Annotated in this window: 32 protein-coding genes; 19 read left to right on the top strand and 13 right to left on the bottom strand. The window is 69.6% G+C overall.

Annotated elements, in window-relative coordinates; all coding sequences use genetic code 11:
* The first annotated feature begins 382 nt into the window (after positions 1 to 382).
* A complete protein-coding gene (gene rsgA / locus ACJ8AN_RS24775; protein ID WP_407757924.1) occupies positions 383 to 1462 on the top strand; it encodes a ribosome small subunit-dependent GTPase A in 1080 nt (359 codons plus the stop codon).
* A 16-nt stretch (positions 1463 to 1478) separates the two neighbouring features.
* Here the strand turns inward: rsgA and ACJ8AN_RS24770 are convergent, their stop codons facing one another.
* The 9 genes from ACJ8AN_RS24770 to ACJ8AN_RS24730 form a co-directional block, all read right to left on the bottom strand.
* Positions 1479 to 1838, bottom strand: a complete 360-nt coding sequence (locus tag ACJ8AN_RS24770; protein WP_407757923.1) for a hypothetical protein — start codon at positions 1836 to 1838, stop codon at positions 1479 to 1481.
* Between the two features lie 403 nt (positions 1839 to 2241).
* Positions 2242 to 3639, bottom strand: coding sequence for a WS/DGAT/MGAT family O-acyltransferase (locus ACJ8AN_RS24765; protein WP_407757922.1), 1398 nt, complete (start codon positions 3637 to 3639; stop codon positions 2242 to 2244).
* 4 nt (positions 3640 to 3643) lie between these two features.
* Positions 3644 to 4366, bottom strand: coding sequence for a hypothetical protein (locus ACJ8AN_RS24760; protein ID WP_407757921.1), 723 nt, complete (start codon positions 4364 to 4366; stop codon positions 3644 to 3646).
* A gap of 139 nt (positions 4367 to 4505) precedes the next feature.
* Positions 4506 to 5498 carry a methyltransferase domain-containing protein gene (locus ACJ8AN_RS24755; protein ID WP_407757920.1) on the bottom strand — a complete coding sequence of 331 codons (993 nt, stop codon included), beginning with the start codon at positions 5496 to 5498 and terminating at the stop codon, positions 4506 to 4508.
* 214 nt (positions 5499 to 5712) lie between these two features.
* Positions 5713 to 6075: a VOC family protein gene (locus ACJ8AN_RS24750; RefSeq protein WP_407757919.1), complete on the bottom strand. Its 363-nt coding sequence runs from the start codon at positions 6073 to 6075 to the stop codon at positions 5713 to 5715.
* A gap of 149 nt (positions 6076 to 6224) precedes the next feature.
* Positions 6225 to 6842, bottom strand: coding sequence for an RloB family protein (locus tag ACJ8AN_RS24745; RefSeq protein WP_407757918.1), 618 nt, complete (start codon positions 6840 to 6842; stop codon positions 6225 to 6227).
* Positions 6843 to 6845: 3 nt separating this feature from the next.
* Positions 6846 to 8192 carry an AAA family ATPase gene (locus tag ACJ8AN_RS24740; protein ID WP_407757917.1) on the bottom strand — a complete coding sequence of 449 codons (1347 nt, stop codon included), beginning with the start codon at positions 8190 to 8192 and terminating at the stop codon, positions 6846 to 6848.
* Between the two features lie 34 nt (positions 8193 to 8226).
* Positions 8227 to 11307, bottom strand: coding sequence for an aminotransferase class I/II-fold pyridoxal phosphate-dependent enzyme (locus tag ACJ8AN_RS24735; protein ID WP_407757916.1), 3081 nt, complete (start codon positions 11305 to 11307; stop codon positions 8227 to 8229).
* 102 nt (positions 11308 to 11409) lie between these two features.
* Positions 11410 to 11850, bottom strand: a complete 441-nt coding sequence (locus ACJ8AN_RS24730; RefSeq protein ID WP_407757915.1) for a hypothetical protein — start codon at positions 11848 to 11850, stop codon at positions 11410 to 11412.
* Between the two features lie 295 nt (positions 11851 to 12145).
* On the opposite strand from ACJ8AN_RS24730, the gene ACJ8AN_RS24725 reads away from it, so the two are divergent.
* Together ACJ8AN_RS24725 and ACJ8AN_RS24720 are read left to right on the top strand one after the other, a co-directional pair.
* A complete protein-coding gene (locus ACJ8AN_RS24725; RefSeq protein WP_407757914.1) occupies positions 12146 to 13039 on the top strand; it encodes an expansin EXLX1 family cellulose-binding protein in 894 nt (297 codons plus the stop codon).
* A gap of 140 nt (positions 13040 to 13179) precedes the next feature.
* Complete coding sequence (locus ACJ8AN_RS24720; RefSeq protein ID WP_407757913.1) at positions 13180 to 13887, top strand: hypothetical protein; 708 nt, start codon at positions 13180 to 13182, stop codon at positions 13885 to 13887.
* A gap of 22 nt (positions 13888 to 13909) precedes the next feature.
* Here ACJ8AN_RS24720 and ACJ8AN_RS24715 read toward each other — a convergent pair whose 3' ends face one another.
* Positions 13910 to 14461, bottom strand: coding sequence for a VUT family protein (locus ACJ8AN_RS24715; protein ID WP_407757912.1), 552 nt, complete (start codon positions 14459 to 14461; stop codon positions 13910 to 13912).
* Between the two features lie 78 nt (positions 14462 to 14539).
* On the opposite strand from ACJ8AN_RS24715, the gene ACJ8AN_RS24710 reads away from it, so the two are divergent.
* Positions 14540 to 14962 (top strand): STAS/SEC14 domain-containing protein, encoded by a 423-nt coding sequence (locus ACJ8AN_RS24710; protein ID WP_407757911.1) that lies wholly within the window; start codon positions 14540 to 14542, stop codon positions 14960 to 14962.
* Positions 14963 to 14974: 12 nt separating this feature from the next.
* Here the strand turns inward: ACJ8AN_RS24710 and ACJ8AN_RS24705 are convergent, their stop codons facing one another.
* Positions 14975 to 17107, bottom strand: a complete 2133-nt coding sequence (locus ACJ8AN_RS24705; protein WP_407757910.1) for a M3 family metallopeptidase — start codon at positions 17105 to 17107, stop codon at positions 14975 to 14977.
* 144 nt (positions 17108 to 17251) lie between these two features.
* On the opposite strand from ACJ8AN_RS24705, the gene ACJ8AN_RS24700 reads away from it, so the two are divergent.
* The 10 genes from ACJ8AN_RS24700 to ACJ8AN_RS24655 all read left to right on the top strand — a co-directional run bounded on the left by ACJ8AN_RS24700 (position 17252) and on the right by ACJ8AN_RS24655 (position 32860).
* Positions 17252 to 18664 (top strand): hypothetical protein, encoded by a 1413-nt coding sequence (locus ACJ8AN_RS24700; RefSeq protein WP_407757909.1) that lies wholly within the window; start codon positions 17252 to 17254, stop codon positions 18662 to 18664.
* A 141-nt stretch (positions 18665 to 18805) separates the two neighbouring features.
* The gene (locus ACJ8AN_RS24695; RefSeq protein ID WP_407757908.1) at positions 18806 to 20368 is read left to right on the top strand and encodes an acyl-CoA carboxylase subunit beta; all 1563 of its coding nucleotides are present in this window, start codon (positions 18806 to 18808) and stop codon (positions 20366 to 20368) included.
* Between the two features lie 139 nt (positions 20369 to 20507).
* Entirely contained in the window at positions 20508 to 21134 is a 627-nt protein-coding gene (locus ACJ8AN_RS24690) for a hypothetical protein (protein WP_407757907.1), read from the top strand.
* 111 nt (positions 21135 to 21245) lie between these two features.
* On the top strand, positions 21246 to 22760 hold the full coding sequence (gene accC, locus ACJ8AN_RS24685) for an acetyl-CoA carboxylase biotin carboxylase subunit (RefSeq protein ID WP_407757906.1): 1515 nt from the start codon (positions 21246 to 21248) through the stop codon (positions 22758 to 22760).
* A gap of 21 nt (positions 22761 to 22781) precedes the next feature.
* On the top strand, positions 22782 to 23291 hold the full coding sequence (locus ACJ8AN_RS24680; protein WP_407757905.1) for a biotin/lipoyl-containing protein: 510 nt from the start codon (positions 22782 to 22784) through the stop codon (positions 23289 to 23291).
* A gap of 30 nt (positions 23292 to 23321) precedes the next feature.
* Entirely contained in the window at positions 23322 to 24983 is a 1662-nt protein-coding gene (locus ACJ8AN_RS24675; protein ID WP_407757904.1) for a methylmalonyl-CoA mutase, read from the top strand.
* A gap of 234 nt (positions 24984 to 25217) precedes the next feature.
* Positions 25218 to 27569, top strand: coding sequence for a dynamin family protein (locus ACJ8AN_RS24670; RefSeq protein WP_407757903.1), 2352 nt, complete (start codon positions 25218 to 25220; stop codon positions 27567 to 27569).
* Positions 27566 to 30307, top strand: coding sequence for a DEAD/DEAH box helicase (locus ACJ8AN_RS24665; RefSeq protein ID WP_407757902.1), 2742 nt, complete (start codon positions 27566 to 27568; stop codon positions 30305 to 30307). The genes ACJ8AN_RS24670 and ACJ8AN_RS24665 overlap by 4 nt, the downstream gene beginning before the upstream one ends.
* Before the next feature lie 214 nt (positions 30308 to 30521).
* Positions 30522 to 32024, top strand: coding sequence for a lipase maturation factor family protein (locus ACJ8AN_RS24660; protein ID WP_407757901.1), 1503 nt, complete (start codon positions 30522 to 30524; stop codon positions 32022 to 32024).
* A 185-nt stretch (positions 32025 to 32209) separates the two neighbouring features.
* The gene (locus tag ACJ8AN_RS24655) at positions 32210 to 32860 is read left to right on the top strand and encodes a glutathione S-transferase family protein (protein ID WP_407757900.1); all 651 of its coding nucleotides are present in this window, start codon (positions 32210 to 32212) and stop codon (positions 32858 to 32860) included.
* Positions 32861 to 33038: 178 nt separating this feature from the next.
* On the opposite strand, the gene ACJ8AN_RS24650 is transcribed toward ACJ8AN_RS24655, so the two are convergent.
* Positions 33039 to 33581 (bottom strand): DUF1801 domain-containing protein, encoded by a 543-nt coding sequence (locus ACJ8AN_RS24650; RefSeq protein WP_407757899.1) that lies wholly within the window; start codon positions 33579 to 33581, stop codon positions 33039 to 33041.
* Positions 33582 to 33803: 222 nt separating this feature from the next.
* On the opposite strand from ACJ8AN_RS24650, the gene ACJ8AN_RS24645 reads away from it, so the two are divergent.
* The 3 genes from ACJ8AN_RS24645 to ACJ8AN_RS24635 all read left to right on the top strand — a co-directional run bounded on the left by ACJ8AN_RS24645 (position 33804) and on the right by ACJ8AN_RS24635 (position 36565).
* Positions 33804 to 34406: a TetR/AcrR family transcriptional regulator gene (locus ACJ8AN_RS24645; RefSeq protein ID WP_407757898.1), complete on the top strand. Its 603-nt coding sequence runs from the start codon at positions 33804 to 33806 to the stop codon at positions 34404 to 34406.
* Between the two features lie 81 nt (positions 34407 to 34487).
* Positions 34488 to 36014: a DUF6178 family protein gene (locus ACJ8AN_RS24640; protein ID WP_407757897.1), complete on the top strand. Its 1527-nt coding sequence runs from the start codon at positions 34488 to 34490 to the stop codon at positions 36012 to 36014.
* Positions 36015 to 36049: 35 nt separating this feature from the next.
* A complete protein-coding gene (locus ACJ8AN_RS24635; RefSeq protein WP_407757896.1) occupies positions 36050 to 36565 on the top strand; it encodes a YfbM family protein in 516 nt (171 codons plus the stop codon).
* A 33-nt stretch (positions 36566 to 36598) separates the two neighbouring features.
* Here ACJ8AN_RS24635 and ACJ8AN_RS24630 read toward each other — a convergent pair whose 3' ends face one another.
* Positions 36599 to 37369, bottom strand: a complete 771-nt coding sequence (locus tag ACJ8AN_RS24630; protein ID WP_407757926.1) for a TSUP family transporter — start codon at positions 37367 to 37369, stop codon at positions 36599 to 36601.
* A gap of 81 nt (positions 37370 to 37450) precedes the next feature.
* On the opposite strand from ACJ8AN_RS24630, the gene ACJ8AN_RS24625 reads away from it, so the two are divergent.
* Together ACJ8AN_RS24625 and ACJ8AN_RS24620 are read left to right on the top strand one after the other, a co-directional pair.
* Positions 37451 to 38254 carry a hypothetical protein gene (locus tag ACJ8AN_RS24625; protein WP_407757895.1) on the top strand — a complete coding sequence of 268 codons (804 nt, stop codon included), beginning with the start codon at positions 37451 to 37453 and terminating at the stop codon, positions 38252 to 38254.
* Between the two features lie 102 nt (positions 38255 to 38356).
* Complete coding sequence (locus ACJ8AN_RS24620; RefSeq protein ID WP_407757894.1) at positions 38357 to 40960, top strand: DUF4388 domain-containing protein; 2604 nt, start codon at positions 38357 to 38359, stop codon at positions 40958 to 40960.
* The last annotated feature ends 14 nt before the right edge of the window (positions 40961 to 40974 follow it).

Genomic DNA, 40974 nt, shown 5'->3' with positions numbered 1-40974 from the left:
GCCGCGCCCCCGTTCAGGTCCGCGACGACGACGCGAGCGCCCTCGCGTGCCATCAACTGCGCGGTGGCGCCTCCGATGCCCACGCCGCCTGCTTCATCCATCGCGGCCCCGGTGACGATCGCGACCTTCCCATCCAACATGCCCATGACGATTCCCCCTCACTGTGAGTGATGCGCGGCCACGCTCGCGTGCGCCTCGTCCCGGTGTCAAACCCTCGTTGCCAGAGACGCCATCGGCTCCTGTCGTGCGTTCGCTCGCGCCGCCGAGCACGAAGGCCACGGCGGCCCTCCGGTGTATTCCATCGGTCGAGGAGTTCGGGACGCATGAAGTCCTCCCTACCCCAAGCCCCCGGCGATGGGCATAGTCTGGGCGCCGCATGAGCATGGATGAGCACGCCTTGGAGAAGCTCGGCTGGGGGCCCCCCTTCCAGGAGGCCTGGCGCTCCCGCGCGAGCGAAGGAGAAGAGCCGGCGCGAATCGGCGCCGACTACGGCGTGGAGTACGTGCTGTATTCGGCGCGAGGCGACTTGCGGGCCACCATCCCGGGCCGGCTGCGCATGGCCATCCGCAAGGGGGAGTCCGTGCGCCCGGTCGTCGGGGACTGGGTCACCTTCGAGCCCCAGAGCCAGGAGGGCGCCACCGTCATCCAGGCCGTGCTCCCCCGGCGCACTCAGCTCGCTCGCAAGGCGGCCGGCCGGGCCGACGAGGAGCAGGTGGTGGCCGCCAACGTGGACGTGGTCTTCATCGTCTCGGCGCTCACGCGAGACCTGAATCCGCGGCGGCTCGAGCGCTACCTCGCGCTCGCCTGGGACAGCGGCGCGCAACCCGTGCTGGTGCTCACCAAGGCGGACCTCTGCGAGGACGTGGTGGCGGCGCGCGACACCCTCGCCGCGCTCGCACCGGAGGTCCCCCTCCACACCGTCAGCAGCGTCACCGGCGAGGGCCTGGAGGCGCTCTGGCAGTACATCGGCGGCAACCGGACGGTGGCGCTCATCGGCTCGTCGGGCGTGGGCAAGTCCACGCTCATCAACCGCCTGCTGGGCAGCACGCGCATGCAGGTGGGCGAGATGCGCGAGGACGACAAGGGCCGGCACACCACCACCCACCGCGAGCTGTTCGTGCTCCCGCAGGGAGGCCTCGTCATCGACACGCCGGGCATGCGCGAGCTCGGGTTGATGGAGAACGAGGAGGGCCTGCGCACCGCCTTCACGGACATCGAGGAGCTGGGGGCCGGGTGCCGCTTCAGCGACTGCCGTCACGAGAAGGAGCCCGGCTGCGCGGTGCGGCAGGCGGTCCAGGACGGGCGGCTCGCCCCGGAGCGGCTGGAGAACTTCCACAAGCTGGCCCGCGAAGTCACCCGCATCGAGCGCCAGTACGATCCGCAAGCCCAGGCTCGCGCGAAGCAGGACACGAAGAAGGCCACGCGCTCCTTCAATACCTCCCAGAAGAAGCGCGGCCGCTGAAGGACGCCTCGCCGGGTCAACCCCAGCCGGTGTCCCGCTGGGTGACACAGGAGTGCGAGGCCCGGCTCCGGAGCATTTCCCCAGCCAACACCACGAGGGCGTGGACCTGGAGGAACAGCAGCAGGCTCAACACCACGAGCACCAGGAGGATGGCGGGTCCGCGCTGCCTCGGTGGGAGGTGTGAGAGGCCACAGTGGAAGAACAGCCAGACGAACACGAGGGAGAACCCGAGTGAGCCTCCGACGGCCGCCGTGGGGAAGCGCTCGGCGGGAGCGGCGTGGATGACGAGCGCACCCGCGACGAGGAGCGCCACCGCGGTGCTCCTCGTCCTCCGGGATGCGAGAACCTTCACGAGCTGCGGATAAGAGGGGGTCATCAAGCTCTCCTTGCGTCGAGGGGATGAGGCACGGACGCACCCGGGCTCCGGCTCACGATGGAGCGAAGCGGGAGAGTGCACCTCGGGCCGACGCGGCCGGGATGTGGATGGGCGGGGAGATGCAGGAGAGCCGGGCACCTCCCGCCGCGAGCTCAGCAGCGAGGAGGAGAGGCTCGGGCAGCTCCCGGGCGGACGGGTGAGAGAAGCATCACCCGCCCGCAGCCGCCAACATGGAGCGGACCGCCGCGCGCGCATACGCGGACGGGGCCGGCGCTGTAGCCATGCGGAACGATGGCCATGAGCTTCGTCCTCCTCGGGTTGGAGTCACGCAGAGAAGGACGCCAGCGCGGGCACTTGTGAGCGCGCCGGACCTCGCGCCTGCTCTCCCGGCCTCCCGGAGGGCTCAGTGCAGGGGCACGGGGTGCCCCGCGCCCCTCACGGCCTCGGCGAGCGACTCCAGCTCCAGCTCGAAGTCCTCGAGGAGCTCGTGCGGCTCGGGCACCAGGCCCGCGTCCGCCGCCACGCCCAGCGTCACGTGGCCCGCGTAGCTGAAGATGCTCAAGCCCACGCCCAGCCGTGCCGGCATCGGCACCCAGAACATCACGCCCGAGAGCTTCGCTCCCGCCAGGTACACCGGCCGCTTCGGCCCCGGCACGTTCGTCAGCACCAGCGAGGCCTTCTTCCTCATCACCTCCACCGCCATGCGCTCCACCGGCGCCGGCGCCAGCCCCGCGGCCGACAGCATCCCGAACATCACCGCGGCCTCGGGCGAGCGCTTCAGCGTGTCCATCCGCCGCTTCAGCTCCCACAGCCGCTCCAGTGGATCCTCCAGCCCGAGTGGCAGGGGCAGGAACACCACGCCGAACCGGTTGCCCAGCTCCCGCGGCAGGGGCTCGCGCGGGGGCCGCAGGTTCACCGGCACCACCGCCCGTATGTCCTCCGGCGGCTGGCCGCGCGCGAGCACGTAGCGGCGCAGCATCCCCGCCACCACCGCCATCACCACGTCGTTCACCGTGCTGCCGGTGCCGTGGCCGATCTCCCTCACCTTCCCCACCGGTACCGGCCGCGACCAGGCCACGCGCTTCTCGCGCCCGAGCTCGCCCTTGAAGGGCGACGGCGGGTCCTGCATCAGCGTCAGCAGCCGGCTCACCGCCGAGGCGCCCTTCGCGCCCTCCACCGCCAGGTCCATGAGCTGGATGGGCTCGGCGAGCAGCTCCGCGCCCCGCTTCCAGGCCGCCCGCGTCGAGCCCACCACCGTCCGCGCTCCGCGCAGCAGCCGGCCCAGGGTCCCCGGGGGGTCCTCCGCCTCCTCGAAGCCGCCCGCCATGCGGCCCCCGGCCGCGCGCTCGTCCGTGAGCGACAGCAGCACCCGCGCCAGGGAGATTCCATCCGCGATGCAGTGGTGCACGCGCATGAGCAGCGCGCACCCGTCCTCGTAGCCCTGGATGAGGTGCAGCTCCCAGAGCGGCCGGGCGAAATCCAGGGGCGTGCTCATGGACTCGCTCACGAGCCGCTCCAGCTCGGCGTGGCCCCCGGGGGGCCCCAGCTTCGTGCGCCGCAGGTGGTCCTCCAGGCGGAACGCCGGGTGCTCCTCCCAACGCGCCGTGCCCAGCAGCCCGCCCGTCACCACCCGCTGATGGAAGCGCGGGTAGCGCTCCACCAGCCGCTCGCGCACCACGTCCTCGAGCCGCTCCCAGTCCAGGGGCTCGTCGAACCAGAGCACCGCCGTGATGACCATGAGTCCCGTGGGCTCCTCCATCTGGAGCCACGCGGCATCGGATTGGTGCATCCGCTCGGACATGGGGCTACTCGACTTCCTTCTGCGTTTCCGGCTGTTCCGGCTGGGATTGCTGCTCCGGCGTCTGGCGGCGGAACTGGAACGTCTGCTTGGAGGGGTTCTGCGCGGTGAGCGTGAGGGTATCCCGCTCCACGAGGTACTTGTACACGGGCTTCTCGAACTTCCCCTTGGACAGGCCCATGACGCGCGGCTTGCCGCACACCGGCCCCACCGCCTGCCCCGTCTTCGTGCGCAGCTCCACCGTCTTCTTCTTCTCGTCCACCTGGAAGGCGCCCCAGGAGCGGATCTCCAACGCATTGCCCCGCCCCAGCGTGGCGTCCTCCAGTTTCGTGCGCAGCAGGAAGCAGCCCCCGGGCGTCACCACCAGCGCCTGTTTGAAGTCCGGGCGCGGCTTCACGTCCGTGCCCTCCTCGCTGGCGATGCGCGGCCGCTCCTCGGGGCGGATGCTCGCGGCCTCCAGCGTCCAGCGGCCCACCACCTTCTCGGGCACCTTCCCCGAGCCCACCGAGGCGTCCGCGCAGGGCTCCGCCGCTTCCTTCTCGGGGCTGCGCGGCGCGGGCTCGAAGGTGCGTCCGCACTGCTTGCCGCAGACGCGCGCCACGCAGCTCGAGTCGTCCGGGCCGCAGCCGGACTTCGCGGCGCACTGCTCGAGCGCCTTCAGGGCCTCCTCGCACCCCTCGGCCAGGCACCGGTCCACGCACGTCACGTCGATGCACTGGGAGACGCACACCCAGTTGGCCGAGCCGCACCGGCCAGCCAGGGTGCGCGGCGTGCCCGAGGCCGCTGGGGCCGAGGCATCCTGTGCTCCAGCGGACGAGGTCAGCAGCAGGAAGAAGAGGACGGAGCTGGAGACACGCAGGCGGGTACCCTCACACGAAGCTCCACCGCCATGTGGTGACGTCCGACAGCTCCGGCAACGACAGCTCCAGGCGGATCGTCTCGTAACGGGCAAACTCCCGAGGGTCCATCCGCAGCAGTAGTACCGGGGTACAGGCTTGCCGGCGCTCGGGGAAGGTGTCGAAGGAGAGCTCCGGGTCGAAGCCGGCCCGGTAGAAGAGGCACAGGCCGTCCATGCGGCCCTCGCGCACCACCGGGCGCTCCAGGCGCAGGCGGTGCGGCAGCGTGCCCGGGCGCAGCGTCTCGAGGTCGAGCGCGAAGGCGGGCTCCGGGTCGCACAGCCGCCGCTCCACGTCCTGGGGCCGGATGAAGCGGGTGAAGTACGCGGGGCTGAGCGAGTCGCGCAGCACCTGCACGCAGCTGAAGTCCACGTCGGGCAGGCGCTGGTCCCAGATGAAGGGCAGGCGCGCCTCCTCGCGCAGCTGCACGGGCTCGAGAAAAACTTCGAAGCGGTGGGGAAGGATGCGGCCGCCGCGCGCGAGCACGCGGTCCCGCAGGTCCAACAGCTTGGGCACCAGGCCCGTGTCGAAGAGCGCGTCGCCGAGCTGCTCGTGCAGCAGGACATCCACCTTCCCCGAGGGATGGAAGCGCGAGCTGTCCGCGCGGACGAACTCGATGTCCGTGAGCCCGTTGCGCCGGGCCACCCAGCGCGCCGTGTCGAGGTTGCGCGAGGCATCCACCGCGTAGAGCTTGCTCGGGCCGCGGCGCGCCGCGAGGAAGGCCCGGAGGCCACTGCCCGTGCCCACGTCCGCCACGACGTGGCCGGGCTTCACGTAGCGCTCGATGGCGCGCTGGTAGGCCTGGACGCGCTCGGCGTCCACCAGGCCCGAGTCGCGAGGCGCCGCGCTCGACAGCTCCGGTGGAGCCACGAGCAGATTGCGCAGCGTTCCCATCATCGGCAGGTGGCGCAGCCTCGACTGCAGGTCGCCCCACGCCTGACGCGGCAGGTCTCTCAGGTTCGCCATATGTCCCCCCACGGCGCGAGGCGCCGGGCTTTCGTCCCAGACAACTGGGAACCCCGGATATCCGGAATCCGTGGAAGCGGGAAGGGCCTGGGCTCCGGACGTCACGCGCGAGACGGGGCGAGGTTTGGCGGATGAACACTCGCGCGGTGTGACGGAGTTGTTCGTGGCATTTGGAGCGGCTCGGTCAACAGGGAGCGGAGCCGCTCCGGGCAGCTCAGGCTACGCGCCGACAGCTGACCTCCACCGTTACGTCACCCGGCGCCTGGACGTAGAACATCACGCCCCGGTTGTTCTCGATGATGCCCGAGCTGGCGAGCCCGCTGGCGCTCATGCGCTCGTGCTGAGCGCGCACGGTGGCGACATCATCGACGAGGAACCCGAGGTGGAAGCCTTCCGGGTAGCCCGAGTCACCCTCCTTCATGCGCTGCAAGACGAGGACGAAGCCGTCGGGGCCCGAGAGGATGGCGATGGCGGGCGACTTCCGGTTGCCGTTCCAGACGAAGCCGAAGTGGGCTTCGAAGAACTCGGCGCAGCGCTGGACGTCGGGAACCTGCAGGTCGAGATGATTCAGTTTCATGGGAGCCTCCCCGGCGCGAACGCACACGTGCGCCGCTTGCCGTGGGACCTCACTCCGTTGGGGAGGGGTCATGGGCTCCCACCATGGGAGTGGCCGGGGCTCACCGAACCGGCCCACCTTTTTCGGTGACGCCGCAGATAGCACCGTCCTCAAGTCCTGCCAAGCAGCCGGTCGAAGAGCCGATGGGCATGCGTGACGGGCGACGCTTGAGGCCAACGAGCGGAAGGGTCGCGGTCCAGCCTCTTCGCCCGTTCGATCGCCGCCTCGACCGCCTCGCGGGAGAAGCGTTCGACCGGGAGATTCGCCTTCTGGTACGCGCCCCAGAGTTGGCGGAGGAGGGCTTCGACCTCGGCACAGGTCACGAGCGCGGGCAGCGTGTCAGCCGAGTGCAGCGCCACCCATACTTCGAAGCAGGGATTGCTCACGCCCAGCGAGTAGCCGCTCTGGAACGCCTCCTGCGCCACCAGGGAGAGCATTCGTTCCTCCCAGCGATCGACATCCAGCAGCAGCCAGAACTCGTCGAATGACTTCAGCTCGCGCTGGCTCCTCGCCTCCTTGAGACGTGCGAGCACATGCGCAGGGCTCGATCTTCCATCGAGCGTGGGAACGACCTCCACGATGATGCGGGTGCGGTCGATGACACCGTTGAACTTGAGGGCGTCGATGTACTGCGGTTCGGTTCGCGCGCCCTCGGTGGCGACGATGAAGAGCCGGGCATCACGGTGGCCCGCGTGCCGGGCCACGAGCCGCGTTCGCGCGGTGGGCATGACCTACGACTCCCCCGGCGTCCAGCCCAGCTTCTTGCGGTCGGCGAAGAACGGAATCGCGCCGAAGCGGCCACTGAGGTACCCGGCCTCGAGCGAGTCTCCCAGTTGCTCCAGTTGGGCCGGGTCGAACTCGGCGAGCGAGTAGAGATGAGAGCAGCCCGTCGGGTCCTTCTCCACGAACCACACGGCCTCCGCGGGCAGCAGGTCGCGCGAGAGCAGGTTGGTGTCGTGGGTGGTGAAGATGAGCTGCTCCTGCGACTGTGGGTTCGCGCTCAGGAAATCGCGGACGAACTTGCGGGTCAGCAGTGGATGCAGGCTCCTGTCCAACTCATCGATGACCGACGTGCGAGCAGCCTGCTCCACAGGGTGAAGAGAAGGCGCCAAGTGCATCAACCGGCGCGTGCCATCGGACTCTTCATCCACGGCGAACTGCACTTCTTGCCCGTGAGAATCTCGATGTTGCGTACGAAGGTTGAGGGCCATCAGCTTGCCCTCCTCCCTGGTCACCGTCCGCTCCGCACTGGTTACCCGCCCCTGCAATCCAATCAACCCAAGCGCGAGTATCTCCAGGGTCTCGATTCCCATGCCCGGTTGAGGGGGCACCTCGGATTTCATCGTGGTCAGACCAGCGATTCCCGTATCCGCACTCGCTAGGTACGACCCCAAAAACACTCGGAAGCCAGGCTCTTCATGGACACGTTGAACCAAGGAGTCGTACGGGCTATCGGGCTCTATCAGCTTGAGACTTCCACGGAACCACTTCAGGACGGGCTCGAGTTCCACCACGTTGCGCTCGACCGCCTCATGGAGGAACAACTGGTTACGCCGTGTCCCTTCGCCGACGAAACCGACAAATTGGAGCCTGCTCGCATCGGTGCTGAGAGCGGAACCGAACTCGAACGCCGCTCGCTCCGGATTGGCGCTCTCGAAGCGCCGCTCGAAAACCAATTCCTCGTCACGTCCAGTTGCCGTCCGGAAGAGCCACTCCTCCTGCACGGTCTCCGCATCAATCCGAAAACCGTAGGAGTAGATGGCTCCCGAAAGCAGCAGCTCGAACTCGAACTGTGAAGGCCCACGAGTGCTCTCCGGATCGAGCCGGAACGGTTTGACGGCTATCTTTTCATTGCTCTTCGTGCCCGTCAGGACGAGTTGGTGACAGAAGGTCAGGGCCCGAACGAGGTTGGACTTTCCGGAGGCATTGGCGCCGTAGATGGCCGCGCAGCGCAACAGGCGCAGTCCATGACTGTCGACATACGCCGGAGACGCGGGTGCGCCTTCGAGCGCGCGCAGGCTGAAGACGGCCTTGTCCCGGAAGGACATGAAATTTTCGACCGCGAACTGCACGAGCATTCGAAGTCCCTTCACGAACCCAGCGGCCTGCTTATCACACCGCACTTCCCCGGAGCGCTTCCGCGAAGGCCTTCAATCGCTCCCGTGCCTTGAGCAGCTTCTCGCGCGGAATGGAGAAGACCACGCGCACCCGCTCGGGGTCTCCGCACCAGTCACCGCCGTTGAGCACCACGTGCGTGCGCGCGTACACCACCGAGGGCAGGTTCTCCGCCGTGAGCCGCACCCCCTCCACCTCCCGCCCCAGCCACGAGGACACCTTCGGCGCCAGGAACAGACCCCCGGCCTCCACCGTCTCGGCCATCACGTCCTCCGGCAGGACCTCGGCGATGAGCGCCCGCTTCTCCGCCAGGTCCCTCCGCATCCGTGCGAGGAACTCGCGCAACATCCGGTGCCGCTCCGGGTAGAGCAACCTCCCCTCCGGACTGCGCGCGTACGCCGCATAGAGTCGCGAGGCTGTCCGCGCCGTCGTCAGGTGCAGCACGCCCGGAGCGCTCTCCCGCACCGCCGCCGTCAGCGCCCTGTCCCGCGCCGCCATCCACCCCACCCGCAGGCCTCCCGCCGCGAACTCCTTCGACAATCCCCCGAGCAGCACCGTCCGAGCGCCAATGCCCGGCACCGTCGCCTCCAGCGCCACCGGGCTGTGCACCGTCTCCGCCGTGGGGTTGGTGAGGTTCACCAGTCCGAAGATTTCGTCCGACACGAGCAGGCACCGCTGCTCCACCACGTAGGAGGCCAGCTCCACCAACTCCTCGTGCGACAGGTAGTGCCCGGAGGGATTCGAGGGCTGGGAGATGACCACCACGTCCGGAGCGCCCTGCCCTCGCCGCTCCTGGAGCGCGGAGAGCGGTGCCAGGTCCACCTCGGCCCCGGCGGCCACCCACGCCGGAGGCAGCACGCCGTAGCACGGAGTGGCCACGAAGACGCGCGGCGCTCGCCCCAACAACCGGCGCAGCGCCACCCCGAGGTGGTGCACCAGCGGCCACACCCCCGGCGCGAGCGTCAGCTCCTCCGGCGTGTAGCGCAGGCCCCGCGTCTCCAGCAAAAAGGCCGCCACCGACTCGGCGAGCCCGTGCTGCGTCCCCGAGTCCCTCGGCGCCGCGCAGGCCGCCACCAGCCCCTCCATCAACGGCCGAGGCAGCGGATACTCGTTCTCCCCGTAGTCCAGGCGGACGAGCTCGGGGTCCCCCTCACGGAACACCTTCGGCGCGAAGGCCGGGAAGTCCGCCAGCCGGGCGATGCGCCTCGAGCGCGGCAGCGGCACCTCCGGCATCAGGCGCGCGGGCGGTGGCTGCGGCTCGGCGAAGGCGATGCGGAAGGTGAGCAACTCCTCGAAGGTGCGCTCGTAGAACCACTGCACCAACGTGCTGATGCGTGAGTACGTCACCTCCGCCGCCACCTCCAGGTCTCCCCGCAAACGCTCGGGCACCGGCAGCAGCAGCGTCAGCTCCCAGTCCGGGAAGACGGCGTTCTTGATGAGCCCGTACAGCACCACCAGGTGCGAGGTATGCGTCTCGCGGGCGAGGAACTCGAAGAGCGTGCGCGGCTCCACCTCGGCGGTGATGTTGAAGAAGGGGCTCTCGTCGAGCACCAGCAGGATGCCGCGCCGCTCCGCCTCGATGAGGATGTCGCGCAGCTCCGCCATGTTGGCGCGCTCCCCGGGCTCCACCGACAGCAGCACCACCTTCACGTCGAAGGCACCCAGCAGCCGCTTGAGCTCGCCCAGAGTGTTGTGCGTGACGGTGACGCGCACGCCCGCCTTCTCCAGCACCGGCGCGTAGACGGCGTGCAGGTTGCGCGACACCAGCACCCCGTCCCCCTCGTCGCACGTGGCCAGCAGCAGCGAGTACACCGCCTGCTCCCGCTCGGGCGCGACGAAGATTTCCTCCTCCGCGAGTTGCAGCTCGAAGAAGCGCCCGAGGTAGCGCGCCACCAGTTGGCGCAGGCTCGCGTCCCCGGCCTCGTGCGCGTACGGGAGGAAGGGCGAGTGGGCCAGGCGCTCGGCGAGCGCGGCCACGAAGCCGAGCTGCTCCGGTGGCGCCGTCCCCAGGTCCAGCTCCTCCAACAGTCCGGGGAGGCCCAGGGCGCGCAGGGCGGTGCGCAGCGCGAGCGTCTCGCGAGGCAGGGCGAGCCTCGCCTCCCACACCGCCACCTCGTGCCAGATGGGATGGCCCGCGGCGAGCCACCCGAGCGCGGTGGCGGCACGCAGGGGCTCGGGGCTGTGGGCCTCCATGAAGAACTCGAACTCGCGGCGCGTGCGCTGCTCGAGCGCCACCAGCGGGCGGATGTCCGTGTCCGCCGCCTGCATCACCCGCCGCGCCACGCGCACCCGGGTGGTGAAACCCCGCCGCGTGAACATGCGCTCGATGATGGCGCGCCCGGGCCGTCCCGCGAGGTTGAGCAAGAGCCGCCCGTCCAGCGCCAGCCGCTCGGGCACCTCGTCCAGCAGCCGCGCGATGAGCCCCAGCCCGAAGTGGTCCTCGTAGACGTTCTGGATGGCGCAGTAGTTGGACAAGTCATAGAGCGCCTGCTCATCCGCCTGGGACACCTCCGCTGGGAGCCCCTCGCCGCGCAGCACCTGCGGGATGCAGCCCACCACGAAGTCCCAGCGCTCGGCCTCGGGCATCTGGCGCAAGAGATCGCTCTCGCCGAAGGAGAGCCGGGACACCAGCGCCTCGTCCCCGTTGAGCCACGCGTTGCACCACGCCACGGGCGCCGAGTGGGGGTTGAGATCCACGCCATGAATGCGCGCCAGCCGGGTGAAGCGCGCCAGCGCGATGCAGATCCACCCCGAGCCCGCGCCCACCTCCACCAGCCGCTTGCCGGCGTACTCGTCGAGGGGGACCTTCAGCAGCCCTTCCAGGAAGGTATGGGCCCAGGACTCGGGAGCGAAGATGGAGGGCAGCAGCAGCAACTCCAGCCGCTCCCGCGAGGCCCCCACCGCCACCACCACCGAGCTGAGCCGCAGCGGGGCACCCTCGGGCTTGTCGCGGGCGAGCCCGGCCAGCTCGCGCAGCTCGGCGAGCGCACGCGGGCGGCGTTCGGGCACCGCGAGCTGCTCGGAGAGGGAGCGGAGTTGCTGGAACGCTTCCCGGGGCGACGCGGGGTAGATGGCCATAGGGTGCCGTCGATGCTTCTGACGGCCCCTGCTCCTGTCAACGCCGGGCCCCGCGCTCCGCACCCGAAACGTCGGGTGGGAACGAATCCCCTCGGCCCCTGTTCAGGAGCGGCCCAGCACGCGCAGCTTCAGCGCGCCCTCGAAGGATTGGCCGTAGTCGGAGGCGGAATAGCCGCGCATCCGCATGTGCAGGTCGGCTTCCGTGCGGGTGCGGAAGATGGTCCAGGGCTTCTGGGCTATCGTCGCGACGGTGTAGATCATCATCCGGGGAATGGGCGCGGGGATGGCGCACACCACCTCCGTCTCCCGGTTCGCCAGCTCGCGGTCGAGCTCCTTGAACGCGTTCGCGTAGCCGATCCTCGCGTTCACCATCTCCGTGCCATCGTGGAAGAAGCAGAGCGTTCCCGGCTGGTTCTTCACCAGCTGGCGGATCCGATCGCACAGCGCCTTGCCGTTGAGCTCATCGCCCTGCTCGGGATGCTTGATGAGCACCAGGCAGGTCGCCAGCGGTGGCGACTTGATTCCCAACGCCGCTCGCGTCATGGGCACTCGTTCGGAGGCATGGGTTTCAGGCTTGAGTGGAGCGGGCATGACCGGCCCATTCTATCCACGAGAACGACATTCACCGGTCCAGTGCGATCAGCGCCACCGTTGGCAGTCATCAGCACGCGATCGAGGCGGAAAGATGCGACGCCACGGATATTGGATTTCCGGCGTGCTCCGGGAGAGCGGGGAGCTTCGTTGCCGAGGTGTGACAGGCAACAGGGCGGCGAGGCATGCGCGGAGTCCATCGTGCGAGCACCCTGGGGACTGCACATCTCTTCCGCGGAGCCACCTCATGCGCCTCGCACACCGTCAGCTGGTTCGTTCGTTTCTCGCGGCCGCACTGCTGTCCCTGGCGGCTTGCGGCTCGGGCCCCGCACAAGACGCCGGCGAAGAGCCAGGCACCGATGCGGGTCCGGGCACTCCACCTGGAAACGGCACCGACGCGGGCACCGGCTCCGGCACCGACGCGGGCACGGGTTCTGGGACCGATGCCGGCACGGGCTCTGGCACTGATGCGGGCACGGGCTCTGGGACCGATGCGGGCACGGGCTCTGGCACCGGCACGATGACCGCGCGCCCGCTCGAGGACTACAAGGACGGCATCATCACCTACTACTGGGAGGCGGACGGCACTGGTAACTGCGGCTTCGCCGCCACCCCGGACGACCTCGACGTGGCGGCCATCGTCAAGACCGAGTACCAGGGCAGCGCGGTGTGCGGCGCGTGCGCGGAGATTCAAGGCCCCAAGGGCACGCTGCGCGTGCGCATCGTGGACAGCTGCCCGGACTGCACGGTGGCCCACCACCTGGACCTCAGCCCCTCGGCGTTCGCGAAGCTGGCGGACATGGAGGCCGGCCGCGTGCAGGTGAAGTGGCGCTTCGTCACCTGCCCCGTCACGGGCCCGGTCCGCTACCGCTTCAAGGAGGGCAGCAGCCAGTGGTGGACCTCCATCCAGGTGCGCAACCACCACAAGCCCATCCGCAAGCTGGAAGCGCTGCAAGGGCTCTTCTGGGTGGAGCTGCCGCGCCAGGACTACAACTACTTCGATGCCTCCAGTGGCCTGGGCCTGGGGACGCTCTCCCTGCGCGCGACGGCGTGGGATGGGGAAGTGATTCAGGACGTCCTGCCCGGCATCCTGGACTCGCAGGTCGTCAGTGGTCTCCACCAGTTCTCCCCGCTGCCCTGAGGCCTCCCGCGGCGGGCACCTGACCACTGCTCCACTCCCCGGATGATCTTCCTCCCCAAGTGCCCCGAGGATGTGCTGCTCTACGGGCGTTTGTTCCGGCTCGCGGCGCGCGCGAGACGGGCCTCCGGTGGGGAGGAGCCATGAACAGGAAGAAACACAGGGACGAGGACACCTGGGCCCCCATCCAGGAAAGCCTCGACGACTTCCAGCCCGCGCCGCTCGCGGCCCGCCTGCGCGAGTACCTCGCCCCGCGCGTGCCCCCGGGCACCCGGCGCCTCGACGAGCCCACGCGCCGCGCGCTCTTCGAGGGAGTCGACGCACTGCTCGCCGAGCACGCCGGGGCCTGGTACACACAGGCCGGTGCGCGGCTCGGCAACGAGAGCCTGGGCGGTTACGACCCGCGCAGCCTCTTCCCCGGCCAGAGCGGAGCGCCCGACATGGGCGTGGAGAGCAACATCGAGCACATCCTCTCCGCGCTGGGCGTGGCGCACGCGTGGCTGTGCACGCTCGACACGTACTTCCGCTCGCTGGCGCTGCCCGAGGACGCGGCGGACCGGGTGACGGTGCTGTCGGACGCGGTGCGGCGGGTCATCGCGCTCACCGCCGAGGCGACGAGTGGCAGGGGCCGCTGGTACGACTGCGTCCACCGGGCCCTGGACTGGTTGTTGGAGTCCCTCGACATCCGCCGCACCGAGCGCGTGGAGCGCGCGCTGGGCGAGGCGTTGGAGGACCTCACCAGCGGCTCGCTCCCCTCCGAGGCCCAGACCCGCCAGGCCGCGAGCATCATCGCCCGGGCGGTGGTGAGGGACGACTTTCCCCGGCGCTACCCGGAAGAAGATGTCTCCTGAGCCGCCGCGGAGCCCCTCGGGCTCAGGCCGGCTGGATGCCGAGCCGCTCGTCCCTGCGCCGCAGCCACGCCACCAGCGGCAGCGACAGGAGCACCATCCACGCCTTGCCCACCACCTGCCCCATGAGGAAGTCGAGGCTGCCGAAGGCGAGCTGGAGGAAGAGGATGCTGTCGACGACGAGGCCCACGAGGCTGCTGGCGAGCACGGCGAGCACCAGGCCGCGGCGCTGAAGCGGGGTGTAGACGGCGAAGTCGGCCAGCTCGGAGATGGCGAAGGCCCCGCCCGAGGCAACGACGAGCGGAGGCGGAGCGAGCAACGCCGAGAGCACCGCGCCCACGGCGATGGCCGCCAGCGTCCAGCCCTTGCCGAGCCGGCGCTGCACCAGATCGCGCAGCACGAAGGCGATGCCGACGATGAGAACGCCGCTCGGGGCCAGCAGGCCCGGTCCCACCGGGAGCAGGCAGGGGCCGTTGCCGGGGCACACCCCCACGTGACCAATCATCCAGTTGGACAGCGGAATCGAGGCTCCGAAACCCGCCAGATAGATGAAACCCTCGGTTCGACGCTGATCCATTGCGACCTGCTCCACGACAGCCGAGCCTCCGGGGCGCGCGGCATAGCACGATTCCCAGGGACTGTCAGAATGGGACCCATGAGCCAGCCCGCCAGGGCCACCTTCGATGATTCGCACTGGCCGCTGCTGCGCCTGCTGCTGCCGGGGACACTCTCCTCGCAGGGACACGAGGAGTGCCTCGCCACGTTCAGCGGCTACGTGCGGCGCCGCGAGAAGTTCCTCCTGCTCGTGGACGTGAGCCGGGTGGGGCTGGTGCCCCTGGACCAGCGCTGGCGCCAGGTGGAGTGGTTCGAGGAGCACGACAACCCGCTGCGCGAGACGTTGCTCGGCACGGCCCTCGTGCTCACCTCGCCCGTCGTCCGGCTGTCGATCAGCGCCATCCTGTTCTTCAAACCCCTGCCCCTGCCCCTCGTCACCTTCGCCACCCGGGACGCGGCGGAAGCCTGGGCGGCCCAGCGCCTCCAGGAGGAGGGGCTCACCCAGGCCGCCAAGGGGCGCTGAAGGCGGCGCGCGCTACATCATCGGCGCCGTCGTCTCGAGCTCCTGCGACTCCAACAATCCCGTCTGCTGGAGCAACGGGCGGGTGCTGGGAGCGCGGCCGCGGAACTCCTGGAAGACCTCGAGCGGGTGGCGACTGCCGCCGAGCGCGAGCACCGTGTCGCGGAAGCGCCGGCCGGTGCGGGCCAGCGCCTGCGAGTCACCGAGGCCCGCCTCCTCGAAGGCGGAGAAGGCATCGGCGGAGAGCACCTCGGCCCACTTGTAGCTGTAGTAGCCCGCGGCGTACCCGCCCGCGAAGATGTGCGTGAAGGAGCAGAGGAAGCGATCCTCCGGCAGCGGCGGGAGCACCGTGTTCTCCTTCGCCACGTGCTTCTGCACCTCGAGGAAGCCGGCCTGTCCGTTGCCACCGGGCTGGTAGCGGTGGTGCAGCTCCAAATCCAACGTGGCGAAGTACACCTGACGCAGGGACATGGAGGCGGCGCGGTAGATGCGGCCGGCGCGCAGCTTGTCCTGCAGGGCCTTGGGCAGCACCTCGCCGGTGTCCACGTGACGCGCGAGCTTGGAGAGCGTCTCCTCGTGGAAGCACCAGTTCTCCATGAACTGGCTGGGCAGCTCCACCGCGTCCCACTCGACGTTGTTGATGCCGGCGGCCTCGGGGTAGTCCACGCGGGTGAGCATGTGCTGCAGGCCGTGGCCGAACTCGTGGAAGAGCGTCTCCACCTCGCGGAAGGTGAGGAGCGCGGGCTTGTTGCCCACCGGCGGCGTGGCGTTGCAGACGAGGTAGGCCACCGGCAGCCGCAGGCTCCCGTCCGGCTGCCGCTTGCGGTCCAGCGCCCCGTTCATCCACGCCCCGCCGCGCTTGGTGGCCGGGCGGCTGTAGGGATCCAGGTAGAAGGCGGCGATGTCCTTGCCCGACTCATCCGCCATGCGGAAGAAGCGCACGCTCGGGTCCCACACCGGGGCCTCGCCGTCGGCGGCGCGCACGGTGACGCCAAAGAGGCGCTTCGCGGTGTCGAAGAGGCCCTCGAGCACGCGGGGCAGGGCGAAGTACGGCCGGAGCTCCTCGTCGGTATAGGCGTAGCGCTCCTCGCGCAGCCGCTCGGCCCAGAAGGGCACGTCCCAGAGCTTCAGCTCCAGCGAGGCGTTGCCCGTCTTGCGGCGCGCGTACTCGGTGAGCTCGGCGTTCTCCGAGCGGGCACGCGAGCGGGACGCGTCACGCAGCTCACCGAGCAGCTTCTCGACGGCCTGCACGCCGGGCGCCATCTTCGCGGCGAGGCTCACCTCGGCGAAGGAGGAGTAGCCGAGCAGGCCCGCCTTCTCCCGGCGCAGGGAGAGGATGCGCTCGATGAGGGCACTGTTGTCGAGCTCCCCCGAGGAGGCGCGGGTGACGAAGGCGCGGTAGAGCTTCTCGCGCAGGTCGCCCCGGCGCGAGTGCTCGAGGAAGGGCACGTAGATGGGCGCGTCCAGGGTGATGCGCCAGGGGCCCTTCTCGGGGGTGGGCTGCGGGGCTCCCTCGGCGAGTCCCTGCATGGCCAGCTGGGCGGCCATCCCGAGCGCGCTGGGGGGCAGGCCCTCCACCTCCTCGGGCGTGGTGAGCGTCATGGACCAGGCCTTGTTGGCGTCGATGACGTTGTTGGTGAAGCGGGTGGAGATCTCCGCCAGCTCGCGCTCGATTTCCTGGAAGCGCTCGCGCGGCTTGCCCTCGAGCGCCACGCCGGACAGCTCGGCATCGCGGATGGAGGCGTCGATGATGCGGCGCTGGGCGTCTTCGAGCTTCTTCCAGTCCGGCCCGTCGCGCAGCGCCTTGTAGGCCCGGTAGAGGGGCACGCTCTGGCCGATGCGCATGAAGGCCTCGACGACATCACCCTCGACGGCGGAGTGGGCCTGGCGCAGCTCGGGGCTGTTCTGCACGCCCATGAGGTGGTTCACCACGCCCCAGGCGAGGCCGATGGGCTCGGTGATGGCGGACAGGCGCGCCACCGTCCCCTCCCACGTGGGCTTCACGTCGCGCTCGAGCGCGTCGAGGTCGGCTTTCAGGCCCGCCAGCAGCTCGCGGATGGCCGGCTCGACGTGCTCCGAGCGGATGCGGTCGAACTTCGGAAGTCCTTCGTTCTGAAGCAACGGATTGTCGACAGTGGACGCGTTCATGACCCGCTGACGTTAGGGCAGCCCCGCGGGGTTGGCAGCAATCTCGAAGGGGATGCCCGCCGGGCAGTCAGGGAGTGCACGTCCCGGGACTGCCAGGGGACTTCACCTTGACAGGCCGCCGGGCGCGCTGGTCTCAGGAGGGTCATGATTTCCCTCGTCCTCGCGGCCTCGCTCGCCGCCGCCCCCGCGCCCCGCGCCGCCACCGCCTCGGAGACCGTCGTCCACATTCCGCGCATGGACGCGCTCCAGGGCGTCCTCGCCTTCCTCGACCGGGCGGGACAGAGCGCCGCCCTGATGCGGCCCGTCGTCTGGTACGCCGAGCTCCACCCCTTCTTCCCGCTCGACCTCGGCCAGCCCGCCACCCTCACCGGCGTGGGCATCGATCCCACCGGCCCCATCACCGTCTCGCTGCGCGCCAATGGCCGCATCTCGTGCACGCACCTGGCGGACGTGAAGCTGTTCCAGGAGAAGGCGGCCGGGATGCTGGCCACGGCCGGCTCCAAGACGGAGGTGAAGCCCACCACGTCGGGCGGAGTCACCACGGTGCTCGTCCCGCGCGAGTCCGGGGGCCGGGCGGGATATGCCCTCAAGGGCCAGGAGGCCTGCGCCTTCTCGAGCGCCAACGAGGGCTTCGTCGACAGTGGGCTGGGGCAGGCGATGCTGAAGGAGGCCTCGCGGCTGGTGGGCAAGGCGCCCAAGGCGGATGCGCGGCTGGGGCAGCTTCCCGGCGTCCTCTACGTGATGCTGCCCGAGCGCGGCATGGTGGTGGGCGTGGATGGCGGCGCCACCGAGTTGCGGCTGGAGGGCACGAGCACGGAGCTGCCGCTGCCGCCCTTCCAGGCCTCGGGGGCGAGCCCCTACGGCACGATGAAGCCCGAGGGGATGCTCTTCTCGCGGGCGCGGGTGGCACCGGCCGGAGTGTCCCAGGCGGTGGGGAGCGTGGCCGTGAGCATCCAGCAGGTGTGCCCGCAGTGCCCGCCGGGCGAGGTGTCCTCGGTGACGCGAGCGGTGGCCGAGCGCCTCACGGGCAACGTGCTGGTGGTGGCGGACAGCGTGAGGCAGCGCCCCAACCTGCGCACGCCCGAGGGCCGCTTCTTCGCCACCCGCCAGGCGGTGGCCGCCGAGGTGACGGACACAGCGGCGATGAAGAGCGCACTCGCGCCGCTGGCGAAGTTCCCCGGGGCGAAGACGACGGCGGACGGGTACACGCTGGACGTGAAGGGGGGGACGCTCTACCTCAGGCTGAAGGGCCGCCAGCTGGTGATGGGCAATGACGAGGCGGTGACCAGCGCACTGGTGGCCGCCGTGCCCAAGGAGGGCGCGGCGCTGCCGCACGCGGTGGACTTCACGGTGGACCCCAAGCGGGTGGCGGCGGGGCTCAACCAGGTGTCGCTGATGGACGTCGTCTCGGAGCGGCGGCTCGCGGGCATCTTCACCATGGGGCTGGAGCTGGGGCCTCTGCTGGCCCGGAGCGAGCGCATCTCGGGCTGGCTCGACAGCGCCTCCGGCGGGGGCCACCGCTTCTCCACCGTCTGGACCCTGCCCGCCTCGCCGTAGCCCTGACTTTTCACTCCCAGTAGCGAGGCACATTGCCGCGCCGCGGTACCCCTTCCCCGGGGCCGGGGAGACCCACCCGGAGGGCTCCTCCCCTACGCCCCGGGTCCCCACCGGGGCGCAATCGTGCTAGATGCGCGCCCCATGGACGGAACCACGGAAAAGGATCCTCTTCGCTCCCGGCTGCAGCAGATGGAGAAGCAGGCCGAGCTGGGCGGTGGCGCTGACCGCATCGCCAAGCAGCACGAGGCCGGCAAGCTCACGGCCCGCGAGCGAATCGATCTGCTGCTCGACCCCGGCTCCTTCACGGAGATGGACAAGTACGTCACCCACCGCAGCAGCGACTTCGGCATGGGTGACAAGAAGATCCTCGGCGACGGCGTCGTCACCGGCTACGGCACCGTCGAGGGCCGCCAGATCTTCGTCTTCGCCCAGGACTTCACCGTCTTCGGCGGCTCGCTCTCCGGCGCCTATGCCCAGAAGATCTGCAAGATCATGGACATGGCCATGCGCGTGGGCGCTCCCGTCATCGGCCTGAACGACTCGGGCGGCGCGCGCATCCAGGAGGGCGTCGAGAGCCTCGCCGGCTACGCCGACATCTTCCTGCGCAACACGCTCGCCTCGGGCGTGGTGCCGCAAATCTCCCTCATCATGGGTCCGTGCGCGGGCGGCGCGGTGTACTCGCCGGCCATCACCGACTTCATCATGATGGTGAAGGACACCTCCTACATGTTCATCACCGGCCCGGACGTCATCAAGACGGTGACGCACGAGGAGGTGACGAAGGAGGACCTGGGCGGCGCGCTCGCGCACAACCAGAAGTCCGGCGTGGCGCACTTCGCCGCGGAGAACGAGCAGCACGCCATCCTCATGACGCGCGAGCTGCTCTCCTTCCTGCCCTCCAACAACCAGGAGGACCCGCCCGCGCAGCCCAACGACGATGACCCCTTCCGCGCCGACGAGGGCCTGAAGACGGTCGTCCCCGGCAACCCCAACAAGCCCTACGACATCAAGGAGATCATCCGCGCTGTCGTGGACAACAAGCACTTCTTCGAGGTGCAGGAGCACTTCGCCAAGAACATGGTCATCGGCTTCGCCCGGATGAACGGCAAGCCGGTGGGCATCGTGGCCAACCAGCCGGCGGTGCTGGCGGGCGTGCTGGACATCGACGCGAGCGTGAAGGCGGCGCGCTTCGTGCGCTTCTGCGACTGCTTCAACATCCCGCTGCTCACCCTGGTGGACGTGCCCGGCTTCCTCCCCGGCACGGACCAGGAATGGGGCGGCATCATCACCCACGGCGCCAAGCTGCTCTACGCCTTCGCCGAGGCCACCGTCCCCAAAATCACCCTCATCACCCGCAAGGCCTACGGCGGCGCCTATGACGTGATGGCGTCCAAGCACATCCGCGCGGACATCAACTACGCCTACCCCACGGCGGAGATCGCCGTCATGGGCCCCGAGGGCGCCGTCAACATCATCTTCCGCAACGAGCTGCAGAAGGCCTCGGACCCCAACGCCGAGCGCACGAAGCTGGTGAACGACTACCGCGAGAAGTTCGCCAACCCCTTCAAGGCGGCCGAGCTCGGCTACATCGACGAGGTCATCCGCCCCGAGGAAACGCGCGCCAAGGTCATCCGCGCCCTGGAGATGCTCAAGAACAAGCGCCAGGAGAATCCCCCGCGCAAGCACGGCAACATCCCCCTGTAACCACCCCCGTCGCCGCCCGCCAGAGCAGGCAGGCAGCCGAGGGCCTCGTCCCGAAAAAGACACAACGCCTCCCCGGGGAAATTTTCGGGGGGGCGTTCGTGCTTGAAGAGGCGCACCAGCTTTCTCAGGAGCCCCTCTTTTGTCTCAACCCCGCCTCGTCCTCTTCCTCGCCGACATCGAAGGCAACCTCGCCGCCCTGCGCCAGACGCTCAGCCGGGCGTGTGAGCTCGCCAATGTCCCCATGCCCGATGTGCGCTGGGTGGAGTCCGCCACCGCCCTGGCCGACGCCGGTTGGCGTGTGGCCGAGCTGAAGCTGACCCCCTCCGGTGGCAAGGCCGTCCCCGAGGACCACCTCGACTCGCTCGTGCGCGCCGTGGCCCGTGACTTCCGCGACCAGGCCGTGGGCCTCTACACCGACAAGGCCGGCAGCTATGGCCGCGCCTCCCTCAGCGAGCCGGGCCGCCCCTCGCGCTCCCTCGAGGGCGAGTACATCGACGTGGTGCGTCAGACCTCTCGCTGGCTGGGCGTGGAGGGGCCGGTGCTCGGCCGCCTGCTCGACGGTGGGGCCACGGCCCGCAACCTGCTCGCCGCGGCGGTGGATTTCGGCGGCGACGAGCCCCACGCTCCCGCTCCCACCGGCAAGGGCCGGCGCCAGGACCAGCCCCCCGCCCCGCCCCCGGAGCCGGACGAGGATGACCGCTTCGTCGAGGCCAAGCTGAGCGAGGCCCGCCGGCTGATGGAGCAGTACCTCACGCACCGCAAGTAGCCGTTTCGCGGCTACAGGCTGCGAGTAGTCGGACGTATTGAGCGGCCTGGGCTGAACCCCGGCCGCCAACGGGCTCGCCGGGCACCGGCCCCCCTGTGCTAAAGGGGCGCCATGCCCAAGATCCGCAAAATCCTCGTCGCCAATCGCGGCGAGATCGCCGTCCGGGTGATGCGCACCTGCAAGGAGCTCGGCATCTCCACGGTGGCGGTCTACTCCGAGGCGGACCGCTCCGCCCTCCACGTCCGCACGGCCGACCAGGCCTTCCTCGTTGGCCCCCCGCCCTCGCGCGAGAGCTACCTCGTGCAGGAGCGCATCCTCGAAGCCGCCAAGAAGGCCGGCGCGGATGCCATCCACCCGGGCTACGGCTTCCTCTCGGAGAACGCGTCCTTCGTGCGCGCGTGCGAGAAGGCCGGCATCACCTTCATCGGTCCGCCCGCCAGCGCCATGGACGCCATGGGCGAGAAGACGCGCGCGCGCGCCAACATGGTCAAGGCCGGCGTGCCCGTGGTGCCCGGCAGCACCGCGCCCATCGCCACCATCGAGGAGGCCGGCGCCTACGCGCAGAAGATCGGCTTCCCCATCATGCTCAAGGCGGCCGGCGGCGGTGGCGGCAAGGGCATGCGCCGCGTGGAGCGGATTGAAGACTTCGAGTCCGCGTGGCGCTCGGCCAGGAGCGAGGCGATGAGCTCGTTCGGCAACGACGCGGTCTACATCGAGAAGTACCTCGAGAAGCCGCACCACGTGGAGATTCAAGTGTTCGCCGACCAGTACGGCAACACCATCCACCTCAACGAGCGCGAGTGCTCGGCGCAGCGCCGCCACCAGAAGGTGGTGGAGGAGACGCCCAGCCCCATCCTCACGCCGGAGCTGCGCGCGAAGATGGGCGAGGTGGCGGTGAAGGCCGCCAAGGCCGTGGGCTACGTGGGCGCGGGCACGGTGGAGTTCCTCGTCGACGTGCACCGCAACTTCTACTTCCTGGAGATGAACACCCGCCTCCAGGTGGAGCACCCGGTGACGGAGTGGGTGACGGGGCTGGACCTCGTCGCCTGGCAGATCAAGGTCGCCGAGGGCGAGAAGCTCCCGTACACCGAGGCGCCCAAGCCCAACGGGCACGCCATCGAGGTGCGCATCTACGCGGAGGATCCGGCGCGCAACTTCATGCCGAGCCCCGGCCGCATCAGCTACCTGCGCGTGCCCGGCGGCCCCTACCTGCGCGACGACTCGGGCGTGTTCCCCGGGTACACGGTGCCCAACTTCTATGACCCGATGATCTCCAAGCTGTCCGTGTGGGCCCCCACGCGGCGCGAGGCCATCGAGCGCACCAAGCGCGCGCTGAGCGAGTACGTGGTGAAGGGCATCACCACCAACACGCGCTACCTCAAGGCCATCGTCTCGCACCCGGAGTTCGTCGAGGGCGACTACGACACGAGCTTCCTCACGCGCGAGCACGAGACGCTGCTGGGCAAGACCGAGGATCCGCAGCTGACCGAGGCCGCGCTGCTGGCGAGCGTGGTGTACGCGTACCAGAGAGACCAGAAGCGGGCGAAGACGCTCACCCAGGCGCCGTCGCAGGGCGGCAAGGGCGGCATCTCCGCGTGGCGGCTGTCGAGCCGCCGCGGGCGCTAACTCCACACGGGACCCATTCCAATGCGTTACTTCGCGAAGCTGCAGGGACAGAAGGAAGCGGTGCCGGTGGACATCGAGCCCGCCGGAGACAACCGCTTCAAGCTCACGCTCAACGGCAAGACGCACCTGGTGGACGCGCTGACGCTGGACCACGGCGCGGTGTCCATGCTGGTGGATGGAACGTCCTACGGCGTCGAGTTCGACGAGCAGGGTGACGACGTGCTGGTGATGGTGCGGGGGCAGGTGAACCGCATCGACGTGGCGGACGAGCGCCGGCTGCGTCTGCGCGCGGCTGGCGCGGGCTTCACGGTGGAGGGCAAGCAGGTCATCGTCGCCCCCATGCCCGGCAAGGTGGTGAAGGTGCTGGTGAAGGTCGGCGACGAGGTGAAGGAGGGCCAGGGCCTGGTGGTCGTCGAGGCGATGAAGATGGAGAACGAGCTGAAGAGCCCCAAGGCCGGCAAGGTGGTGGAGCTGCTGGCCAGGGAAGGCACCGCGGTGGAGATCAACGCGAAGCTCGTGGTGGTCGAGTAGCGGCGGCAGCCGCGGCAGCGAGGAAGCACCATGGCAGACACGAAGGCAGACAAGGCACGCTGGCGGCAGAAGACGTACGAGAAGGCCAAGGGCAAGGCCGGCGAGCGCTACCCGGAGTTCCGCACCTCGAGCGGCGTCACGATGGAGCCGCTCTACACCCCCGATGATGTCGAGGGGGCGTACGAGGAGAAGCTGGGCTTCCCGGGCGAGTACCCCTTCACCCGAGGCGTGCAGCCCACGATGTACCGGGGCCGCTTCTGGACGATGCGCCAGTACGCGGGCTTCGGCACCGCCGACGACGCCAACCAGCGCTACCACTACCTGCTCAAGTCCGGGCAGACGGGTCTGTCGGTGGCCTTCGATCTGCCCACGCAGCTCGGCCTCGACGCGGACGACCCGGAAGCGGAAGGAGAAGTGGGGAAGGTGGGCGTCTCGATCGGCTCGCTCGCCGACATGGAGGAGCTGTTCGCGGGGATTCCGCTCGGCAAGGTCTCGACCTCGATGACCATCAACGCCACCGCGCCCATCCTCCTGTGCCTCTACGCGGCGGTGGGCGAGAAGAATGGCGTGGCGCTCGAGCAGCTCTCGGGCACCGTGCAGAACGACATCCTCAAGGAGTACATGGCGCGCGGCACGTACATCTACCCGCCCGCACCCTCGCTCCGGCTCATCACCAACCTCTTCGCCTTCTGCGCGAAGCGGGTGCCCAAGTGGAACCCCATCTCCATCAGCGGCTACCACATCCGCGAGGCCGGCAGCACCGCGGCCCAGGAGATTGCCTTCACGCTCGCCGATGGCATCGCCTACGTGGACGCGGCGCTCAAGGCGGGGCTCGAGGTGGATGAGTTCGCCGGCCGCCTCTCCTTCTTCTTCAACGTCCACAACAACTTCCTGGAAGAGATTGCCAAGTTCCGCGCGGCGCGGCGGCTGTGGGCGCGCATCATGAAGGAGCGCTTCAAGGCGAAGGATCCGCGCTCGATGATGCTGCGCTTCCACTCGCAGACGGCGGGCAGCACGCTCACCGCGCAGCAGGTGGACAACAACGTGGTGCGCGTGGCGCTGCAGGCGCTCGCGGCGGTGATGGGCGGCACCCAGTCGCTGCACACCAACAGCCGCGACGAGGCGCTCGCGCTTCCGAGCGAAGAGTCCGCGCGTCTGGCGCTGCGCACCCAGCAGGTCATCGCCTACGAGTCGGGCGTGGGGGACGTCATCGACCCCATGGGCGGCTCGTACGTGGTGGAGCGGATGACGGACGAGCTGGAGGCCAAGGCGCAGGACTACATCCGCCGCATCGACGAGATGGGCGGCATGGTGGAGGCCATCGCCAAGGGCTACCCGCAGGGCGAAATCCAGGACGCGGCCTACCAGGCGCAGCGCGACGTGGAGGAGAAGCGCACCGTCGTGGTGGGCATGAACCAGTTCCAGGTGAAGGAGCCGCCGCCCTCGGGCCTGCTGCGCGTGGACGAGGCGGTGGAGCGCACGCAGCTCGAGCGCATGAAGAAGCTGCGCGCCGAGCGCGACAACAGCGCGGCCCAGCGCTCGGTGGACGTGCTGCGCAAGGCGGCGGCCAACCCGGACGAGAACCTCATCCCGCTCATCCTCGACGCGGTGAAGGCGTACGCGACGCTGGGCGAAATCTCCGACGCCATGCGCGACGTCTTCGGCGAGCACCGCGAGCACGTGGTGCTCTGAGGGACTCGTCTTCCTCGGGTGCCCGTTCGGCCAGGGTTTCGGCCAGGGCGCCCTTTCCTTCCGTTACCGCAGGGTCGACGGCGACGGGTCCCGCATCTGGCGGGACTCACCGCGCCTTCACTCGTGGTGCTGGTAGACGTCCTCCAGGCGCCCGGGGACCTGGTGGTCGATGGCGTGAACTCTCAGTAACGTAGAGACCTCTGAGCGCACGGCATCCGCCTGCGAGGGGGCTATATGGCGAAGAGGACACTTGAAGAGCTGAGAGGCTGGTTCGACGGCAAGGACGGGCTGCGGGAGTTCCTCGCAGAGCACGCGCCGGACCGGGTCGAGCAACTCGACGCCGACCTCAAGCGGATCGATACCCTCGAAGCGCTGCGCAAGGATCCGCTCCCGGTGTGTTTTCTCGGGGGCGCCGGCGTAGGCAAGAGCACGCTCCTCAACACGGTCGTGGGCGGAACCCGCTCTCTGCTTCCCGCTGGCGGCGTGGGACCCCTCACCGCGCTCGCGACGCGGGTCGCCTTCGCCGACAAGCCGTTCTTCGAGGCGCGCTACCACGGAAAGGACAAGGTCAACCAGGTGCTCTTCGCCCTGGAACGGGCCTTCACCTCGGACGGAGCCGCGGCCACCAAGGACAACGCGGAGGGTGACCCGGAGTCCGCGGGCACCGGTACCGAGAAGCGTACTGCCTACACCCAGCTCGCCGCGCTCCTCATCCGAGGCGATCAATTCAAGCACCAGGATCTGCCCTACCTGATGGACGGGCTTCGCCGGGCGCTGGGCGCGGAGCCGCGCTGGAACGCCCCCCTCGAGCCCGAGGATCTCCGGCGGATCGAGCGTCTCTCCGAGGTCCTCGCCAGTCCGGATCGAACCCGTCGGGTCGAGCTCACCTCAGGTACCGAGGCTGCGTTCTACCGGGAGCTCCACGAGCATGCCGCCGGTGCCCTGGCTCCGGTGATCCGGGAGCTGGAGGTCGGCTACAACAGCCCGATCCTCAAGAGTGGCCTCGTCCTCGTCGATCTGCCCGGCGTCGGGGTGGCGAACGATGAGTACCAGGAGGTCACGGCCGAATGGATCCGCAAGGCCCGGGCGGTCGTACTGGTGGTGGACCGCGCGGGTTTCACCAAGGCCAGCGCGGACCTGCTCAAGGAGACCACGTTCCTCAATAGCCTTCTCCACGACTCGCCCGACGAACCGGATTCCGCGCAGCTCGTCGTGGTGGCGACCAAGCTCGACCAACCTGCTGCGGCGGAACGGCAGCGAATCAGGGATCTGGATCCCGGCAGCGCCCAGCCCTTCGCGCACTATTTCGAGGATGTCTGCCGTCGCGCCATCGAGGTCATGCGCAACCAGGTGGAGACCCAGCTGGTCTCCTTCGTGGAGGACGGTGCCTTGGCCACTCGCGATGCCCGCGACGAGGTGGTGAAGCGGGTGGTGGCCAGGCTCTCCGTGTACCCGCTCTCGGCCACCGAGTACCGCGCCCTACTCCTCGACGACGACGATGCCCCGAGGCGACTGAAGCGAATCGAGGAGTCCGGCATTCCCGCCTTCCAGGAGAGCCTCCGCGCGATGGCGGCTTCCCGCCTCGACAAGTTCGAGGCTCGGATCTCTGCCCAGGAGGGGCTGTGGCTCTCCCAGGCGCGCACCGCCGTGGAGATGGTCGTCGCAAAGTGGGAGGAGGACAACCGGGCTGAGGAGGAGGCGCAACGCCTCAAGCAAGAGCTCGAGGAGTTCTCCAGCAGCCTTCGAACCGAGCTCGCCAACCGGGAAGGGGCCTTTCGCAACTTTCTCAGCGAGACCATGCCCTCGTTGATTGAGGCCGAGCTCGAACGCGCCTCCCTGGAGGCCGAGAAGGCGATCCGCGCGCGGCTGCGCAAGTACAGGAACTTCCACTGGCGGGTCCTTCAGGCGGCGATCCGCCGGGGCGGGACCTTCCACGGTTCGAAGAAGGTCGAACTCCCGGTGGAACTCACCCTTGAGTTCGAGGAGCCCCTGGCGGTGGTGTGGTCGAAGAAGCTGCTCGTCGAGCTCCGCCGACGGACGAAGATGATGGGCGAGGATCACGTTCAGCTCGTGGAGCCCATCGTGGGATGGGCCCGGAATCAGGGTGCCCGGGTGAAACCACGGATGGTGGAAACCCTCCACGAAGACCTCAAGGCGGGCACATCCTCTCTCGGTCAGGTGGGAAGGGAGGCCATCGACGAACTCAAGGAGACCGTCAAGATCGAACTCTACAAGCAGGTGGAGAAGGCGGTTCGCAGCCGGTGCCAGTCCTTCGTCAAGAGCGGTGAAGCCGAAGGTGTCGGCGTACTCAGCCGGATGATCGAATTCCTGGACGACAATCTCGGACCGTCGGTGGTGGAGGCCGCGAAGCCCAAGGCCAAGGAGGTCCTCCTGCACAACTACGACAAGGTGCGCGACGACATCCGCACGGTCTTCCGCCAGCGCGCCAATCCCATCCAGCTGGCGGTGAGCGCGCTCGTCGACTCGCACGAGGAGCACGTGCGCCGAAGCGACGCCCAGCGGCGTAAGGTCATCCTCGCCCGCGGCCACAAGCTCCTTGAGGCCTGTCCGAAAGGTTCCGCGTGACCCGTCTCTACCAGCATGACGGGGTGCCGATGGCGCTGCTGCGCGAGGTCGACGACTTCGGAATCAGCGCCCTCGATCTCGCCCGGGCCCCCGGGCGCTTCTGGGGGGACGAGGGGACGAACCTCCCACTCCTCACCTCCAGCGTCGATGCGCGCCGGGTCACCGCCATCCCCACTCCGGCCGCGTTGCTCACCCTTCCTCCCGAGAAGGGGGACAGCTGGCTGGCCCGGAGTCGCAGGTCGGTGTCGGCCGCCTTCGCCTGGTTCCTCCTCGCCGAGGATCCCCAACGACGGCTCGATGTCCGCCCCGTGGTGACCCTGGCCCACCAAGCCAGCCTGGTGCGGCACGTGCTCGACCAGGCGAACCTGCGGCGCGTCCTGATCGCCGACGAGGTCGGCCTCGGCAAGACGATCGAAGCGGCCCTCATCATCGGCGAGCTGCTCAAGCAACAGCCGACGCTGCGAATCCTCTACTTGGCTCCCGCCCGACTCGTCGGCAACGTGATGCGTGAGTTCCGGCGGCTCGCACTTCCCTTCCGCGCCTGGGTGGCGGGAGAAGACGGTGACGCGCGCCTGGTTGGCAAGGACGGGGATGCCTGCGTGGTGGCGAGCATCCACCGGGCGGTCCACCCCAGCCACATGGACAAGGTGTCGCGCACCCGGTGGGACGTGCTCATCGTCGACGAGGCCCACCACCTCTCCGCCTGGGCGGAAGGCGGCGGCAATCCCGTGCGCAAGTACAAGTTGGTGCAGGAGCTCGTGAGCCAGCTCGGCCCCGAAGGCAGGCTCTTCCTCCTCACCGGCACGCCACACCAGGGGCACTCGACCCGCTTCGCCAACATCCTCCATCTCCTCAAGAGCCCGGGCGAGTCCACTGAGTCCGTGCGCGGCCGGGTCATCTACCGCACCAAGGAAGACGTCCGGGACTGGGACGAGCGACCGCTCTTTCCGCTCCGCCGCGTTCGGGAACCCGTCGCTGTGGACCTCGGCGGGGCCCACCGGCGCTGGCTCGAGAATATCCATGACTTCTTCGAGCCGGAGCGCAACGACCGGCCGGAGGATGCCAGACGGCGGGCGGCGACCTGGCGCTGCGGGCTCGCCCTGCAGTGGGCCACCTCCAGTGTCCAGGCGGGCCTCGGGTTCCTGGTGCGCCAGGCCCTCCGCAGCGGCGCGACCCAGAAGATGCGCGGGCTCCGGCGGGCCCTGGAGCTGCTCCGTCCCTATCGGGATGGAGAGCCCGACGAGCCCACCTCGCGCCTGTTCGAACGAATGAAGCACGATCTCGTTCGTCAGGAGCAGACGTGCTCGCTGGAGGATCTCGAGGCACTCGACCCCGACCACCCCGCCGTGGTGCACCTCGAGCATCTCTCGAGCCTCCTCGAAGAAGGCTGCGCGCTACTCGAACAGAATCCCGACAAGAAGTGGGACATCCTCTTCGAGCAGATCCTCCATGATCTCGGCGTGGAGAAGGTAGTCCTCTTCGCCCAGCCCATCGAGACCGTCACGGCGCTGTGCGGATACATCGAGCGGAAGACGGGCCAGCGTCCGGCGAAGATCATCGGCGCGCAGAGTGAGCAGCAGCGGACCGAGCAGATCGAAGCCTTCTGGCGCCCCGATGGACCGCAGTTCCTAGTCTCATCCCGGGCCGGCGGCGAGGGTCTCAACCTGCAGGTGGCTAGGCGCCTCGTCCACGTGGACGTCCCTTGGAACCCGATGGAGATGGAACAGCGGGTCGGTCGCGTCCATCGATTCAAGTCCAGGCGCACCATTCTCGTGGACACGCTCGTGGTGAAGGACAGCCGCGAGGTGGACACCTACCGGGTGGCGCGGGAGAAGCTGCACAGCATCGCCCGCACGGTCGTGGCACCCGAGCGCTTCGAGGAGCTTTACTCCCGGGTGATGGCGCTCGTCCCTCCAGAGGAGCTCCAGGACCTGATGGGAGAGCGTCCCCTGGGCCCTCTCGACCGGAACGAAACCGATCGGCTCAACGCGCTCGTCACCGAGGGGTTCGAACAGTGGCGCAGGTTCCATGACCAGTACGCGGGGAACCAGCGCAACGTCCTAGCGCTCGATCCCGGTCAGGCGCGCTGGAGCGACCTCGAATCACTGCTCACCCAGGAGTTGCAGGCCCGCTCATTGCCCGACTTCGAGGTCCTCCGCTTCCGCACGAGCGAGAACGAGGTCGTCGAGGCTTCCGAATCCGCGAGGGTCTTCGAGATTGCCGGCCTCCCCCGGGCCTGTGGCGACTACTCTGGCATGCCCGTCACCAGAGGGAACGGTGCCGCAGCCGATCCCATCGGCCTCAACAGCCCGGAGTTCTCCGCCGTGCTCCGGCGCCTCGCCTTCCCCGAGCGCCCGAGCGGTGCCGCAGTACTGCGCTGGCCCACGGGCCGCCCGCTGCCCACCAGCGCCGGCGCGCTTGGGCTCGTGGTCCTGGCGAGACAGTCGCTCCGGCAGCAGCAGGGCGCATGGGTTGAGCACCGGCTCGAGCTGGAAGGGAGCCTCATCCAGCCCGAGGGTGCCCGACATCTCCCGACGGTGGAGCTGGCGGAACTGCTCCGGCAACTGCGTGGCGCCGTCGCGGTCAAGGAACCTGTCTTCGATGCCGCTCTGTCCAGCACCATCAAGGACACCGAGTCGCAGCGGTTACGCGCACTCCGACAGCCGAGCGAGGCGGACCTCCGAGAAGGAATCCGCCACGTTGTCTGGCCCCTCCTCGCGGCAGTTCTCGTGGCCTGACCCGAAGCGACGCTGGGCGAAATCTCCGACGCCATGCGCGACGTCTTCGGCGAGCACCGCGAGCACGTGGTGCTCTGAGGAGCGAACCGAGCGGCTGGCGGTTCCACCCGCCGGCCGGTAAGCGAGCAGGGGCGCCACGGGGAGGCTGTCCGTCCGTGGCCAGGCTGCCCTTGGGCCCAATGCCCGCCCCGCGAGGACTCCCTAGAGTGAGCCCATGGACTGGGGCGAGGCACCGCAGTACTGGCTGACGCGGTTCTGCTTCCAGCGGGCGTTGGGCTTCATCTACCTCATCGGCTTCCTCGTGCTGGTGAGGCAGGGGCGAGCGCTCATCGGGGAGCGGGGACTCCTGCCCGCCCCGCTCTTCGTGAAGCGCGTACGCTTTCGCGATTCACCGAGCCTCTTCTTCCTTCGCTGCACCGATCGCACCCTCCGCCTCGGGGCCTGGGCGGGGCTCGTGCTCTCGCTGGTGGCGGTGAGCGGCCTCTCGGATGCGCACGGCTTCGCGCTCTCGGTGGCGGTCTGGGGCGCGCTCTGGGTGCTCTACCTCTCGTTCGTCAACGTCGGGCAGACGTTCTACGGCTTCGGCTGGGAGTCGATGCTGCTGGAGGCGGGCTTCCTCGCCCTCTTCCTCGGGCCCTCGCGCGCGGAGCCTCCGGTGCTGGTCATCTGGCTGCTGCGCTGGATGCTGTTCCGGGTGATGTTCGGCGCGGGCCTCATCAAGCTGCGCGGCGACGAGTGCTGGCGGAAACTCACCTGCCTCGACTTCCACTTCGAGACGCAGCCGCTCCCCAATCCCTTCAGCCGCGCGTTCCACCGTCTGCCCCGGCCGGTGCTCCACGCCGGCGTGCTCTACAACCACCTCGTCGAGCTCGTCGTCCCCTTCGGCTACTTCTGGCCACAGGGGCTGCGCTACACGAGCGCCGGGCTCACCGCCCTCTTCCAGCTCATCCTCATCGTCAGCGGCAATCTCTCCTGGCTGAACTACCTCACCCTCGTGCTCTGCATCCCCGTGCTCGACGATGCGCTGCTATCGCGGTTGCTGCCGCTCGCGCCACCGGCGGTTCTCGAGCAGTCCGCGGTGCACCATGGGGCGGTGCTCGCCCTCACCGTGCTGGTGGCGGTGCTGAGCATCAGGCCCGCCCTCAATCTGCTCTCACCTCGGCAGGCCATGAACCTCAGCTATGACCCGCTGCACCTCGTGAACACCTACGGCGCTTTCGGGGGCGTGACGCGCGAGCGGTTGGAGGTGGTGCTCGAGGGGACGGATGCGCTGTTTCCCACGCCCGACGCCCATTGGCGGGAGTACGAGTTCAAGGGCAAGCCCGGGGACCCACGGCGTCGCCCATCCCTCGTCTCGCCCTATCATCACCGGCTCGACTGGCAGATGTGGTTCGCGCCGATGTCCTCGTACGAGCGGCACCCCTGGATTCTCAACCTGGTGGCCAAACTGCTACAGGGTGACGAGGCGGTGTTGGGATTGCTCCGGAAGCACCCCTTCCCGGACACGCCGCCCAGACACGTGCGCGCCGAGCTCTACCTCTACCGCTTCAGCCGCCCGGGCGAGGAGGGCTGGTGGGTGCGCACCCGTCTGGGCGCCTATCTTCCACCGCTCTCACTGGAGCATCCGGGCTTCCTCCGGGTGCTCGTGGAGAGGGGATGGCTCGACGCGAAGGGCCCGGACTCGGTGAACCCGGCCGGGCCGACCAACGGCGGGTAGAGGGCCTCCACGCCAGTTGTGGCAGCATCCCTCTCACGGCCGGAAGCCCGGCCGGAAGGAGCCAATGGCGATGGCGATGACCTGGCGCAAGTCTCCCGAGCAGCTCGTGGAGTCCTTCTCGGCGGCCCTGCCGGATGACCCTCGCGTCGAGCGGCGGAAGATGTTCGTTGTGATATCGCGTCGCCATGCGCATCCTCTACCACTTCCCCACCTCGCCCTTCGCCCGCAGAACCCGGCTCGCGCTCGCGCACAAGGGCCTGAGCTTCGAGCTGCGTGACTCCCGCTCCCACCCGAATATCCAGGCGGAGGCGCGGCGCCTCTCGCCCCTCAAGACGGTTCCCGTCCTGGTCGAGGAGGATGGCCGCGTCATCGGGGACTCGACGGCGATCTCCCATTACCTGGACCGTGCCTACCCCTCGGCCCCGCCCTTGTGGCCGACGGGCCCCGAGGATGCCTTCGCGCTCTTCGAGCTCGCCCCGCTCGTCGATGTCGTCCAGAACGGACTCGCCGATCTCGGAGCCCGCTACTACGCGCTTCACACTTCCGAGGCCTGGGGCGCCGTGAAGGCCGAGGCGATGGACCGGGTGCAGCGCGCGCTCGATGCGCTGGCCCAGCGGGTGTCCGCGCTCTCCCGCCCCACCGTCGCGCGCAGCGGCTGGTCCGCGGCCGACATGTGGCTCGTCACCATGGAGCACTGGCTCGCCACCCTGCCCCAACGGGCAACGCAGTTCGCCCCCGCCGCGCAAATCGTGTCCCTCGGCTGGCGCCTGCCTCCCGAGATCTCCCGCTGGGCCGATCAGCACCGCGACCGGCCCGAGGTGAAGGCGCTGGGCTAAGCCAAGTGGGGAAAGTCCTGTCAGGGTGCTCTCGGCGCAAAGAACGAGGCACCTTCCGGTCGCTCTTCGTCCCGACTGGTACGACCATCGGACCAGTTGCGGGAAAACACGCCCGGAGCCTCCCCCTGACAGGACTTACCCAATCTGGCTTAGGAGCCCGCCCGCGCGGGCGGATGCTCTATCCCCTACCGGGGGTCTTTCGACCGGAGCGCTCGAGCCACTTCGCGCCCGTCTTCTTCCCGCCGGCCACCTTCGCCACGGCCTTCTTGGCCACGGCCTTCTTCGCCGAGGGCTTCTTCGCCGAGGGCTTCTTGGCCACGGCCTTCTTCACCGGGGGCTTCTTCGTCGCGACCGTCTCCGCCGCCGACGTGCGCCAGTCGCACCACGCTCGCACGAGCCTCTCCAGGTCACGTCTCGCCGCGTTGGCTTCAGCCACGCTGCCGAGCTTCATGATACGGCCCGTGTCCCCCGTCCCCTCGAGGCGCGGGTGGTCACCTGGAATGTGCGCCCCGAGGTGGAACATCAGGCTCGCGTGCTGCTTGCTCTTCGGGAAGAAGCTGGCCAGGTTGCCCTGGAACGTGAACGTCGGCGCCTGCCACTTGATGCACTCCTCGATTCGGGAATCCGCCGCGAGGATGATCTCCCGGATGCGCAGCACGACCTCCTTCATCGGATTGTCGTAGCGCTCGAACCACGTCTCGACCTCCTGGCTCCGCGGCATGGGCTCCCTTTCAGCGGTCGCGCTTCTCGAGCGGAAGACTGCCAGCGCCTCGACTCCCGCGCCAAGTCGGCGGAGAGGAGCCCGCCGCCTGAGACAGCGGTGAGGGCGGACACCTCCCGCGCTCCGGCCGCTGGCCCGCCCGGCTGCCCTCTTCGACCCTTGCCACCGCCCGCGCCGAGCCTTAAAAGAGAACGGGCCATTCACTCATGGCGGAGGTGGGCGATGGCGCAGTACCTCAAGGACGAGGTGCAGGAGGCCATCCAGGCGGCCGCGCTCGAGGTGTTCGCTCGCAAGGGCGTCCGGAGCGCCAGCATGGCGGAGATCGCCTCCGCCGCCCGGGTGTCCACCGGCAACATCTACCGTTACTTCGAGAACAAGAGCGCCCTCTACGAGGCCGTCATCCCCGACGCGTTCGTCGCCACGTTGCAGCGGCTCCTGCGCCAGCGCGTGGAGGCGGCCCGGGGCGTGGAGGATCTCCGGAAGCTGGAGCCCACCGCGCCCTACCGCCTCCTCTCCGAGGAGGTGCTGGCCTTCTGTCTGGCCCACCGCCTGCGCGTCGTCGTGCTGCTCTCCAGTCCCGAGGGCACGCCCCATGAGCACTTCGCGGAAGAACTGGTCCAGTTCCTCATCAAGGCCGCGACCGCTCACTTCCACGCCCGGCCTGCCCGCCCCACGCGCTTCGCCCTCGAGGAGCTCTACCGCAACTACGTCACATCGCTGGGACGCATCCTCCGTCACCTGGAGGAGGAACGGGATATCCGCGAGGCGGTGGAGGCGCTCGCTCGCTACCACCTGACTGGGCTCGCGGCACTCTTCACGCCCTGAGCCGGTGCGGGCCCCCGCCCGTCCGGGCGTCCTCATCCCCCAAAAATGAATACACCATTCACCCATGAAAGGGAGGCACGCATGACGTCGAGCCCGCTGATGAAGGGACCCGGTACCCAGGGGCTGCTCTACCGCGTCCTCGAGAGCCCGGAGCAGGTCTCGGCCCTCCAGCATCTGCCGCCGCCCACCCTGGCGCGCCTCATCCACCATGTCGGCCTGGAGGACGCGGGGGAGCTGGTGGCCCTGGCCACGACCCAGCAACTGGCGCGCATCTTCGACGACGACCTGTGGCGCAGCACCCGCCCGGGCCAGGAGGAGCGCTTCGACGCCGAACGCTTCGGCCTCTGGCTGGAGGTGCTGCTCGAGATGGGCGCGGACCGCGCGGCCGCCCGGCTCGCGGAGATGGACGAGGACTTCATCACCTTCGCGCTGTCCGGCCTGGTGCTCGTGCTGGACATGGACGTGCTGCTCATGAGCCACCTGCATGAGGGAGAGCAGGGAGACGGGCCGCTCCTGGACAAGGCGCTGGAGAGCAGCCTGAGCCATGAGCTGGACCACTTCCTGCTCATCTCCCGCAGGCCCGAGTCGTGGGACGCGGTGCTCTCGGTGCTCGTCGCGCTCGACGAGGCGCACCATGAGCTCCTCATGCGCCTGCTCGAGCACTGCTGCCATCAGGCCTCGGAATACATCGAGGACAACGGCGGGCTGTACGCCGTCCTCACCTCGGCGGAGCAGCTCGAATCGGACGTGGCCCAGGCGCGCGAGGAGCGGCGCGAGCGCGAGGGCTTCGTCGCCCCGACGGACGCCGCGGCCTTCCTGGGCCTCGCGAGAGCCGGGCGCGTGGGAGACGACCCCATCACCCGCGGCTACGCCCGGACGCCGCCTCCGAGCGTGGAAGGCGCACGGCCCGGACAGCCCGCCCCCGCCCTGCCCCTCGTGCAGCTCCTCCAGGAGGCCGAGGTGCTCACGTCGCAGCCTCCAGCGGCCCTGCTCGGTACGGGCGGAGACGGTGGGACGCAGGCCCCGGCCACCATGCTCCGGGAGGCGCTGGCCTGGCTCCAGGATGAGTCCCCCGAGGCCCTCGCCCGGTGCATGCAGGAGCTGGGTTACCTGTCCAATGTCCTCGTCTCCGGCTGCGGCCACGCGGGCCGTCCCCTGCGCGCACTGGAGGCCGCACAGGTGGCCATCGCCACGTGCAACCTCGGAATGGAGGAGCACCTGGAGGCCGGCGCGGATCGCTCGCACGCGGGTGGATGGCTCGCCCGGGAGGGGCTCGTTCCCTCCTTCGGCCGGGGGTGGCAGGTGCTCCACGAGGACGTGGTGATGTGGAGCGCGCGCACGTTCGAAGCCGCCCTCGCGCGCCGGGTGCCCGCGGGACGGGGAGACGCCGCGAAGGTACGTGCCGAGCTCGCGCGGGACCTCGCCGCCGGGAAGCCCTGGGCCTCGCGCAGGCGGTGGGTGCACCTGGCCCCCTTCCTCTCGAAGGCGGCCTTCGCCGCGATGCGGGAGCTGGTGGACGAGTGCCCCGTGTTCAACGGCAACTTCCTCTCCACGTGGGCGCGGGTGGACGAAGCGCGGCGGCGTGTGGAGGAAGTGCTTGCCACCTGAGCGCGCATGGTAACGTCTGGCCGCAGGAGACATGGATGGAGATGCTCTGCACCCTGCGCAGCCTGACGGAGAACCAGCGCCAGAAGCTGCTCGAGCACCCCGACAAGCTCGAGGAGCTCATCGACGATGAGGAGGACTTCGGGGACGCGGAGGGCGCGCGCTTCCTGGACCTCGACATCGGCGAGACGTGGCACGGCCTGCAATACCTGCTGACGGGCACGGCCTGGGAGGGCAAGGCCCCCCTGGACTTCCTGGTGCGCGGCGGCGAGGACGTGGGCGACATCCCCTCGGACGAGGGCACCGCGCGCGTCTTCACCGCCGAGCAGGTGAAGGAGCTCTCCACGGCCCTCCACGCCCTCTCCGAGAGCACCCTGCGCAAGCGCTACGACCCCGCGAAGCTCCAGGAAGAGGACATCTACCCGGGCTTCTGGGAGGAGCCCCCTCCCGACCTGGATCCGGAGGAGGAGCTCTTCTCCTACTTCGAGGAGCTGAAGAAGTTCGCCGCCACCGTGGCCAGGCGCGGCCACGGGCTGCTCGTGTTCATCGGCTGAACGGACCGGGGCCTCGCGCTCGCGGGCCTCGCCTCACCCGGCGAACACGTCGCGGCCCAGCTTGATGACGAGCGCCGTCACCACCAGCAGCACCACCTTGCGCACCAGCTTGTCGCCCCCACGCACGGCCAGGTGCGCGCCGATCCACGCTCCGGTGAACTGGGCCGCCGCCATGGGCAGGGCCACGTACCAGAGCACCACTCCGCGGTACGCGAAGAGGCTCACCGCCGCGACGTTGGACGCGAAGTTCACCACCTTCGCGTCCGCCGAGGCGCGCGTCAGCCCGTGCCCCAGCAGCCCCGAGAAGGCGATGATGAGGAACGTCCCCGTCCCCGGCCCGAAGAAGCCGTCATAGGTGCCGATGAGCAGCGCGATGACCCCGCCCAGCGTCAGCATGCGGCGCAGGGGTGGCTCCGGCCTCTCCTCGGGCGGCGGTCCCCGGCGAAACGCCAGGAAGGCGGCGACAATTACCAGCAACGCGAGCACCAGGGGCTTGAGGACCTCGGGGCGCAGCTTCAGCACCAGCCACGCGCCGAGGAACGAGCCCGCCAGTCCCAGCGGGAAGGTGACCGCCGCCAGCTTGCCGCGCACCAGCCCCGCTCGTGCGTAGCGCACCAGCGCCGCGAACGCGCCGAACACGGACTGCCCCTTGTTGGTCCCCAGCACCAGGTGCGTCGGCAGGCCGGTCGCCAGGAGGACGGGCATCGTCACCAGCCCTCCGCCTCCGGCGATGGCATCCACCACACCGGCCGTGAGGGCCGCGACACACAACAGGGCGATTTGGAGCGGAGTGACTTCCACCAGCGGCCACCTACCACGTCCAAAGCTTGCGCGCGCGCCGACTCTGGGCGTCAATCCGGAGCAACCCCCCGCCAAGGTCCCCCCGTGCTCGCGTCACTCGTCTCCGTGATGACCCTCGCGCTGCTGTCCGCCGCGCCCGCGGACCCCAAGGGTCCCACCTGCCGCTCCATCGACGGCCACGTGGCGTGCGGCTACCAGTGCAAGTCCGACGGGCAGCGCGTGCGCTGCGCCCAGACGCCCCAGGGCTCGTGCCAGGTGATTGATGGCCAGGCCGTCTGTTTCGATCCGCCCGCCTATATCGTCCGCGTCTACGGCGACGCGCTGCCCGCCCCCGAGTGCAAGACGATCGACGGGCAGGTGGCCTGCGGCTACCAGTGCGCCACCCAGTTCGGCAAGGTGAAGTGCGCGCGCACTCCCTCGGGCACCTGCGCCGGCCGCAACGATGAGATCGTCTGCTTCGATCCGCCCCCCGAGGTGTACGCCGTCTATGGCCGGGACACGCCTCGCGTCGAGTGCCTCGGCAACGGCGTGGAGCTCGCCTGCGGCTACAAGTGCACCCGCGGGGCCGGCAAGGTGGCCTGCACCCGCACCCCCATGGGCGTCTGCAAGAGCGATGGCATGCAGCTCACCTGCTTCGACCCGCCCGCCCAGGCCTTCTGCGCCTGGGGCAAGACCCTCCCCGCCCCCCAGTGCCAGCTGAGCGAGCAGCAGCCGGTGTGCGGCTACGGCTGCACCAAGGCCTATTCCAAGGTGGCCTGCGCCACCACCCCCAAGGGGCTCTGCAAGGTGTTCGACACCGAGGTCAACTGCTTCGACCCGCCGAGCACCCAGGACGCGGACCCGGCTTGCCTCTCCCTGCTCGGGCTGGCCACGATGGAGGCCCCGTAACGGCGGAGCGCCCCCGCTCCGGAGCTTTCGCCCGGCAGCTTGCTTTCCCTGCCCTCGCGACGGGGGTAGGGTGGCCGACGCATACAAGGAGCGACATCCGAGATGGCGGAGGGAGAAGTCCGGCAATACTTCGTGCGGAACGAGCAGGGGGCCATCTGGGGCCCGCTCGCCCTGCCGACCATCGAGCTGCTCATCGATAACGGCATCATCCAGGGCCGGCTCCAGGTCTCCGAGGACGGCATCAACTTCGCCTTCCCCGGCCGCTTCCCACACATCCGCGATGCCTTCCCTCGTGAGATGTGGGGCGACGTCGTTCCCCCCGGGCCGAGTGCCCCCGCCTCGCCGCCCGCTCCCGCGGCTCCGCCCATGGCCGGCCCCGGGGCCGTGCCTCGTCCTCCGGGTGCTGCTGTCACCCGGCCTCCCATCCCGGGCGCGGGTATCCCCGTCGTGGGCCCCGGTGTCGCCGTCACGCGGCCTCCCGTCCCGGGTGCCGGTGTGCCCGTCGCGGGCCCCGGTGCCATCGCTCGGCCTCCCGGCCCGGGCGCCGGTGTGCCCGTCGCGGGCCCCGGTGCGGTGACTCGTCCTCCTGTCCCAGGTGCCGGTGTCCCCGTCGCGGGCCCGGGTGCGGTGACTCGTCCTCCTGTCCCTGGCGCCGGTGTGCCCATCGCGGGCCCGGGTGTCGCCGTCACGCGGCCTCCCGTCCCGGGCGCCGGTGTGCCTGTCGCGAGCCCGGGTGTCGCCGTCACGCGGCCTCCCGTCCCGGGCGCCGGTGTGCCTGTCGCGAGCCCCGGTGCCGTTGCCCGTCCCGCCGCTCCGCATCCAGGGGCCGTGCCTCCCAGCGCTCCCGCTGCGGCCCCCCGCCCGCCTCCGCCCACGACGCCCGCCGCGGCCCCCGCGCGCCCGTCCATGACCGGAGTGCCCTCCCAGCAGCCCGCTCCGGCCCCCAGCTCCGACGCCCCGCCGCCCTCCAGCGGTCAGCTCGAGGCGCACTCGCCCGTGCACCTCTACGGCCTCATCGCCGCCGGCAACCACACCGGCCTGCTCACCATCTCCCTGCCCGACTGCGCCGTCAGCATCCACTTCCGCAAGGGCAACCCCGAGTTCATCGACTCCTCCCACCCCGAGGACGCGCTCGGCTCCTGGCTCCTCCAGGCGAAGCTCGTCACCCCGGAGCAGCTCCAGCAGGCCGAGTCCTCCAAGAGCCGCTTCGGCGGCGAGGTGCTCGCGGCCCTCTTCGGCCTCGGGCTCCTCCAGCCCGCCACCGCCTTCACCCAACTGGCCCACCGCGCCCAGAGCATCCTCCTCAAGGGCCTGCGCGCCGACTCCGGCTCCTTCACCTTCGAGCCCAAGGAGCTGCCCGCCGCCAAGGCCATGCCCCTGGGCAACAAGTGGGCCCTGCTCAGCGAGCTCGTCCGCCGCATCCCCACCGCGGACCTCCGGCGCTGGCTGCAGCCGGTGCTCCCCCTTCCGGTGATGAAGGCCAACGGCCGCGTGGCCACCGGGGACCTGCGCCTCACCCCTCACGAGGTGCGCGTGCTCGCCCTCATCGACGGGGTGCGCTCGCTCGGCCAGCTCCTCAACGACGTTCCCCAGGACGCCGACCACCTGCTGCGCATCGCGTTCCTCCTCAAGGAGCTCGACGCGGTGTCCTTCGCCGCCGCCACGCGCACGGCACCTCCGCCCACCGCCGCCGCGCCCCAGGCCCCGCGTCCGGCGACGACACAGCCCGGCGTTGCCCAGGCCGGCGTCACGCCCCAGGCCGCCCGTCCGGCGACGACACAACCCGGTGTCGCCCACGCTGGCGTCACGCCCCAGGCCGCCGCGCCGAAGCCGGCCGTACCGCCCCCTGCCTCGGCTCCGCAGGCCGCCGCGCCGAAGCCGGCCGCGCCTCCTCCGGCCAGCGCGCCCCAGGCCCCTCGTCCGGCGGCTCCCGCGTCCGCTGCTCCCACCGCGAAGCCCGCCGCTCCCGCCGCCGCCGCGAAGCCCGCCGCTCCCGCCGCCGCCTCGGGCTCCGCTCCGGGCGCGGCCGAGATTCCCGCGCTCCGTGAGCTGGCCGAGAAGCTCAAGGACCAGAACCACTTCGAGCGCCTGAGCCTGGGCGCGGACACCAACGGCCCGGCGGTGAAGATCGCCTACTTCAAGCTGGCCAAGCAGTACCACCCGGACACGCTGCCGCCCGGCGCGCCTCCGGAGCTGGAGAAGCTCAAGGCCGACATCTTCGCCTATATCGGCGAGGCCTACCGCACGCTCTCGGACGACAAGGGCCGCGCCGCGTACCTCGACGAGCTCAAGAGCGGCGGCAAGCAGGAGGCCCAGGTCGACGTGGAGGCCATCCTCAAGAGCGAGGAGCTCTTCCGCAAGGCCGGCCACTACATCAAGGCCCGCAAGTTCGCCGAAGCGGCGAAGCTGCTCGACGAGGCCATCGAGCTCAACTCCCAGGAGCCCGAGTTCTACGCCTGGCGCGGGTACGCCCGCTTCTTCACCTTCGAGGACAAGAAGACGGGCTACAACGAGGCCTACAAGGACCTCCAGGCCTGTCTGAAGCAGAACGAGAAGGTCGCCTCGGCGCACTACTTCCTGGGGGCCATCGCCAAGTTGTGCGGTGACCAGAGCGGCGCGATGAAGCACTTCCAGCGGACGGTGGAGCTTCAGCCAAATCACATCGACGCGCAGCGGGAGATCCGCATGGCGCAGCAAAAGAAGTAGGGTGCGCCACCCCG

The organism is Archangium sp. (assembly GCF_045802675.1).
Lineage (GTDB): Bacteria > Myxococcota > Myxococcia > Myxococcales > Myxococcaceae > Archangium.
This window is presented reverse-complemented; position numbering and strand designations above follow the sequence as displayed.

Excerpts from the sequence above, each read along its gene's own strand:
- ACJ8AN_RS24640 (WP_407757897.1), top strand. The coding sequence starts at position 34,488 with ATGACGTCGAGCCCGCTGATGAAGGGACCCGGTACCCAGGGGCTGCTC.
- ACJ8AN_RS24620 (WP_407757894.1), top strand. The coding sequence starts at position 38,357 with ATGGCGGAGGGAGAAGTCCGGCAATACTTCGTGCGGAACGAGCAGGGG.
- ACJ8AN_RS24740 (WP_407757917.1), bottom strand. The coding sequence starts at position 8,192 with ATGCTCGTGCAGTTCGCGGTCGAAAATTTCATGTCCTTCCGGGACAAG.
- ACJ8AN_RS24730 (WP_407757915.1), bottom strand. The coding sequence starts at position 11,850 with ATGACGCGAGCGGCGTTGGGAATCAAGTCGCCACCGCTGGCGACCTGC.
- rsgA (WP_407757924.1), top strand. The coding sequence starts at position 383 with ATGGATGAGCACGCCTTGGAGAAGCTCGGCTGGGGGCCCCCCTTCCAG.
- ACJ8AN_RS24650 (WP_407757899.1), bottom strand. The coding sequence starts at position 33,581 with ATGCCGCGGAGCCAGGAGGTCGAGACGTGGTTCGAGCGCTACGACAAT.
- ACJ8AN_RS24750 (WP_407757919.1), bottom strand. The coding sequence starts at position 6,075 with ATGAAACTGAATCATCTCGACCTGCAGGTTCCCGACGTCCAGCGCTGC.
- ACJ8AN_RS24715 (WP_407757912.1), bottom strand. The coding sequence starts at position 14,461 with ATGGATCAGCGTCGAACCGAGGGTTTCATCTATCTGGCGGGTTTCGGA.
- ACJ8AN_RS24745 (WP_407757918.1), bottom strand. The coding sequence starts at position 6,842 with ATGCCCACCGCGCGAACGCGGCTCGTGGCCCGGCACGCGGGCCACCGT.
- ACJ8AN_RS24645 (WP_407757898.1), top strand. The coding sequence starts at position 33,804 with ATGGCGCAGTACCTCAAGGACGAGGTGCAGGAGGCCATCCAGGCGGCC.
- ACJ8AN_RS24670 (WP_407757903.1), top strand. The coding sequence starts at position 25,218 with ATGGCGAAGAGGACACTTGAAGAGCTGAGAGGCTGGTTCGACGGCAAG.
- ACJ8AN_RS24765 (WP_407757922.1), bottom strand. The coding sequence starts at position 3,639 with ATGTCCGAGCGGATGCACCAATCCGATGCCGCGTGGCTCCAGATGGAG.
- ACJ8AN_RS24680 (WP_407757905.1), top strand. The coding sequence starts at position 22,782 with ATGCGTTACTTCGCGAAGCTGCAGGGACAGAAGGAAGCGGTGCCGGTG.
- ACJ8AN_RS24655 (WP_407757900.1), top strand. The coding sequence starts at position 32,210 with ATGCGCATCCTCTACCACTTCCCCACCTCGCCCTTCGCCCGCAGAACC.
- ACJ8AN_RS24770 (WP_407757923.1), bottom strand. The coding sequence starts at position 1,838 with ATGACCCCCTCTTATCCGCAGCTCGTGAAGGTTCTCGCATCCCGGAGG.
- accC (WP_407757906.1), top strand. The coding sequence starts at position 21,246 with ATGCCCAAGATCCGCAAAATCCTCGTCGCCAATCGCGGCGAGATCGCC.
- ACJ8AN_RS24660 (WP_407757901.1), top strand. The coding sequence starts at position 30,522 with ATGGACTGGGGCGAGGCACCGCAGTACTGGCTGACGCGGTTCTGCTTC.
- ACJ8AN_RS24635 (WP_407757896.1), top strand. The coding sequence starts at position 36,050 with ATGGAGATGCTCTGCACCCTGCGCAGCCTGACGGAGAACCAGCGCCAG.
- ACJ8AN_RS24695 (WP_407757908.1), top strand. The coding sequence starts at position 18,806 with ATGGACGGAACCACGGAAAAGGATCCTCTTCGCTCCCGGCTGCAGCAG.
- ACJ8AN_RS24675 (WP_407757904.1), top strand. The coding sequence starts at position 23,322 with ATGGCAGACACGAAGGCAGACAAGGCACGCTGGCGGCAGAAGACGTAC.
- ACJ8AN_RS24725 (WP_407757914.1), top strand. The coding sequence starts at position 12,146 with ATGCGCCTCGCACACCGTCAGCTGGTTCGTTCGTTTCTCGCGGCCGCA.
- ACJ8AN_RS24700 (WP_407757909.1), top strand. The coding sequence starts at position 17,252 with ATGATTTCCCTCGTCCTCGCGGCCTCGCTCGCCGCCGCCCCCGCGCCC.
- ACJ8AN_RS24755 (WP_407757920.1), bottom strand. The coding sequence starts at position 5,498 with ATGGCGAACCTGAGAGACCTGCCGCGTCAGGCGTGGGGCGACCTGCAG.
- ACJ8AN_RS24705 (WP_407757910.1), bottom strand. The coding sequence starts at position 17,107 with ATGAACGCGTCCACTGTCGACAATCCGTTGCTTCAGAACGAAGGACTT.
- ACJ8AN_RS24720 (WP_407757913.1), top strand. The coding sequence starts at position 13,180 with ATGAACAGGAAGAAACACAGGGACGAGGACACCTGGGCCCCCATCCAG.
- ACJ8AN_RS24710 (WP_407757911.1), top strand. The coding sequence starts at position 14,540 with ATGAGCCAGCCCGCCAGGGCCACCTTCGATGATTCGCACTGGCCGCTG.
- ACJ8AN_RS24735 (WP_407757916.1), bottom strand. The coding sequence starts at position 11,307 with ATGGCCATCTACCCCGCGTCGCCCCGGGAAGCGTTCCAGCAACTCCGC.